The following is a 56,535-nucleotide window of genomic DNA, read 5'->3' as shown; positions in this document are numbered from 1 at the left end:
TCGCCGGTAAGGTCCGTGACAAGGTATGTGACGAACTGGAACTTCGCGAAGAAGGCATGTTCAAGTTCTGCTGGATCGTTGATTTCCCGATGTTCGAGGAAGACGACGACGGCAAGATCGAATTCAGCCACAACCCGTTCTCGATGCCGCAAGGTGGCCTTGATGCGCTGGAAAACATGGACCCGCTTGATATCAAGGCGTGGCAGTATGACATCGTTTGTAACGGTATCGAGCTGTCATCAGGTGCCATTCGTAACCACCGCCCGGACATCATGTATCGTGCGTTCGAAATTGCCGGTTATGGCAAGGAAGTTGTCGAAGAACAGTTTGGCGGCATGCTCAACGCGTTCAAATTCGGCGCGCCGCCGCACGGTGGTTCGGCCCCGGGTGTTGACCGTATCGTCATGCTTCTGGCCGATGAACCCAACATTCGCGAAGTCATTGCCTTCCCGCTGAACCAGCAGGCACAGGATTTGATGATGAATGCACCGTCGGACGTCGAAGACAAGCAGCTCAAGGAACTTCACCTGCGTGTCCAGATGCCGCCGAAAGCGAAAAAAGACTGATATGCTTGCGGTCTTCGGACCCAAACATTGACCGATACAAACGGCCCGGTTTTCCGGGCCGTTTTCTTTTGGCTCAGACGCTTACCTAATATTAACTGCCAGCAGGCCAAAATAAGGCAGACATAATAAATTTGATCCTTCGGGGGATGGCCTGTGAGAAAGATTTTAGTGGTAGCGGCACCTTTGGCGCTTGGTGCATGTGGTGGCCCGATTGAGCTTACCGTCGCCAAACTGGCCGGGGATTTGATCAGCTATGTTTCAACAGGCAAAAGCACCACCGATCACGCGGTGTCCTTCGTGGCGTCGCAGGATTGTGCGCTTCATCGCCCGTTAATGGATCAGGACATCTGCAAGGACGAAGAAGCCGTTCTGGCCGAAGAGGCCGCTGCCCTTGCTGTTTTGAACGAACCTGAAATCAAACAGGAAATCCGCACAGCAGCCCCGGAAATCTATGCCGTGAATGCGCCTGCGGAAGATTGGTCACAGCCCAGCAAGAGTGCCGCGAAATCCAATGTTGTTGTCACAACGGATTTGCCGCCACTGCCTGCAAAACAGGATGCCAAGACCAGGGTTTCAGAAGATGCAGTGCAATCTTCGCGCCCGACAGAGGTAGCCTCTGCGCGTGAACAGATTGCACCAGAAGACGTTTCCTTATCCTTGGGCGATTTGGGCCCGATTGATCCGCAGGTCGAAGCCGATGCCGCCGTTGCAGGCTATGTCAATGACGCGCCGCTTGCAGAAGTAAAAGCCCCCAAGGAAACCGTTACCGCCGCATTGGTCGACACGACAACGATGGGCGATGGTATCGAGCAGGCCACAGCCCCGGCTGAAGCAAAAGCCGATGGCAAAACACCAAGCGGTGATGACCTTGTCGTGCCGCTGCCCGGTGACTATGTGGTATTGGCAAGCTTTGCCGATGAAGCCCGTGCGCAAAAGGCGCTTGGGATTTATCAGGAATATCAGCCGCGTCTTTTAAGTGCCGAGGTCAAGGGCACGCCCTATCTTCGGGTTGCCGTCGGGCCGTTGACGCCAGAGCTTGCACATGATTTGCGCCTTCTTGCTGCCAAAAAGGGGGTAAAGAATCCCTGGATTGTTGGAGTTGGCCCCACCGGAGAGTGACATTGTCTGGATTTGTCTCGGAGATAAAAAATCAACATCAGCGTTCCTTTAAGGGAGCGCTGATCTTTTGTTTGGGGCTTGGCGGTTGTGCTGCGCAGGCGGGCAATGTTGCAAATGTTGAAGATGCAATTGTGCCGCATATGGCCGAGTATCATTTCAAACTCACCCACGCAGAGCAGGGCAGCTCGGTTGTTGATGCGTCCGGTGTGCTTGGTTATCGCTTTGAGAAAATGTGCGATGGCTGGGTAACTGAAATGCAGCAGGTCATGATCTTGCAGGGATCGGAAGGCACGCCTATCAATTCGGCCTATTCCATAACCCAATGGGAAGATTTCGCAGGCGATGAATATCGTTTCCGCATGCGTGATTACCTGGATGGTACCAAGGTCGATGAAGTTGCGGGCAAGGCGGTGCGTGGCAGTGATGCGGTCAAGGTCACCTACGAAATTCCGGTTGAGGTCGAAGAAGAATTGCCGGTTGATGCGATGTTTCCGACCCAGCATTCGCTTGTTTTGCTCAGGCGGGCTCAGGCGGGAGAGAAATTTGGCAATGATCTTGTCTTTGATGGCAGCGGAGATGACCCAACCAACCGGGTCGCGGTTGTGATTTCGGGGCGCAAGGATGCCGACAACACCGCTGATGATCCTGACATGATTGCACAAAGCACCTTCCACCGCATGAATTTGGCGTTCTATCCGATTGGGGCTGCGGAAAACGGCCCGTCAACCGAGATGGCGGTTGATTTCGGCGAGAACGGTGTCGCGCAGGGGATGCGGTTTGATTATGGCGGGTTTGAAGTGCTTGGAACGCTTGATAAAGTGACTAGGTTGCCCATGCCCGAGTGCGGTTAAGGTACAAAAAAAGCCCGCCACGAATGGCGGGCTTTTTTTATGGGGCATGCCCTGATCTTGGCTACGCAGCTGCAGCCTTGTTTGTGGCGTCACAGTAAAGCCCATACAGCGTTTCAATAACACGCAGGGCGTCATCACCATTCAAGGAATAGTAGATGGTCTGTGCTTCACGACGCGTCTGAACGAGTTTGTCACGACGCAGACGTGCAAGATGCTGCGACAGGGCGGACTGGCTTAGTCCCACGATACGTTCGAGTTCACCAACCGACTTTTCGCCTTCATTCAGTTGGCAAAGGATAAGCAGTCTGCTCTGATTGCTCATGGCCTTTAACAGGGTGCTCGCCTGTTCGGCCTTTTGTTCTAAATGGTTAAGTTCCATTTGGCTTCCTTATAAGCCTGACCGCAAGCGGTCATTGTCCCAACGAAAATTCGACAATCAGTCAACCGATATCATCTGACGATGACGTCTGACCAACCGAAAACTGCATCCATGTTGTTTCCCATGTGATTGCAGCCATTGCCAGAGCCAAATATTAGAAGACTGGCTCTAACCTTATTCTCAAGTATATCACTATTCTGTCAAGAGAGTGTTTAATATCTTAAAACCTCATTCTTGGCGTGGATTTACCTGAGGATCAGGTTTCCTGTCGAATCATTTTCCAAATATCAGAACGGTTTCTGATGGTGCTTATGGTTGCCCGCGTTACCTGTTGCGGCCTTGTCAAGAAAGGCCGCGCCTGATGCGAGCCATCTTTCACAGACGCACGCCAGCTTGGTTGTGCGAATGAGTATCCCCTATAGAACACTCTGAAAACGGCAAAACTGTGAAAGCAATCCGGATTGCCTGCCAAGTTTGGTTCAGATGTTTTATCCGTCCCAAAGAACTTGCAACCAACATGCCCGATGTGCTGATTTAGAACAAAGAACGGCACAGTGGATTGCTGTAAAAACAAGCCAACGATGTGAAACAAGCGGGAAACGCCAAGCGTAATCTCGCGATCAGAACCATTGCATGTTGGTACTTCAGGAAGGCGACCCAGAAAAATGGCGACTTTGTTCGTGACCCATCACGACTGCATCGATCATGATACCGGCCCCGGTCATCCGGAATGCCCGGACCGCCTGCGCGTCATTCAGCGCGTTTTCGAGGCCGAGGAATTCATGTTCCTGCATCGCGAAGAAGCACCACTTGCCGATCTCGATTTGATCAAGGCGGTGCATGACCCGGCCTATGTTGACAAGGTGATGGCAAGTATTCCCGATCACGGGATTGAGGCGCTTGACGGTGACACTTATGTCTCGTCCGGGTCGGGCAAGGCTGCCCTGCGGTCTGCGGGCGGGGCGTGTGTTGCCGTTGATGCGGTAATGGACGGGCATGAACGTAATGCCTTTGTCGCGACCAGACCACCGGGCCATCATGCCGAATATGATCGTGCAATGGGATTTTGCCTGTTTAACAACGCAGCGATTGCCGCCCACCATGCGCGCCGGAAATACGGGATCAAGCGCGTCGCGGTGATGGATTTCGATGTCCATCACGGCAATGGGACGCAGGATCTGTTTTATAATGAACCGGATCTTTTTTATTGTTCGACCCACCAATGGCCACTTTATCCGGGCACAGGGGCGGAGACGGAGCGCGGGTGCGCGAACAATATCCTTAATGTCGGTCTTGCCGCGGGCTCCGGGACGGTGGCGTTGCGCGAAGCGTTCAATTCAACGGTTCTGCCGGGAATCGCGGCTTTTGAGCCAGAACTTCTCATTATTTCGGCCGGATTTGATGCCCATAAAAACGACCCCCTGGCGGGCTTGTGCTTTGAAACGGATGATTATGTCTGGATGACGCAGCAATTGATGGCACTTGCCGATCAGCACTGTGGGGGGCGTGTGGTGTCTTTGCTTGAGGGGGGATATGATCTGCCATCCCTTGCCAGCAGTGCCGTGCAGCATGTTCGTGCCCTGATGGGGGATATTGCCCCCTGATGGCGACAGACAAAAACAGGCTCTGAGGCAGGCGAAATTGCATTCTGTCCGGTTGCCCTGATCAGAACTTGGGCGTAAACTCCGCGCCGATCAACGAAATGGAGCTTACATGTCCGAGGCTAGTGCATCTCCCGCCATTCCCGAAGATATCGCGAAACTGAGTTTTGAAGAGGCGCTTGGGCAGCTTGAAACCCTTGTGCGCCAACTCGAACAGGGGCAGGTTGGACTTGATGATGCCATTGCGTCATACGAACGCGGTGCGGCATTGAAACGCCATTGTGCGGACAAGCTGCGCACTGCCGAAGAGCGCATCGAGAAAATCACCCTGAATGCGGATGGCCGCCCGTCGGCAACCCCTACCGACATCGAATAACCAGATATTGAATAATCGGAGACCGTCGTGAGTTACGACTTGCTTGCCGGACTAAGTGCGGCGTCTGCTGATCTGGGCGAGACGCTTGACGGGATTTTGCCCCGTGCCAATGGCCAGATTGAACAACGCCTGTATCAGGCGATGCGCTATTCGACGCTGGGCGATGGCAAACGCCTGCGCCCGTTTCTGGTGATAAGTTCTGCCGGGTTGTTCAAGGTATCACGCCGGTCTGCCCTGCGCGTGGCAGCGGCGGTCGAAATGGTCCACAGTTATTCGCTGATCCATGATGACTTGCCTGCGATGGATGATGATGATCTTAGGCGTGGCAAGCCAAGCTGCCACAAGCAGTTTGACGAGGCGACAGCAATTCTGGCCGGGGACGCGTTGCTGACCCAGGCGTTTGAAGTGCTGGCCGATGAGGATACCCATCCCGATCCGCGTGTCTGCACCGATCTTGTGCGTGCCCTTGCGCGTGCGGCAGGACCACATGGCATGGTAGGTGGTCAGATGATCGATCTGGCCGGGGAAGGGCAATCCTTTGATCAGGCGCAAGTCACTCACCTGCACTTGCTTAAAACCGGGCGGATGTTTGCCTTTGCCTGTGAAGCCGGGGCCATTCTTGGCAAGGCACCAAAAAGTATTCGGATGGCATTGCGTTCATACGCCCATGACATGGGGTTGGCGTTCCAGATCAAGGATGACCTTCTGGATGTCGAGGCAAGTTCGGAAGAACTGGGCAAGACGGCTGGCAAGGATGTTGATCAGGAAAAATCCACCTTTGTGAAGTTGCTCGGCCTTGATCAGGCCCGCGATCAGGCCAGCATGCTGTGCGATCAGGCGATCAATCACCTGAATTGCTTTGACGATGAAGCCGAACCACTTCGTGCGGTGGCGCGTTTTGTGGTTGAGCGTGGCCGTTAAATCGGTCTGTACAGTGATGAAGGCAAGTTTGCCAAGTGATGTCGCAGGGAAAGGACACTTCTATTTCAGGCCCTTTATATATTTGGGTGCTCGTGAATATTAGGGGTAAACAATGTTGCTCACCTTAAAATAACTTAATACTCTGTGTTTTGTTATTTTGAGTAGTATGAGGGTGACATGAGTTGGGAAGAGCGTTTTCAAGCTTGGTCGAGAGGCCCTAGTCAGTCAGAAACAGAGCGTTGTGAAAACGCCATTAGAGCGATCAAGGATGCAATTAATGCCAGTGATGCTCTGCGACAACGTAATGTCACCGTGTTTCTGCAAGGATCATATAGGAACCGCGTTAATGTGCGGCAGGATAGTGACGTCGATATCGGTGTTTTGTGTAACTCCGTACACTTTGCAAACTATCCAGACGGAATGTCTGGGAAAGATTTTGGCGTAGTTGATAGCGATTACACTTACGCGACCTTCAAAAGGGATGTCGGTGAGGCTTTGCTAAATCGCTTTGGACCAGAGCATGTTACTTTGGGAAGTAAAGCTTTCGACATAAAATCAAATACTTATCGCGTCGAAGCAGACGTTGCAGCTTTTTTTGAGCACCGCAGATACTACCCCAACAGCAATTACACTTCTGGCGTTGAACTGAGGTCAAGTCACGGTGGGCGGGTTATCAATTGGCCAGAACAGCATTACACCAATAGCACAAATAAGAATGCTAGAAATGCGCGGCGTTACAAAAGAATAGTTAGAATTCTCAAGAAAATTAACTATGAAATGCAAACGAATAACGTTCCATCTTCACAAAATATTCCAGGTTTTCTCTGCGAGTGCCTAGTATGGAATGTGCCAGACAAAATTTTTGATGAGCGTCAGTTTTCCAATATTTTGAGAGACTGTTTAGCTTATTTGTATGAGCAACTTAATATAGAGTCATCCAACGAATGGGGAGAGGTTAGCGAGCTGAAGTATCTCTTCAGTGCAAACCAAAAGTGGACAAAGCAACAGGCAATAAATTTTGTTGTTGGTGCCTACAATTATGTCGGGTTCGGTCAATGAACATGACTATTGTCAAGTCACTGATCTATCTTATCGTTGGAACCTCCGTTTGGGCGTGGATAGGATTGGCGGTTGTCTCCGGTAGCAATTTCAATGGGGTTTGGGAGTTTGTAAAGCTTACTCCCAAAGTTCTAACCATTGATGGCATTGTTGCTTTTGTGATTATCAAATGGGGGTGGAGATATAGGATTTTCAGGCCGTGGCTGTTTCAATTCCCTGATTTAAATGGCTCGTATACCGGTTTTATCTACTCAGATTGGGTCGATCCCCAAACCGGCCGCAAACCAAGTCCAATTCCAGTGCTCCTTACTATCCGTCAGACTTGTTTTTCCATTCATTGCTTGATGCGTACTTCTGAGATGGAAAGTCGTTCTTACTGCGAGGGATTCGATATTGACCCAGATAGGCAGATGAAGAGATTAACCTATACTTACACCAGTAATCCCAAGTTGAGGTTGCGCGAGCGCAGCAAGGTGCATGATGGTACTATGCTGTTCGATATCGTTGAGGGTGAGAAAAACGCCCTCAATGGGCGATATTGGACAGATAGAAAAAGTACGGGAGAAATAGAATTGGAGTTCTATTCTTCTGAATTGCTATCGGATTTCCCAGAAGGCTTTGGTGAACATCCTGTGACCGAGCCACATAATCGAAGATGAGAACAATTGTCGATGTTTTGGGGCTGTCTGTAGCCTGCGCAGTATGATTAAGTTCTGTTAAAAAATTTACATACCGTGGTTTTTAGGAATGTTTTTTGAGTGAGAAGTACACAGCCGGTTTTCGCGACCGGCTGTTTGACAAGGATCCGTTTCCGCTTGCCATCTGGTATCCGGCAATGGAACCGGAAAGTTCGGTGCGCCATATGGGCGTGGCATCCGGCGCGGCGCGCGGGGCGGATTTTGCTGGTGATGGCCCGTTTCCGATGGTTTTGTTCTCGCATGGCTCGGAAGGACATCGGTTCAATCAGTTCTGGTTGGCGGAATATTTGGCACGGCGGGGCTATATCGTCGCGGCCCCGCAGCATCATGGCGATAACTACTTGGATGCGTCCGAAGCGCGGCAATTGGCAATTATCGAGCGCCGACCGCGTGAAATGCGTCTGGCGCTTGATTTGCTGCTGGATCACGCCGACATCAGTGATCATATCGATCGTGACAAAATCTATGCGCTTGGTCATTCGGCAGGCGGGGCGACTGTCCTGAAACTGGCGGGATGGGATTTTGATGCGCAGGCCTGGCAAAATTATTGCAATGTAAATGCAGAAGCCGACAAGGTGATTTGTCAATTCGCGCCATCAGATGATCACATTGATCAGTTACATCAAGCCAATGGCGGGCCGGTAATTTCCGAACGCGATGATCGCATCGCCGCCATCATCGCCATAACCCCGGCCTTTGGGGTTGCTGCCACCGATGAAGGCCTAAATGATGTCAATGTACCGATGCTGTTTATCGAGGCCGATACAGACGAAATCCTGCATGATCATGTCAATGCGGCGCATTTCCGCAAGCTGTTGCGCGGGCGGGCAAAATTCGTAAAGGTCAAGGGGGCAGGGCACTATTCATTCCTGCCGAAATGCACCCCATATATTGCTGAGAATTTCAGCTATTTATGCCGTGATTTCGGGCAGGATCGTGACACCATTCACCGAACGGTCGAGCAAGTCATCCATCGGTTCCTCGATCGCGTAAAAACAGGTGAAATTCAGGGTCGCTAATTCGGTCGAACCCCGCTATTTTACGCAGCTTGCAACATGGGGCCATTCACGTCACCTTGTTGTTGGGGCCCGACCCTAACCAACGTCCTATAAAAACTGAAAATAGAGATCGGAATGAGCACGACCTCCAAGACCCCGCTGCTGGACACCATCAACACCCCTGATGAACTGCGCCAGTTGCAACCTGCCCAGATGAAGCAGGTCGCAGACGAGTTGCGCGCTGAGGTGATTGATGCGGTTTCTGTCACCGGCGGCCATTTGGGGGCCGGTCTTGGCGTGGTCGAATTGACCGTTGCGATCCATTACCTGTTTGATACGCCATCTGATCGGTTGATCTGGGATGTCGGGCATCAGTGCTATCCCCATAAAATCCTGACCGGGCGGCGTGACCGCATTCGCACGATCCGTCAGGGTGGGGGATTGTCCGGTTTTACTAAACGATCCGAATCCGAATATGATCCGTTTGGCGCTGGGCATAGCTCGACCTCGATCTCGGCCGGGCTTGGGATGGCGGTTGCCAACCAGCTTTCGGATGACAAACGCAAAAACGTCATTGCCGTGATCGGCGATGGTTCGATGAGTGCAGGCATGGCCTATGAGGCGATGAACAATGCCGCTGCCACCGACCAGCGTTTGATCGTAATCCTGAACGACAATGACATGTCGATTGCCCCGCCCGTGGGCTCCATGTCGGGGTATTTGTCGCGCCTGATTTCCGGCAAGGGGTATCAGGGCTTTCGCAATGCGGCCAAGGGCCTGACCAAACATCTGCCGCGCCAGATCGAAGAAGCTGCGCGCAAGCTTGAAGAATATACCCGTGGCATGGTCACGGGCGGCACCCTGTTTGAAGAAATGGGTTTCTTCTATGTCGGGCCGATTGATGGTCACAACATGGATCATCTGTTGCCGGTACTTAAGAATGTGCGCGATGCGGATGTTGATGGCCCGATCCTGATCCATGCGGTCACGCAAAAGGGCAAGGGATATGGCCCGGCGGAAAATGCCGCCGACAAATATCACGGTGTTGCCAAGTTTGATGTCGTGACCGGCAAGCAGGCCAAGCCGACACCGAATGCACCAAGCTACACCAAGGTGTATGGCGAAACGCTGGTGAAACTGGCCGAGAAAGACGACAAGATTACCGCCATCACGGGCGCGATGCCGTCCGGCACGGGTGTGAATATCTTTGCCGATCGTTTCCCCGACCGTGCCTTTGACGTCGGGATTGCCGAACAGCATGCGGTGACCTTTGCCGCCGGGATGGCATGCGAAGGATATAAACCGTTCTGCACGCTGTATTCGACCTTCCTGCAGCGCGGCTATGATCAGGTTGTGCATGACGTCGCCATTCAAAACCTGCCGGTGCGTTTTGCCATGGACCGTGCTGGGCTGGTTGGTGCGGACGGGGCGACCCATGCCGGGGCCTATGACATTGCCTATCTGGGTTGCCTGCCGAACTTCGTTCTTATGGCCGCCGCAGATGAGGCGGAACTTGTGCATATGACCACGACCGCCTGGGCGATTGATGATCGCCCATCTGCGTTCCGCTATCCGCGTGGTGAGGGCGTTGGCGTTGAAATGCCGACTGAGGGCAAGGTCCTTGAAATCGGTAAGGGCCGTATCCTGCGCGAAGGTGGCAAGATCGCGATTCTGTCCTATGGCACGCGACTGGCCGAGGCCCTTGTTGCTGCCGAGGATTTGGCTGCACGTGGGCTTCCGGCGACGGTGGCCGATGCGCGCTTTGCCAAGCCACTTGATCATGAATTGATTGCCGATCTTGCGCGCAATCACGAAGTGCTGATCACGATCGAGGAAGGCTCGATTAACGGCTTTGGCGCGATGGTCCTGCAGCACATGGCAGGCCAGGGCTTACTTGATCACGGGCTTAAGGTCCGCACCATGGCATTGCCCGATGCGTTGATTGATCATGACAAGCCGGAAATCCAGTATCAGAAAGCCGGACTTGATGCCCAAAGCATCGTCAAGACAGCACTTGGTGCCCTTGGCATGAGCGAGAACAAGGCACGCGCCTGATCCGGAAGACTGGTCAAAGATTTTGATGAAATGACGAACGCCGCCCTGTTTTGGGGCGGCGTTTTATCTTGTCAGTCGGCATAGATCATCTTGTATGTCATGCCACCATCTATGCGCATGGTTTCACCGGTCATGAACCCGGATTTATCTGCATCAAGCAGGAAGCTTACGGCTTGTGCGATATCTTTTGGTGTGCCGACACCTCCGACCGGATGTTGGGATTTATCGATGTCGCTGTGATCTGGCGTGGTGTGGTCTGCCGATTTCTGCCAGTCGCTTACCTCAATCCAGCCCGGTGCGATGGCATTCACCCGGATGTCGTGTGCAAGGCTGACCGCCAGCGCATGGGTCAGGGCAACGATCCCGCCCTTGGATGCGGCATAGGCTTCGCTATTGGCTTCTGACTGAAAGGCACGGGTTGACGCGATATTGACAATCGCACCCTTGGTTTGGCGCAGGTGCTGTGTGGCGTGTTTGGTCGCAAGAAACACCCCGCCCAGATTGACGTTGATCACGCGCTGCCATTGATCCCATTCAAGATCTTCGATGTTGGGCGCGTGCGGGTCGGCGATTGCAGCATTGTTGATCAGCCCATCTATCCGACCGAAACGATCAAAACATTGCTGAATGGCAAGTTTGATGTCGGCCTCTTTGGAAACATCACCATGGAAGAAAAGGGTTCTGTCCCGTTTGGCTTCGTCAAGCGCGCTTAGCGCCTCCTGACCTGCTTCTGCATCAATGTCAAACATTGCGACCTTCCAGCCATGATCAAGAAGATGGCGTGAAATGCCAAGGCCAAGTCCCTGGGCACCACCGGTTACAAAGACCACACGTGGTGAGGGCACAGACGAATTTTGCATGGATTCCCCTAAGGTCAGGAGCTGTTGATTTGGTGCGAATGATCCGTCAGATTTTATATTTGCGAGATCTGACGTCAAACTCCTTGTGCGTGATAGGTGCGACTTGTTCTGCTTCGTTCCCAAAAAAAATCCGGTCAGAAGCGTTCTGACCGGAAGGTTGGGTCGATGACCCGTGGGTGCTGCGGATTAGGCAGCGGGAGTATGAGAAGGTCTTGACCCTAAGTCGCGGAGGTAAAAGTATCTTCGTATTCTTTGCGCAACTGGGCCTTTTGGATTTTGCCCATGGTGTTACGCGGCAGTTCCTTGATCACCCAGATGCGTTTGGGGACCTTGAATTTTGCAAGCTTGTCCTGGGTGCGCTTGATCAGTGCATCGGTGTCAGGCTGATCACCGTTGGCGGCAACAATCACGCCCGCGACCGCTTCGCCAAAGTCGGGGTGGGGCAGGCCAAAGATCGCGACTTCTTCGACTTCGTCATAATCGGCGATGATTTCTTCGACTTCCTTGGGATAAACGTTAAAGCCACCGGAAATGATCAGGTCCTTGTCACGTCCGACAATGGTGACATAGCCATCTTCGCCAATGGTGGCGAGGTCGCCGGTGATAAAGAACCCGTCATCGCGGAACTCGGATGCGGTTTTTTCCGGCATCTGCCAGTACCCTTTGAACACATTCGGGCCACGCACCTCAAGCACGCCGATCTCACCTGCGCCAAGGGTTTTGCCATCCTTGTCACACACACGCGCCTCGATCCCCGGCAGGGTCGGGCCAACTGCCCCCGGACGGCGTTCGCCATCAAGCGGGTTGGATGTGTTCATGCAGGTTTCTGTCATGCCATAGCGTTCAAGGATTTTATGCCCGGTGCGTTCAAAGAATGCATCATGCGTTTCGGCCAGAAGCGGGGCCGAGCCCGAGACAAACAACCGCATGTTAGCGGTAACATCCTTGTTAAACTGAGGATGGGACAGCAGTCGGGTATAGAAGGTCGGAACCCCCATCAGGACGGTGGATTGCGGCAGGCGTTCGATCACGTCATCAGCATCGAACTTTTGCAGCAAAATCACCTTGCCGCCATTCATCAGCATGATGTTGATGGCAACAAACAGGCCGTGCGTATGGAACAGCGGCAGGGCGTGCAGCAACGTATCGCCGGGTTGGAAGCCCCATGCCTCATGCAGGGTTTTGGCGTTTGACGCCAGATTGTTGTGGGTCAGCATCGCACCCTTGGACCGTCCGGTTGTGCCCGACGTATAAAGGATTGCGGCAACATCGTCCTTGTCGGCATCAACAACGTCGGTCATTGCGGTGGCGGTGGCTGCTTCGTCATTGAGGCTGCCATCCCCGTTCGCACCAAGCGACAGAACGGCTGCAACATTGTTTTCAGTGCCAAGCCGTGCGGCAGCACCGATATGATCCGGGCGGCAGACAAACACACGTGGTGCGGCGTCCCCCAGGAAATAGGCGATTTCATCGCCGGTATAGGCTGTATTCAGCGGCAGGTGAATGGCACCAAGTTGCAGGCAAGCCAGATACAGGGCAATCACATCTGATGATTTGTCGACCTGTGCGGCAACACGGTCACCCTTGACCACACCGTGGGCAGCAAGGACAGTGGCATAACGCCCCGTGCGGTCAAGCAGCCATGCAAAACTGCGTTCGGTTCCGTCACGTTCGATCAGAAACGTGCGGGATTTATCTGCCGGAAAACGGTCCAGAAAGGTTTGAAAAAGATTATCTGACATGGTCATACCTGTTTAAATTCCGGCAAGCTGTGCGACGGATTTCGATGTGGCGATCTTTCCGTCATTCATCAGTGCTTCGTGGTTTTTTTCTATATCATCAAGGTGATAGGCATAATTCACCATCATGCCACCCGCCTGACGCAGGCCCTTTTCGGATGTGTCCCCCAACCAGTTCAGCCGTTCAAGCTGTGCACCATTGCCAAGATGGAAACGTGCGGTGGGATCAAGCGGGGATTTGCCGCGTTTGCAGGTGGCAAGATAGGTCGCACAGAGCGCCAAAGTCGGCTTTTGCAGCTTGGCGACTTTCACCGGATCATTGATCCAGCCCTCTTCGCTTAAGCCGTCAAGCACCTGACCGGCAAGCTGGGCGTCGTTGGCCTTGCTTTTCTGACGGGTGCGCAACCAGCCCATGAAGCCCGGAATGGGCGACAGGGTGGCGAACTGTTTAAGCTGCGGGAATTCACGTTTGAGTTCATCGACAACCTGCTTGATCAGGAAGTTGCCAAACGAAATGCCCTTGAGCCCGGCCTGACAGTTGCTGATCGAATAGAAAATCGCGGTCTTGGCTGTTTGCGGGGCCTTTTCATCAATTTCCGGGGCCAAAAGTGCCTGAACGCTATCGGCCAGACCGTGCACCAGTGCGACTTCAACAAAAATCAGCGGATCGTCAGGGATCGCCGGGTGGAAGAAGGCAAAGCATTTCCGATCGGTTGCCAGACGACGGCGCAGATCTTCCCAGCCCTGAATTTCATGGACCGCTTCGTAACGGATCAGTTTTTCAAGGATGGCGGCTGAGGTATCCCAGTCGATATGGCGCAGTTCAAGGAAACCACGGTTGAACCAGCTGGTCAGCAGGTGCTGCATATCGGCATTCAGCGGTTCAAGATCGCGGTTGTTTTTCAAAAGCCCGATCAGGGTTTCGCGCATATCGACAATCGCGCGCGTTCCGCCCGGGGCCATGTTGATCTTGCGCAAAAGTTCCTGACGCACCGGCTCGGATGCCTGGGTCAGGACCGCCAGATTGGCTTCTGACGGGTCCTTGGCAAAGGCATCGGCGGCTTTGGTGACTTTGGTGCGATCCGCACTAAAGTCATTTTGCATCATCTGAAAGAAGGGAAGGTAATCTTCCTTGCTCAGATTTTCCCAAAGCCGCACCACTTCACGGGCGGCTGCCGTACCACGTGCCTCGCCCTTTTGGGATACAAGGTCCTTGCACATGGCACGGAGCTGCGTGAGCGGTTCCTGCGGGGTGGAAACCGGCAGATCAAGCAATTCCCTTCCGCGATCAGCAATGCTTGAAAGCCAGCTTTTGACAGACATGCCTGACATTAGCGTCCTCCAATAACCGTTTCCGGAAGCCAGGTGGCGATTTCAGGGAAGAAGCACAGAATGACAATCGCCAGGATCATGCACAGAACATAGGGGAACGCGCCCTTGAGGATGCTCTGCAAACGAATGTCAGGCGCGATGCCATTGATCACATAAAGGTTCAAGCCAACTGGCGGCGTAATCAGGCCGATTTCCATGTTGATGGTCAGGATCACGGCAAACCAGTAGGGATCGAAACCGGCATTGATGATCACGGGCAACAAGATCGGCGCGCTCATCAGGATCACGGCAACCGGCGGCAGGAAGAAGCCGCTGATCAGCAGGAACACATTGATGAAGCCCATCAGGACCCAACGGTTGACCTCAAGTGCTGAAATCCACTGTGCAATCGACTGGGTGATGAACAGCGAGGACAGCATGTAGCTAAACAGGCCGGCAGCGCCGATGATCAAAAGGATCATCACCGACTCTTTGGTCGTGTCACGCATCACGTTCCAAAGCTGGCCCGGCTTCCACATGCGATAGACAATCATCGCCGTGATCAGGCAGAACAGCGCCCCGACACCAGCCGTTTCCGAAGGCGTGGCAACGCCACCATACAGGGCAAACAGAACCGCACCGATGATGACAAGGAAGGGCAGAACACGCGGAAGGATTTCAAATTTTTCCTTCCAGCTATATTTGACGACACCAAGGGCGGCCTGGGCATTGCCCTGGCGCCAGGTCGAATACAGCGACCATGCCATGAACAGCGCCGTCACCAGCAGACCGGGCAGAAGACCGGCAAGGAACAGCCGCCCGATGGAAGTTTCGGTCGAGATGCCATAAACAATCATGGTCACACTTGGCGGGATCAGGATGCCAAGTGTCCCGCCTGCGGCAATCGAGCCAGCCGCAACGGTGTCAGGAAAGCCCCGTTCGCGCATCGCCGGGATGCCCATCTTGCCGATCGCGGCACAAGTAGCAGGCGAGGAACCGGACAAGGCCGAAAAGATCGCGCAGGCGCCAAGGTTTGAAATCACAAGCCCGCCCGGAACACGGGTCAGCCAGCGATCCAGAACCGAATACAGGTCCCCACCGGCCCGCGAAGATGCGACAACAGCCCCCATCAGGATAAACATCGGGATGGCAAGAACTTCAAAACTTTCGAGTTTGCCAAACAGGATTTCTGGCAAAAGCGGCAAAGACCCTGTGCCATCAAAGATGACGATAAAGCCGATGCTGACCAATAAAAGGCCAATACCCACCGGAATGCCGGAGAAAAGAACAAGGGTGGTCGCGATGCCAACGATGGCCGCAAGAAGCAAGGGATCCATGGTGCGGCCTCCTTTAAGATGCGTCTTTGTGCAGATCGAACGGGGTCGACCGGCGGGTGATCAGGGACAGGAAATCGGCAAGGAACTGCAGGAACAACAGGCCAAACCCAATCGGCAGGGCCGAGAAGGGTTTCCACAGCGGAACCGCCCAAATGGTTTCAGATAGCCAACCGCCTTCGTAGGCTTCGATAACAAGTTCAAGACCGTAAAAAGCAAACATCGCAGCGATTGCCATGCCCAAAGTCAGGGTGACAATCGCAAGCGTCATGCGTGCGCCGCGTTTGAGATAAAGCGGCAGTAGATCAACATTCACATGACCGCGCAGCAACTGCACATAAGGCAGGCCAACAAGTGTTGCGCCAATCATCAGGAAAATCACAGCTTCTGTCTGCCAGACGGTCGAGTCATTAAGGACATAGCGCATGAAGACCAATTGACAGATGATCAGCATGGCAATGGCAAACATCGATGCCGCAGCCACACCACAGACGCGCGATGCGAAATGAATGGTGTCGATCACAGGGTCAAGCGGGCCTTTGGGCCGATGAGACGTGTGACGGGAATCTGAATTAGGATCGTCGATCGGTTCGACATCGGGCGGGGGCGGCATATCTGATTTAACGGAATGCGACGCACGTGGCCCGCTTAAGAAATCATCGGGCAGATCAATTGGAAGTGGGTGCGGGGACATGGCGTTCGACACGCGCTTACTCCTCTGACGGAACCGTAGTTTAGTCGTGTTCGGGAAATGGGTGGTGCCGGATTGCCCGGCACCACCATCACATCAGGGATGGATCACTTAACAGAAAGCGCCAGATCCAGAAGTTCCTGACCGTTCGGGGTTTCTTCCACGAACTTGGCATAGGACGTTTTCATGGCAATTGCCTGCCATGCTGCAAAGTCCTCGTCAGAAAGATCGGCAATTTCAACACCGGCTTCCTTGAATACTTCAACGCTGTCAGAGTCCTGTTTGCGGCCTTCGGCGGTGTAATAGGCTTCCGCCACCTTGGCTGCTGCGGCCAGTGCTTCTTTCTGTGCGTCGTTCAGTCCGTCATAGCTTTTCTTTGACATCAGGACCGGCTGATACATGAACCACAATGCATTGCCTGCAGCCGGGGTGTAGCATTTAACCTGCTCATAGATACGATAGGACACAAAGCTTGAAGAGCTGGTGTTTGCCGCATCAAGGACGCCGGTCTGCATGGCCGGATAGATTTCCGAGCTTGGCATTGCGGCGATCGAACCGCCGGCACCCTGAAGCATCTGCTCAAAGGATTTACCTGCGGCACGGATCTGCATGCCTTTCACATCGTCAGGCTGCTTGATGCAGCCCTGGGTCGAGGCAAAACCACCAGCAAGCCAACCCTTGGCGACGGTGACAACACCGTCTTCATTGAGCAGCTCTTCGATTTTATCCATGAACGGGGATTCGTTGATGCGGTTGGCATGGTCGTGGTTTTTAACCAGTGCCGGCATCAGGGTCAGGTTAGTTGCAGGAATACGACCACCGGCATAGGCCAGCGGATAGACAATCATATCAAGCTGCCCGCGCGTCATCGGGGTCCACTGTTCCTTCGCCTTGAACAGGGAGCCGGATGGGAAAATCTGGATTTCCAGATCAACATCAGCCGCTTTGACTTCGTCGGCAACAATCTGTGCGACCTTGTGACGGATATCGCTGGTCGACCACTGGTGTGACAGCTTGAGCGTTTCGGCCCCGGCTGAGGTGGACATGCCAAAGGCGGCAACAGACATGGTAATGGCGGCGACGGACGCCGTAAGAGTCGTTTTAAAAGTCTTCATCTTTTCCTCCCGGATGAAGCATGCGTTTTGAATGCATTGCGACGGCTTTTGCGCGTCTTTTTATTGATGCGGTTTTCGCATTGGTTAAAAGCGTTACAGATTTCTGGCATTCTGTCCATGCAATTTTGTATACCAGAAATACATTTTGCAGTGCCACAAGTCCGCGTGGCAGTATTGGCCTGGAAATCGCAGAAAACGGCGGGTGAATTTTTGCATCGCAGCACGAAAACCTTGCGAAGCAGCATCGAAAAGGCTTTGATTGGTACCAGATTATATGTTCTGGTATACCAGTAAGTGTTGATCAATGAGGGCGCAAATGTCGCAAAACGGAAAGCTTGCCACCGATCTGGTACAGAAACTTGAACGCGATATTGTGACCGGCGTGCTTAAGCCCGGCGATAAACTTGATGAACGTTCGCTGAGTGAACGATTCGGTGTGTCGCGGACTCCGGTGCGCGAAGCATTGCAAACGCTTGCCGGGTCCGGCCTTGTGGCGACCATGCCGCGACGCGGGACCATTGTCGCGTCGATCACTGTTGCCGAACTGATCGAAATGTTCGAAGTCATGGCGGAGCTTGAGGCCATGTGTGCCCGTTTGGCCGCACGTCGTATGCCGCGCGCTGATATTGAAAATCTGATTGCGTTGTCTGAAGACTGTAGCGCGCTTAAGGATCACGCGGATGCCGATGCCTATTACGAGGCTAATGTCTGCTTCCATGAAGCGATCTATGCCGGGTGCCGAAACAGTTTCCTTGAGCGCCAGACAAAAAATGTGCGCAACCGTTTGGCGCCATATCGCCGGTTGCAGTTGCACCGTCCGGGCCGTGTAAAAACATCAAACAATGAGCACGCAGATATCCTCAGCGCAATTTCCAATGGCGAGGCCGAGGCGGCAGGAAAACTGATGCATCAGCATGTCGCGGTTCAGGGCGAATCGCTTAATGATCTTCTGGCGATTGTACCGCGCGGATATCTGGAGCCGCTGGCAAGCTAGGCTCAGGACCTATTCCACACAATTTCCGTGACCAAACGCGTGACCTTTTGAGTTTGGTGCGCTAGAACGCTTTCATGGCAAAGAAACGTTTGGATCAGTTGCTTGTGGAACGCGGATTGGTGGAAAGCCGGTCCAAGGCACAGGCTTTTATCATGGCAGGCAATGTTTTTAGCGGTGAGCAACGGCTTGATAAATCGGGCATGCAGTGCAAGGAAGACATTTCGATCACGCTGCGCGGGCAGCCCCATCCGTGGGTGTCGCGTGGTGGACTTAAGCTTGAAAAAGGCTTGGCCGAGTTCGAGATTGATGTCACCGGGTTTATCGCCGTTGATGTCGGGGCGTCGACGGGCGGCTTTACCGATGTGTTGCTTCAGAACGGGGCGGGCAAGGTTTATGCCGTGGATGTCGGGCAGGGGCAGCTTGATTGGAAGCTGCGCAATGATGATCGTGTTGTCGTCATGGAAAAAACCAATGCGCGCCATCTGACCGAAGAAGATATCCCTGATCCGATTGATATGGTTGTTTGCGATGCCAGCTTTATTGGTCTGCGCACCGTTCTGCCCGCCAGCATGGAACGGGTCAAGAATGGGGGGTATCTGATCGCACTGATCAAGCCGCAGTTCGAAGTCGGCAAGGAACGTGTTGGTAAAAAGGGCGTTGTGCGCGAACCCGAATTGCATCAGGAAGTCTGCGACACGATTTCAGACTGGCTTTCAAACCTGCCGGGGTGGGAAGTGCTTGGCCTCACCAAAAGCCCGATCACCGGGCCCGAAGGCAATGTCGAATTTCTGATTTGCGGGCGGAAAGCTGTTTAGGATTCAGGGAAGCCGCATCCATGGTTTTTCCCAACGTTTCGCAATTTTTTCAAGAGCCATATAAATCTGACTTCGGTCGCTTGATTTATCGCCTTGTGGTCGTAATTCACGCAAATGCGTGATGTAGTTTGACGCATATTGATGCAGCGTCACAAGCGTGTAGCGTTCTGTCATTCGGATCAGTTTTTCATCAAAATCCTTGCGCAGAATGCCAACACATAGAAACTCATAATAGTTCAGGCACGCTCTAAGACCAGTTTGCCAGCAATCGTGTTCCTTTGTGCCGGGAAGCGGGTACCTGCCTTCTTTGACATACGGGCGCACGATTGTAAGGCCTTTCTGAAGGTTTTCGTCCTTCAGCATGACCGACATGGTATGTTGTTTTCGGTTCAGTTTTCGTGTTAGGCGGTTTGATTGAGTCCAGCCTAAAGTCGCAAGAATAGCGGAAACCAGAATTGCTTCTTGGGAAGAAAGGCTGTCAGCATAGCTTTTTATGGTCGCAACGCCGGGCAGGATCAGGTCATAAAGAATGTCCATGAGTCTGGATCAACTTGCTTGAGAAGCTTTAGTTTTGTATTATCGGCTTCAGGAGTTGAATGTCCACTGCTCGAAAGGATGGGTTTATGATGCGCGAAACAGAACGCGGCCTCTAAGAACTTTAAATTCCGCAAAATTTCGAAGGCGCTTGTGGTTGCACAAGCGCCTTTCTGATTATTTGCCGATTTTCTTCATGAAGAAATCAATGCCCGCCTGGGCGCAATCCTGGTCCTGCGGCGGTGTGCCGGAACTGACCCCTATGCCGCCGACGCATTCACCGTCCACCATAACCGGAAGACCACCGGCAACAATCGACAGGCGGCCACCAATCTCGGAATCAATGCCATAGGCCGGTTTGCCAGGCTGTGCTGCGGCGGCATATTCATGGGTGCCTTTGCGTGCGCCCGATGCGGTAAAGGATTTGTCCTGGGCGATGGTCGCGCTGGTGACCTTGCCACCATCCATGCGTTCAAATGCAATCAGAACACCGGATTCATCGGTAATTGCGATGCACATCGGAACCCCGATTTCAGTTGCACGGTTGCGCGCACCTTCGATCAGAATATAGGCGTCATCTATGGACAGGCGTTTGATGGTCAGCATCGGACTTCTCCCGGATATTCATTTAACTGGCGGCATCTTACGGGCAGCCCCAAAAGTCGATCAATCAGATAAAACGGCTTTCCGTATGGTGGAATGTGCTGTGCGTTTGGATCCTAGAAGTCCGGACGCATGATCATGAGATAAAGGGCACCCAAAGGGAACAGAATCGCGATCCGGCCCACCATGTTCCATAACCTGCGGCACTTCTCGTAGCTTGACGGCATTTCGGTTTCGCCGTTTGCGACGGTTTGTGCCGCGATTTTCGACATATATATTTGAAGTGGCAGCAGGCCTGCCAGCCACAGCATCGCCGCCATGCCATACAGGCTGATGCCGTAAATCAGATATGGGGCTTCTGAAAGCGATATGCCCGTCGCGTAGAAAAGTCCGATACCGCCAATCACGATCAGCGCAGAGCCCAGCGTGGTGAAGGCCAGATCGGTAATATTGATCAACCGGCAGGCAAAGGCGATCACGACCGGATCATTGGTGCGGTCGGCCTGTATTTTCCAGACGGCTGAGACAATGATGTTGCCCAAAAACAGGATAGCACCAAGAACGTGAATGAGTTTGACGGTTGAATATTCCATCGTGAGTTCCGGTTGGTTAAGGCAAATGCCAAGAATGCCAAGAAGGAGGCATGGTACGTTTGTGTTTTACGTGCTTTCGGGGATGGTCAGATCTTCGGCCAAAAGGCCCAGGACGAAGTCTGAAAGATCCTGATCGACAGGCGGAACGATCATGCGGTCAATCACCAGCATGGCAATGCCGTGCGCACGGCTCCATGCGGCAAGTGCACGGTTATAGGCACTGGCGGCCTCCGCCAAGGTCATTTCCGCCTTGCGATCAACCGAGGTCACGGCACGTTGCAAGACATCAAACGCATTGTCTGCGGCGTCGCGCAATTCGGGATATTGATCAAGCGGCGGGCGTTCCCGGCCAAAAATCAGTCGGAAATGCTGCGGGTTTTCAACTGCAAATCGAACGTACGCGGCGCCCAGCGCCATGATGCGTTCTTCGTGCTGTTCAGTGGTGTCGGCAACGGCTTCAAGTTGTGCGGCAAAGCGTTCCAGGGCGGCAATCGCCACTGCCGCCAAAATGCCATCCTTCCCGTCAAAATGACGATAGGGTGCGGCTTCGGACACACCGGTCAGGCGCGCAAGGCGTCGCAGTGACAGGCCACTTGGGCCTTCGTCTGTCAGGATGGTTTCGGCTTGTTGCAAAAGGACATTTCGGACATCACCGTGGTGATATTTTCCCATAGGCTCGTATCTCGATTTTCTTATGTTAACTTTGTTAACATTAAAGTCAGACGTAACCAGACGCAAGAGCAAAAATCACATTTCTACGTGTTACGTGGTTTATGGAGATGTCGCGAAACAAGTGTGTTTGGTGATCATCAACAGGCCCTAGCCCAGAACAAAATCAAACCGGCCGATTTCGCCGTCGCTGACAGTTTTCACGTTCATCAGAAGCGCACTGTCATAAAGGTGATCAAGTTCGTTACGCGGTTCATCAGGGAAATAAAGCTGCGTGGTCAGGGTTCGACCCGCCGGCAGGGTTATTTTGACATGATAATGCGGGGTGCGTCCGGCATATTCAGCCGGGCGGATGGTTTCAAAGTAATAGCGGCCCTGCGCATCTGTTTTCTGATAACCGCGTAACTTAAAGCCCTGATTGTCGTATTGGCCTTTGTGATTGGCATGCCAGAGGTCCACAATCGCACCGGGAACAGGTTGGCAATCGGCGCTAAGTACATACCCGATCAACGTCACGGGAGGGCCGTCTACATCGGATCGGAAGTCGCGTTTTTCAGGTGGGTTTTCGGAATAGAACGGGCCTTCGGTCGCACTCCGTGTCGGGCCGGTATCTTCGCCACAGGCCGGGGTGATTGACAGGTCCAGGCGATCAGCATGCGACTTGGGCGCAAGGATGGTATTTGCCAAAAGGACCGATCCGGTTGCAAGCCAGCCTTTCAAAACCGATCTGCGCGACAGTCGGGATAAATCCATTGTAACGTTCATGCGCGTCATGCCTTTCCCGGCCATTGGTGACCGATGATTATTATGATGTATGAAACATATGGTGCATATGGCGCACTACAAGATCACGACGCAAGAAAAACGGGTCGTTCCGATAAACAAAGGCACCGCCCGTTCAGGGGCGGTGCAGTTGGTTCAGGAGGTCATTAGGTCTTCAAGTCACCGGCGCGGGCGGGCAGTCTATCCGGCAGGAGTGGTCTCGCTGGATGTGGCCGGTTTTGGTTCTGCCGGTTTTTGATCTTCGTCTGCGGTGCTGTGTGCTGTGTTGGGCTGGGAGGTGCTGTTGCCTTCGCCTTCGGCGTCCTTGGGCGGTGGTGTTGTATCGTCGGTTGGTGTCTCTGCTGTCGATGTTGATGTCGTGCTGCTGGTGTCAGAAGGGGCTGTAGTATCAGTTGTGCCTGTCGGGTCAGTGGCGGCGGCGTTTGCTGTTGCCGGGGCAGGCGGTTCAGCCTGCGTCGTATCTGCGGAATTGGGGGCCCCGGATGTGGACGTTGGATCCGTTGCATTCGTTGCATTCGTTGCATCCGTTGCGATTGTATCATCGCTGCTTGAAGCTGCTGGCGGATTGGTGCTGGAATTGGTGTCGGGGGAGGCCGTGTCGTCCGATTGCGGTGCGTCCGCCGTCTTTCCCGTTTCATTGCTGTTTGGGGCGGTTGGCGTGTCAGTCTGTGCCGCAGACGCATCTTGATCCGTTGCATCTGTGTCGGGCGGTTGGGGTGTTGCGGGCTGGGCGTTGCTTTCGTCCGTTTTGGCCGCTTTGGACGGATCGGTTTGGGCCGTGTCGTTGCTATGGTCGCTGTCGCCTTGTGGTTTGGGCGTTAAATCGACCGAGGGGGCTTTGGGCGATTTGGCATCTTCTGGTCGATCTGGGCGGATAAGGAATTTGTCCCCAAGCGTATCCTTGCCAATAAGAAGAGGCTGTTCAAGGCCGCCCATTTCCAGCAGGCCAATTTCAACATCGCGTTTGATCCCGCCCAGTTTGATTTGGGTTTTTATCACGGGTGCGCGCACGCTTGGGCTGTTGGCGGTGGTTTGCACATCGCGATAGCCCGAGACGGGCACTGTCAGTTTCCAGACGATGGTGCGTGCTGAAAGGCGGCTGCCTTCTTCGGGTGGGGATTTGATGGTTAGTGAAAAGGATACTGTGTCGGCGGATGGAGTATCGTCGGGGGCCTCATCGTCGGACGCCTCTGAGGTGGGGCTGTCCGCGTCAGGCGTATTGGCCGTAAGGTCGCCGACAAACAGGCAGGTTTGCGGTGCCGCGCCAAGGATCATTGCCGGAAGGCCTGAAATGCCCCATTCGGGAATGTCCGTTGCCTCGTCCGAGAACAGGACGGTACGGTTTTTCAGGTGCGTATCACTGCCAACAGTCCCACTGGCGGCGGGCTTGTTATTGGATGCTGCGAGCGAGATCAGGGTTTTGAGCAATATCGGGTTCATGCCACATAGACGCGGCATTTCCCGGTTTGTGATGCAAAAACCAGAGTGGGGAGGGGAGATCAGCTTGGGAAATGCTTGTCCGTGTTCCAGCCGTCGCATTGCCCGCGATGGCGCAGCAGGTGGTCTGCCAGAACGATGGCGGCCATGGCTTCGCCAACCGGAACGCCGCGAATGCCAACGCAAGGGTCATGACGGCCCTTGGTCACGACATCGACTTCCTTGCCATAGATATCGATGCTTTTACGCGGGGTGAGGATCGAGCTGGTCGGTTTGACGGCAAAGCGAATGACAATATCCTGACCCGATGAAATGCCGCCCAGAATGCCGCCCGCATGATTGGAACCAAAGACAGGTCTGCCATCATTGCCAAGGCGCATTTCATCGGCGTTTTCAATGCCAGTCAGCTCGGCGGCTTCAAAACCATTGCCGATTTCAACGCCCTTGACGGCATTGATCGTCATCATGGCCTTGGCCAGATCGGCATCAAGCTTATCATAAACCGGATCACCCAGGCCAACCGGAACGCCTGAACAGACAACTTCGATCACGGCACCCACCGATGAGCCATCCTTGCGCAGCCCATCAAGATATTCTTCAAACATCGGAACGGCTTGCGCATCCGGGCAGAAGAACGGGTTGTTATCAACTTCGTTCCAGTCCCAGTTGTCGCGGTTGATTTCCTTGGTGCCCATTTTGACAAGGGCCGCGCGGATTGTAATCCCGTCGCCCAGAACTTTGCGGGCAATCGCGCCGGCGGCAACGCGCATCGCGGTTTCACGGGCCGAAGAACGCCCGCCGCCGCGATAATCACGTGTGCCGTATTTTTCCCAATAGGTGTAATCAGCATGGCCCGGGCGGAACTGGTTTTTGATCTCGCCGTAATCCTTGGAGCGCTGATCAACGTTTTCGATCAGAAGCCCGATGGGGGTGCCGGTGGTTTTGCCTTCGAACACGCCTGAAAGAATTTTGACCTGATCAGGTTCACGGCGCTGGGTGGTAAAGCGCGACTGACCGGGTTTGCGTTTTTCAAGATAATCCTGAATATCAGACTCGGACAGTTCCAGAAGCGGTGGCACACCGTCAACGACACAGCCAATAGCAGGGCCATGGCTTTCGCCGAATGTGGTGAAGCGAAAGAGCGTTCCAAAACTGTTGCCAGCCATACCGAAAATCCAGAATTAAATTTTTTAAGAGACAAAACGGGCCGCCCGGAAAGGCAGCCCGCAAAATCATATCATGTTCAGATCAGGATTTCTGAACATTGATGTCAGGTGCGTCCGCCTGTTTCATGCCGACCGTGTGATAGCCGCAATCGACATGATGGGTTTCACCCGTAACGCCGGTTGAAAGGTCTGAGAGGAAATACAGACCCGAACCACCAACATCATCAAGGGTGACGTTGCGGCGCATCGGTGAATTGAATTCGTTCCATTTCAGGATATAGCGGAAATCGCCAATGCCCGAAGCCGCAAGGGTCTTCATCGGGCCTGCGGAAATTGCATTGACGCGAATGCCATCCGGGCCAAGGTCATTGGCCAGATATTTTACACTGGCTTCAAGGGCTGCTTTGGCAACACCCATGACGTTGTAATGCGGCATGACTTTTTCCGCCCCGTAATAGGACAGGGTCAAAAGCGAACCACCCGCAGACATCATCTTTTCCGCGCGCTGTGCGATGGCGGTAAAGGAATACACCGAGATGTTCATCGACATCGCGAAGTTTTCCGGCGAGGTGTCAACGTAACGGCCACGCAGTTCGTTCTTGTCAGAGAAACCGATCGCATGCACGACAAAGTCGAGCTTGCCCCATTTTTCCTTGAGCGTGTCAAAAACCGCATCCATGCTGGCGGCATCGGTCACGTCGCAGGGTAGAACGATATTACTGCCGACAGACTCGGCAAGCGGGCGCACGCGTTTTTGAAGCGCTTCGCCCTGATAGGTAAAGGCCAGTTCAGCACCGGCAGCAGCCGCGGCACGGGCGATACCCCAAGCAATCGATTTATCGTTGGCGACCCCCATGATCAGGCCGCGTTTACCGGCCATCAGGCCCGAAATGTTTTCGGTGGACAGGCTCATAATTCCTCTCGTTCCCACGATCTCTCTCTGGCAGGTGGAGGCATTCAAAAAAGGCCGCGACCAGCGCAGAAATCATTAGACATTCGGCGCATCCTACACAAAGCGCGGGCAAGGTCAATCTGACCTGTCATAACATGTGCAGGCACGCTATCCTGTTGATCACATGCAGTATAACCGGAAAATGCGTGGGGATAAGTGTTTATATGGTCGAAATTCATAAATTGATCCGTGATCGGACCGCATTCTGGCGCTATGCCATCATGCGATTTGTCCATGACAAATCCATTCAGCGGGCCGCTGGGCTGTCTTACACGACGCTTTTGGCCATGGTGCCGTTTCTGGCCATTGCGCTTACCGTGTTGTCGGCATTTCCGGTGTTTGATCAGTTCAAGGATCAGATCATGGATGTGGTCCTGAACAACTTCCTGCCCGAAACCGGCAGTCAGGTGACAGGTTATCTGGGCGATTTCCTGCAAAACACCGGACAGATGACCGCGATTGGCACAATCGTTCTCGGCCTGACGGCAGTGATGCTGCTGAGCGCGATTGAAGGGGCGATGAATGACGTCTTTCGCGTCACCAGCCCGCGCAAGTTGCTTGCCCGCCTTGTCGTGTTCTGGACGCTTCTGACAGTCGGGCCAATGTTATTGGGTCTTAGTCTTTCACTGGCATCGTATTTCTTTGCCATGCGTCATCTTGTTGGTGGCGATGCGCTGGGTGAGCAGATCGGACAACTGGCCTTCCTTGCGCCATTTCTGTTATCGGCAGCCGCCTTTTCATTGCTGTTTATCGGGATGCCGAACCGGTCGGTTGAAATCATCGACGGGGTGGTCGGTGGCCTTGTTGCTGCGGTGTTGTTTGAATCGCTTAAAAAGGCGTTCGGGTTTTACGTCACCACTTTCCCGACCTATCAGACCATCTATGGCGCGGTTGCGATCGTGCCGATCTTTCTGCTGTGGATGTATCTGACCTGGATTGTTGTTTTGCTGGGCGCACAGGTGGCCGCGGCCCGATCGGAATGGCGTGCGGCACGGGCCGCCGGTTTGATACCCGATCCGCGCGGGGCAGTACCCGGGCATATGGAACGGATCATTGCGGTTTTGCGGGTTCTTGAATATTTGCAGAACCGGTTTCATGACGGGATCAAACCACCAACCTATCGCCGCATGATGCGCGAATTGAAATTGGGCGGGCGTGATTTGAACTGGGCGCTTGCTGCCCTGCGTCGTGAAAAACTGATTGAACGGTCCGAAAGTCATCGCTGGCTGCTTTCAAGCAATCTGCAACGGTTGCGCCTGATTGATTTGATGACCCGTTTGGGGCTGTTCCTGGATTATGACCGCTTGCTCGTGGTACAGGCCGATGGCGGTTGGCCGTCCATGATGCGTGAAAGGCTGATCGCGCTTGAAGAAACCCGTGGCAAGGTCCTTGATATCATGGTGGGGGAATTGCTTGATACGCCCAAACCCGACGATCAGGTACCCGAACCGGTCAAACCAAGGGACGATGTGCCCAAAGAAACCGAAATTGATCAGAACGATATGGTTCAGACTGTGGAATAGGCGGTTTCGACCCGAAAGGATTGTCAGCGCTTAATCGTTCTGTCTTCCGATGGTATCGCCATTTGCCGATTGTGTGGATGGTGTTTCCATCTGAACGCGCAGGGTGGCATCGCCGCTGCGCAGATGCAGATCGCGTTGCGGGAACGGGATTTCGATATTGTGCTCCTTGAAGGCGTCCCAGACGTTGAGCAAAATCTCGCTGATGATGTTGCCGCGGCCGTTTTGCGGATCATTGATCCAGAAACGGATTTCCAGATCGACCGAATTATCGCCAAAGCCACGCAAAAGTGTGTTCGGGCCGGGATTTTCAAGAACGCGCGCACATTTCGCCGCAGCGTCGTTACATAGTTTGATCGCGAAATGCGGATCGCAGCTATAGGCAATGCCGACTGGAATTTTAAGACGCAGTTTGACGTCCGAATGGCTCCAGTTTTCGACCTGGGTTGTGATCAGGTCTTCGTTCGGGATCAGAAATTCCGTCCCGTCACGGGTGCGAACAGCGGTGTAGCGCGCGCCCAGCGACTGGATCCAGCCAAATGTTTCGCCAATCGCAATTACATCACCGGGCTTGATCGAACGATCCAGAAGCAGGATCACGCCGCTGATCAGGTTGGCAACAATGCGTTGCAGGCCAAGACCGATACCAACACCAACCGCCCCACCAAATACAGCAAGGGCGGTAAGGTCAACACCGATGGTCGAAAGCGCAAACAGAACCGCGACCGACAGCAAAACAAGCTTTAGCAGCTTGGACATCAGGACCTGAACCGATGGGGTCAGGCGTTGTACCTTGCGGATGCGTTGTTCAAACAGGCGCGAGGCAAAGGACGCTACCCACAGCAATACGGCAAGCGACAGGACAGCCTTGATAATCCCGTAAACGGAAACACGAAATTCACCGACCTGCAGCGCGATACCGTCAAGGATTTCAATGCCCGGGTCGAGCCATCCGACGATGTTAAGTGCTGCCAGCGTCCAGGCAATGGTGGCAATGGTACGTGACCAGATCGGGTCGTTGACAATCGCCGCTGCCAGCCGGATCACGATCCACGCATTCAGAAGACTTGCCACCAGCCGGATAACGTTGTGGCGATAACCTGCCTGAAGGGCGATGGCATCAATCAGCCAGACCGTGACCATCAGTAAAAGCGGAAAGGCCAGATCAGGCAAAACCTGTGCAAAGCGGCGAAACCCGGCATAGGGCAACAAAGGTTTCCAGTCTTGCAGCCGTGAGAGCAAGGATGCCAGTCGACCACGCAACAACAGGGCTGGAATGACGGCAAGGATACAGGCGGCAATCTGGATCAGAATGGGGACCAGCAGAACGTTTGCAGAAAGCCAGGCGATTGCCTGTTCAATCCATTGCAGATAGATATCCGGATCGGTCAGATGTTCCATTTTGTCCCTGATGTTCGTTCTGCTCTTTGCGACAAAGCCCTTTAAAACAATATGGTAACACGAAATCAAATTAACAGGCAGAACACAAGCAGCGCCAAGGCCGATGATTGCCAAAAGTCATTTGGTGGGGAATTACAGACAAGAAAAAAGCCGGTTGTTACCGGCTTTGATCGTTGGGCCTAACGCGCCTGATAGGGATGTTTTTCCGTCCATTCCTTGATGAACTCGATCAGGTCATCATCGCGTTCTTCGGGCAGCTTGACCGTCAGATGGACATATTGATCACCGCGTTTGTTGCCCCGGTCATAGGGGGCACCTTTGCCGCGCAGGCGCAATTTGGTGCCGCTATTGGCGTTGGCAGGCAGCTTCATATTGACCTTGCCATCGACAATGGGCACTTCGATGGAACCGCCCAGAACCGCTTCTGAGAGGCTGATGGCAAGATCGCAATGAATGTCATTGCCTTCACGGCGAAAGGTCTTATCGGGATGAACATGCAGCTTGATCAGGGCATCGCCCGCTTCACCACCATTCATGCCCGCCATGCCCTGACCTTTCAGGCGAAGGGTCTGTTCATCTTCGCTGCCCGGCGGAATGCGGACTTCAAGGCTTTTGCCACTGGCAAGGTTGATGCGTTTGGTGGTGCCAAGGATTGCTTCGGCAAAATCAAGGCTCAGCTCATAGGAGATATTGGGGCCTTTGACCTTTTTGGGTTTGCGTTCCCCGCCAAAGCCACCAAAGCCGCCTCCGCCACCACGACTGCGTCCCTTGCCGAAAATCTCGTCAAAAATGTCTTCGGCATTTGCCCCTGAAAAGCCGAACGGATCACCGCCGCCGCCACGCGCACTGCCCCCGCGGGCGAACGGGCTGGTTTCGCGGCCGTCGGCATCAATTTCGCCATTATCGAATTTCTTGCGACGGTCTGCATCGCCCAACAAATGATAGGCGCTTGAAACCTTTTTGAAGCGTTCTTCGATTTTGGCATCGCCGGGGTTGACGTCGGGGTGGAGTTCACGCGCCAGCTTGCGATAGGCTTTTTTGATTTCGTCCTGACTGGCAGATTTGGAAACGCCAAGAGTCTGATAGGGATCCTGCATTTACTGACCGGTTCTAAAAACTAAAAAGCACGTTGATGCGTCATTATTAGATCATGCAGGGCAAAAGATGAACCGTTTTGCCGCAGATGATCCGAAACTATGGAAACGGCCGGGGAACAGCAGCCCGAACCGATCCTCAAATATGAAAAGGCGGCGCAGATCGCAAGGATCGCACCGCCCTAAATTTCAGGTGTTTTTCGAAGATCAGTTCACGACCTGCCAACTGCCGTCCGGTTTGCGGCATGCGGTGCCATAGGCGGTTTCTTCCTGACCGCCGATCATGACCGTTTGCTGGTATTCACGGCAGTATTCCTGCGTTTTGGGCGCCTGATAGGTGCGGGTCGGGGTGACCGTGCCCTGAACACCAGTATCGGGGTTTTGCCAGGTTGTGGTTTCACCCGTAGGCGTAGCTTCAAGGGTGCGTTGCGTGTTTTTCGCCATGATGGCACGGTCTGCGTTATCAAGTGACCGGCCCACTTCGCTGCCGATGAAGGCACCGGCAAGCGTACCAAGCGCTACACCAACAAGCTGTCCGCTGCCTTTGCCAAACTGCGAACCTGCGACAGCACCGCCCACAGCGCCCAGAAGCGTGCCGGCGGTTTGCTTTTGACCTTGATCCTGGGCGCAACCCGCGATGAAGGCGGTCATGACGACCGGAATAACGATGTGACGGAATTTCATGTTTCTTTTGCCCATCTTGTCTTTACAGTCCCAACCGATATGCTTTGGGTTTATATGTTGATCCAACGTCATTGCTGCCACCGTAGTTCCCAAATTAATGGCCTGCCGGGCAACAAAACCAATCAGCTAAAGGAATTATTTTCCTAATGAACGAAAAAAATACGCCAAAAATTGGGCACGAACCCCACGACGCCCCGTTTGAGATGTTCGACACATGGTTTAACGAGGCGAAATCAAGCGAAGTCGCCTATCCGGATGCCATGACGCTGGCGACGGCCGACGCGCAAGGTCGCCCGTCAGCGCGTATCGTTCTGCTTAAGGACTTTGATACACGCGGCTTTGTTTTCTATACCAATTATGAAAGCCGCAAGGGTGATCAACTTGCCGAAAACGGTTTTGCGGCATTGTGCTTTCACTGGAAGTCGCTTGAAAAATGCGTGCGCATCGAAGGCCGCGTCGCAAAGGTTGATGGCGCTGAATCGGATGAATATTTCGCATCCCGTCCACGCGGTAGCCAATTGGGGGCTTGGGCATCGGTTCAATCCCGCCCGATGAGCGGCCGGTTTGATCTTGAAAAACGCGTGGCGGAATTTACGGCCAAATTTGGCCTTGGCAAGGTTCCGCGCCCGGATCATTGGGGCGGCTTCCGACTTGTGCCTGGCCGGATCGAATTCTGGTCTGAAGGGAAATTCCGCCTGCATGACCGCAAGCTGTTTACCCGCGATGATCAGGATGCGGGCTGGAACATCGAAAAACTGTTTCCGTAATTGCCCAAATAAAAAACGCACAGGAGATTCTGCCTTGTGCGTTTTTTTGTGATTCGGTCAGTCTGTAATTATGCCCGTTTGGCAGCGGTTTCTGGCGGGCAGAACGTATCTTGCAAGACAGCAATGATTTTCATGATGTCGGGATTGGCAAGTGAATAATAGATGGTTTGGGCATCGCGGCGGGTTTTGACCAGGCCTTCGCGGCGCAGACGCGCAAGGTGCTGTGACAGCGCGGATTGTTTTATGCCCAATTCGTTCTCAAGCGTCCCGACCGATTTTTCGGCGTCGCCTAACGAGCACAAAATCATCAAACGCCATTCATTGCCGAGCGTTTTCAGAAATTCTGCGGCTTCACGTGCATTTTCATGCAGTGCTTCGTAATCCATTCGTGCGTCACCCCGTTCCTGTCGCTGTGCGCCACACCGTTTTGGGGGTGCGCCCATTATCATGCTCTAAAGGATAATATCTTGACGTTCAAAGCGCCATCGTAATCACAACCATTCATGTTACAATCATTTTATGCACGGTCTGGTTGGTAAAAGCGGCATCAGCGGCGCAGCATGAAACAACAACAAGAACTTTCGCAATATTTTGATCTTGAACAAAGAAATCAGGCGGAAAGAAACGCATACTGCTTTCGATAGGGGCATATACAGACCATATTAAAAGCAGGTTCAGTTACCTGATGGACAGGCGGGAGAAACCAAAATGGCAATTCGCACAATTCTGGCACCAGTGGCAGGCACGGCGATTGATGAACGCGTCATGACAACGGCGTTTAACATCGCCAAATCGTTTGATGCGCATCTCGAAGCACTGTTTGTTGCCGCCGAACCCCAAGACGCCATTCCGATTGTTGGTGAAGGCATGTCCGGACTGATCATCGAAGAAATGATTCAGGCCGCATCACAGGAAACCGAAAAGCGTGAAATAGCAGGCAAGGCTTCCTACAAGGCCGCTGTAAGTGCATCGGGGCTTGAGGAAACCAACACGCCATCAACAACCGCCAAGCCAACCTGCACCTGGCGTAAGGACAGCGGGCGCGAAGATGAAACGGTCGCGCGGCGTGGGCGGCTTTTTGATCTGGTTGTGATTGGGCGCGATCCCAAAGAAGCATCCGCGTCGCTGACGTTTGATGCTGCCCTGATGGAAACCGGTCGTCCGATCCTTGTGGCTCCGGCGAAGGCCCCGGCAACCTTGGGTGAAAAGGTCATGATTGCGTGGAATGGCGGGATAGAAGCGGCGCGTGCGGTGACCTCGGCCATGCCACTTTTACGCAATGCTAAGGAAGTCACAATCGTCAGTGTTGGCGATGTTCCATATGGCCGCGCCAGTGCCAAGGCCCTGGCAGAACAATTTACCTGGCATGGAGTCGAAGCAAACGTCGTTGAAAGCACCGAGACCGGACAGGTTGCTAATACCTTGATTTTCGAGGCAGAAAAATGCGGTGCCGATACGATCGTTTTGGGGGCTTACAGCCATTCACGGTTCAAGGAAATGATCCTTGGCGGGGTGACGCAGGATATGCTTGCAAAATGTGCTTTGCCGCTTTGGATAATGCATTGACCTAAAGGTAAGGGTAAGCGCCTGATATTGCGTCATATAATCGCCTGTCCAATTATACGTTTCTGAAAAGGCGCATTCTTTTGCGCCTTTTTTGTTGCATCCGCGAACAATCCGCGACAGGGTTACTGTTAAATGACATAGACGAAACCCCGAAAAACGAGGTGTTTCGCATTGAGGAAAAGAAACGTCTGACAGGGGAACACCCATGTTGTCTTTGCGCGATATCATTGATTTTGCATCGATGTCCGAAGACCTGGCACAGGAACTTAACAATCCGCGGGTTGGCGTGCCTGATCTTGGCGCGGTGGTTGCCGGGCAATCCGGTCTTGGTGCGGCTCTGCCGGGATGCAGTGCAACACCCTGCGCTGCGAACGACATCGAAACCGAATAACACCCGACAGACGCACATCGGCTTTGCCGGCCTGCGTGGCACATTCCTATTTTGAGAACAGATTAATCTGGTTGGCATCCTGATCGGCGTTGTCCGGATCAGGTGTTTCCTCATGCCAGGATAAAACATGATCTGGCAGCGGGCCGAGCATCGGGCGAAGGTCATTGAAGTCATTGGCGGGATCAAGCCACTGCAAGATATGGTTTGGGCCAATCACAGCGGGCATTCTGTTATGAATATGGGCGATTGATCCCGATGGTGCGCAGGTGATGATGGTGGCTTCACGCCCATTTTCCAGACCGGCAAACATAAACGGTTGGTGATCGGGCAGGGTGATACGGTTTTTATGTTTGGCCGTACCATCCTTGCGCCATTCATACCACCCATTGGCCGGGATCAGGCAGCGGCAGTTCAAAAGGGGCCGGAATGTCGGCTTTTCAGTAAGTGTTTCGGCACGTGCATTGATCATCGGGTTGTTCAGCCCCGAAACACTTAACCCCCAAAACCGAATGCCCGCCTTGCGATGGGGCAGAATCGCGGCGATGGGGTCTGTCGGTCGGCGTGTGCCGGTCAGGCTTTCAAACGCGGCCTCTTCATCGTCATTGGTCGGGTCTGGATTGCTGGTAAAGTCATTGGTAATATCACTGGGGCCGCCTGGCTTGACCATACGGCGGATGTCTTCCATTTCCAGGCCAAGCTGTACCTGAAAGGCACGGATATCATCGTTCAGATCAAAGCGGCTGCACATGGTTCTGCCCGTTGTGAGAAGGGGAAACATAACGTGTTTGCACGGGCTTGCCAATTATCTGCACTGTGCCATATCCCTAGAGTCTGGTCCGACTAGGTTGCACCGTTTTGCCGATGGTTTGCAGCGTTACACCGCTTGAACGATGCCCCGCATCGCTCTTGCGTGCTGTGCCTTGCCAAACAATTCGCCAAACACAAAAAAAAGCGCTGCAACCTAATCGGAGCAGACTCTAGGCAGAGCAAGGGGCAAAGCGGGATAAAAATCACCGACGTTTGGGCTTTTCCTTAGATGGCGTTTGTTTGCAATGCTATAACGTGGCGATGAGAATACTGACCCTAATCCCCTGATTGCGCTCAGAACGCGTGAAGTGAGTATATTCGATGACCAGCAATGCCCCGAAAACAATCGTCCTGACAGGTGCCAGTCGTGGCATCGGCCATGTCACGGTTGGTTATTTTGCCAAACGGGGCTGGCGGGTGATTTGCTGTTCGCGCGAAGCACCGCCGCCAAGCTGCCCGCGTGACCCGGCGCAGGGCATTCATATCCGTGCTGACCTTTCCAAACCTGAAGAGGTCGAAACCTTCATCCATGAAACCAATGAAATTCTTGGCGATGATCCGCTGCATGCGCTGGTTAATAATGCCGGTGTGTCGCCCAAGACGCCCTACAAAGAACGACTTGGTTGCTTGAATGGGGATATTTCGGCATGGCGTGATGTGTTTGAACTGAATTTCTTCACTCCGCTTACGCTTGCGCGTGGGTTTGCATCCGCCCTTCATCGTGGCAAGGGGGCCGTTTGCAATATCACATCAATCGCCGGGCATTATGTTCATCCGTTTGCCGGATCGGCCTATTCGACCTCAAAGGCGGCCCTGTCCGGGCTGACACGTGAAATGGCCGTGGAGTTCGCCGAGCTTGGTGTACGGGTCAATGCCGTTGCCCCGGGCGAGATCAAAACCGATATGATTTCCCCGGAATATGAGGCACTGGTGCCGCGCATCCCGATGAACCGCATGGGCACGCCCGAAGATGTGGCCGCCGCCGTTCACTATCTTGTCGGCGAAGACAGCAGCTATGTTACGGGCACGGAGATATTCGTTACCGGCGGGCAGCATCTTTATTGATGTTTGCCTCAAGCAACGGGCAGTAAGTGCCGCGCGCTGTATCAGTTTGCAGCGGTGATATAAAAGGCAGGATTGTAATCAACTTTGCCTTGTGGGACTTCATCGACCAGCGGACGGGCCATGAAATAGGCATCGGGCACGCCGTCAAGTTTCAGGTCGGGCAGGGGGGCAAAGCCAAACCGGCTGTAATATTCCGGCTCGCCCAGAACAACGCAGCCACGCGCATCATCAGCGCGCAAGTGCCTCAGGCCGTATTGGATAAGTTCGGAGCCAATCCCCATGCCCTGACGGTCCGGGGTCACTGCAACCGGGCCCAGCCCGTACCAGTCACAAGATTTTCCATTGATTTTAATCGGTGAAAACGCAATGCAGCCAACCAGTTCACTGTCCTGCTCTGCGATCAGGGAAAGCGTCAGGTTCCCCGTTTTTCTGAGCGCCTCAACGATCAGATGTTCGGTCTGCTGGCTGTGGGGTGCTGTTTCAAAAGCACTGGCCAGTAACGCGTGAATCGCCGCGATATCCCGTTCGGTTTCTTCACGTATTAACATTTCCCGTCCCTGCCTGTGACGTTGGACCTGCTTCCTGCTGGTCATGTGTCACCACTATAGCGGGAAAATGCCCTAGGTAGAAAGGCTTTTAAGCCAGTCACGCTTTTGTTCAAGGCGCCGGACTTCCATTTCAAGCCAGCCCGTGAAATTTTCAGCCTCATTGGCATGTTCGTCACGCAGCGCAAGTACCCGTTCCAGATCAAGCTCGCAGACATCAAGCAGAATTTCGAGCTGTTCTGTGCGAATGTCCTCATCAAGCAAATGCAGGTAACGCATTTTAAGCGCCATGATCAGACGCGAAAGTTCGCCCGATGTATCGCGCAGATTGCCCTGCATCAGTTCGACAAACTTGGCATGCCCGGCATCGGTCAGGCACAGTTGAGCATCGGAAAACGTGCCATTTGCGGTGTCTTCCTTGACCAGGCCTTCAAGTTTAAGGAGTTGAAGCGAACTTCCCATCATATCAAGCGATGGCCCCATGATATGGGACATGAAATGGCGCACCGAATTGGCCAGATCAGGATAGCTGATCGGTTTGTCGGAAAGGGCCAGCGTGCCAAGAGCGCAAAGGCGGAGACATTCTTTGGGAAGCAAGGTTCTATCCGAATACATAAAGCGGTCCCTGTTTGATGACAGGTCCGACGTTAACGCGAACGGTTCTTAATTGCAAGAATGAGTTAAGGTGATGTCACACTTAGTTATAGGCAAGTCCCATTATATAGGATTCGACTTTGCACATGCAAACAACGAACGATGCTCTTTTGTTACGCGGAATGCTTTACAGCATGGAATATTTGCATTGATCTGCAATCTGAGGTTTAATTAAATATCATTAATTAAGAGTTTGTGCAGAAAGTGATAGGCAATGGATATCTGGGACATAGACAAAATTGTGCTGTTCCTGACTTTTGTGATCCCAGGTTTTGTGAGCATAAAAGTATATCAAATAATTTTTCCTGGAACGGAAAGATCTTCGTCAGACCTTCTAATAGACGCAATATCATATAGCTGCATTACGTATGCTATTTTGGGTGTTCCTATATATTTGGTCGAGAGTGGGAAGTTACGGGAGCAAAGTGGGTTTCTATATTTTCTTTTCTATGTATTTGTTTTCTTTGTTTTTCCAATAATACTCGTCAGCCTGTGGAAGGCTATTCGCACCTCAGATTTTATGCAAAGGCGTGCTCCACATCCCACAGCCCTCCCTTGGGATTATGTGTTTTCGCAGGGACAACACTATTGGGTCAAAGTAACGCTGAATGACGGTAAAGCCATATATGGCAAGTATTCAGAGAGGTCTTTTTCTTCTAGTGCTCCAGCCAAAGAGCAAATTTATCTGGAAGAAGCGTGGTTCGCAGATAAGCGTGGTGGGTTCAAAAAACCTAAAAAAAATTCCGCTGGAGTCATAATCGTGTCCAGCGAAATATCGACGGTCGAATTTTGGCATCTAAATTGAGAGGGACTGCAAATGTCGAATCAACACAAACCGTTTAAGGATGGCTATAAGCCTGCAAACGAAGGGTACAGCCCAAGTCAACGAGGTTACAAACCCAAAGACAATGTCGAAGGCGGACATAAACCAGAGAAACAGGAGAGTAAACCTCAAAAAAGTCCTCCAAAGAAGACCTAAGATCGCGAATTTTAAAAAGAGACGTGAAGTATTTTACTTTCTTGCTGTTTTAGTTCTCGTCTCTTTAATTCCTCAGGTTGTATTTCAGGCCACCTTGGAAATGCCGAGCTTGCTCCAGACCGTGAGAAGCGAGTCGATCAGATGATCAATCAGTTCGTCATTATGGAGCGGCCCCGGTGTAAAGCGCAGGCGTTCGGTACCGCGTGGTACGGTCGGGTAGTTGATCGGCTGAACATAGATGTCATGTTCAAATAGCAACCGGTCGCTTGCTTCCTTGCACATCGCCGGGTCACCAACCATCAGCGGGACGATGTGGCTTGGCGCATCCATCACCGGAAGGTCGGCCTCGCGCATGCGCGCGCGAAGGGTATCGGCGCGCTCTTTCTGGGCTGCGCGTTCGACATCGCTTTCTTTCAGATGGCGGACGGATGCCAGCGCACCGGCGGCAATGCTTGGCGGTTGGGAGCTGGTAAAGATGAAACCATTGCCAAAGCTGCGTACGAAATCGACGATTTCGGGTTTGGCCGCGATATAGCCGCCAATCACGCCAAAGGCCTTGGCAAGCGTGCCCTGAATGATATCGACCCGGTCCATTACGCCATCGCGTTCGGCAACACCGCCGCCGCGGGGGCCATACATGCCAACCGCGTGGACTTCATCGAGATAGGAGAACGCATTGTATTTTTCGCACAGATCAAGGATCTGACCGATTGGTGCAATGTCCCCGTCCATGGAATAAACGGACTCAAAGGCAACAATCTTGGCGCGCTGCGGGCCAAGATCCTTGAGGATTGCCTCAAGATGATCGACATCGTTGTGATTCCAGATGCGGCGTTCCGCCTTGGAATGGCGCATGCCTTCGATCATGGAATTGTGGTTTTGCGAGTCCGAAATGATTACGCAATCAGGCAATTTAGAGCCCAGCGTCGACAGCGTCGTCCAGTTCGCAACATAGCCTGACGTCATCAAAAGGGCGGCTTCCTTGCCATGCAGGTCGGCGAGTTCATGCTCAAGCGCGACATGCAAATGGTTGGAGCCGGAAATATTACGCGTGCCACCCGCACCGCCACCCTGGCCGGTGATGGCACTTTGCATGGCATCAAGAACTTTGGGGTGCTGGCCCATACCCAGATAATCGTTGGAACACCACACTGTGATTTCACGGGGTGCTTCGCCATTATCCGGGTGATAAAGGGCCTTGGGGAATTTTCCGACAATACGTTCGAGATTGGCGAATACACGATACCGGCCTTCCGCTTTGAGGCCAGCCAACGCATCTTTGAAGAAAGTGTTGTAATTCATACTTGTTTCTTTCGCCTGTCTCTTTGCAATGTCACGCACATGATCATTCGTCGTGGCATCACAAAGCTCTGGTCTCGTCCAGATCAGCGTACCGATTCTGGACATATCCTCCGGCTTGACCGGGTCGTTATATTTTCCTTATCGGTCATGACAACCGACAGGGCATTGACCCTTGTCAAAAATTAAAGCGATTCCAGATTTCTTTGGAACCATCAGATCAGAGAAGGCGATCCATCTCTCTTTTGTCGATCTCGGGTCGGAGCATGCTCCGTTTGACGTTATTCCCCAATTTGGCCCTATTGGCTTCATTTGGCAAGGATGCGAAGGGCTTTTGCGCCGCAATTAATTCAATTTTTTACATCGAAAAAATCTATCAACTATTGGGTTTGGTCTGGCTATGGCTATTTCTGGGGCCATTTTTCCAAAATCACCCCATCAATGCGCCGCTGATTTTTGGATGTGCAAGGGCCAAGAAGCGCATCATAACGCCGCAATTTAACAACGCCCCGAAGCGATCAAATACCGCGCGGGGCGTTGTTGCCAGGCGTTTGTGTTCCATGCAAAGTTGGGGCAGCGTTAAAGGGTTGCTTCCCATTTTGTCAGGGCGGCTTCAACCCCGTCAAACATGTCGTTGATCTGGGTTTCCGTAATGATCAGCGGCGGGCAGAAGGCAACCGTGTCACCCAGTGCGCGCAGGATCACGCCTTCTTTCAGGCAGGCTTCCGACACAGCCTTGCCTGCCGCGCCGTAGGGTTCGAACGGGGTTTTGGCACATTTATCGGCCACCAGTTCAAACGCCCCAATCAGGCCCCGACCACGTGTTTCGCCAACGTGGGTGAATTTGTTCAATGCCTTAAGCCGTTTCTGGAATGGCGACATGACGTTACGTACGTGATCAATGATCCCGTCATCCTCATAGATTTTTAGCGTCTCAAGCGCGACGGCGGCTGCAACCGGATGACCGGAATAGGTAAAGCCGTGACCAAAGGTACCAACCTCGTTCGATCCTTTTTTCACACCCTGATAAATCTTGTCGTTGATAAACAGGGCCGAGATCGGCTGATAGGCCGAGGAAAGCTGTTTGGCGACCGTGATCATGTCGGGTTTAAGCCGGAAGGTTTCGGTTGCAAACATCCGTCCGGTTCGGCCAAAGCCGCAAATCACCTCATCGGCGATAAACAGGATGTCGTATTTTTTCAGGACGTCCTGAATTTTTTCGAAATAGGTGCGCGGCGGTACAATCACGCCACCGGCCCCCATGATCGGTTCGGCGATAAAGGCACCAATGGTTTCCGGACCTTCGGCGTTGATCAGGTCTTCAAGCTGTTCGGCCAGACGGGTGGCGAAATCTTCTTCTTCCTCGCCCGGCTGTGCTTCGCGCCAGTAATGCGGTGTTTCGGTATGAAGAATACGATCAATTGGCAAATCAAAAAGCTTGTGATTGCCCGGAAGGCCGGTCATGGAGGCTGATGCAACCGTCACCCCGTGATAGCCCTTCTTGCGTGAAATGATCTTCTTCTTTTCGGGCTGGCCAATGGCATTATGATAATACCAAACCATTTTCACAGCAGAATCAGTCGCTTCGGAGCCGCTATTGGCAAAGAAGACCTTTGACATCGGCGCCGGCACGATTTCCAGAAGCTTTTCGGCCAGATCAATCGCCGGGTTGGTGCTGCGCGAGGCAAAGGTATGATAATAGGGCAGGGTGTTGAGCTGTTTGGTGGCGGCATCGACCAGACGCTTTTCACTAAAACCCAGTGATGCGCACCAAAGCCCGGCCATGCCTTCGATCAGTTTGTGACCCTGATCATCTGTGACATAGATGCCATCCCCGCCGGTAATGATGTGCGGCCCGGTTTTTTCATGGGCAGCATGATTGGTATAGGGATGCAGATAGCTTGCAACATCGCGGCTGGCGTCGGAGTTGCCCGGAACGGTCGGGGCAATATCGGGGCTGACGTTGGTGGCGTCGATCGTCATTTCAAACCTCTGAATTTCGGGGTGGGCGCTTTGCTCGCCAATACATAGATCGCACTTTAAGGCAGAGAAGATGTGGCGCAATGTTTTCCTGCAGAGGAGGGCAAGCTTTATGGAAAACAACCGCTTGCAAACGAAAAACCGGCCAGAAATTCCGACCGGTTTTTAAGCGTGGCAGACTCGGGTCTGGGGTCTGGGGGCAGGGGCCAAGCCTCAGGTCTAGTGTGACATCAGAACCGGGACCGTCATGTGACGCAAAAGATGCTGTGTCACACCGCCCATCATCAGTTCGCGCAGGCGCGGACGGCCATAGGCACCACAGACAATCATATCAATGCTTTCATCGGCCGCACGTGACAGCAACAGATCACCAACCCCGATGCCCGATGCATTCATGGTTTCCTTGCGCGCATTGATGCCATGGCGTTTCAGGCGTTCGCCGATATCGACACCGGGAACCGGCAGGGTATCGCGCGCGCCCTTGTTCGGATCGGCACAGAGAACCAAGGCGCTTTTGGCTGTTTCAAGGAACGGCATGCTGTCGTTCATGGCGCGTACCGCTTCGCGATAAGGTTTCCAGGCGACCATGACACGTTCGCCGATGGTGGAAAATTTACCGACATAGGGCACAATCAAAACCGGCGCGCCAGAGGTCAGAATGGCCTTGTCGGGCATTTCCGAAACAGAACACGGGTCCGAACTTTCGGGATCATGTTGCCCCAGAACTGTCAGGTCATGGTGACGGGCATACATTGCCGCGGTGTCGGCAATTTCCGATGCCGGGCAAGAGGTTTCCTGCCAGCTGAAGGCAATGCCTGCAGCGGTGCAGGCAGCCTCAAATTCCACGCGGGCGGCTTTGGCGGTTTCGGCCATTGCTTCGCGTTGCTGGGTGATGATTTCTTCGGTGATCTGGACTTCCATGAAACGCGGAATTTCAGGATAGGGCAGCAGGAAAAGACCGGTAAGGTGGGCGTCCTGTGCCTTGGCAACTTTCAGTGCCACGGAAAGACGTTCCTTGCAGGCGGCTGACGTGTCGATGTGAACAAGAATATCGCGATACATGATCCGATCTCCATTTGGTTGGCGCGCTGTGCGGTGTGAAATGCATCAATCCGCGTCAGGGCTTTACGGTATGGAGAAATCTTATCGGTGTTGTCGGGTGGATTCTTTGTTCTATCTCAAAGAGCGCGCTACAGCGCGGAATTTTCAAGATATTGCCGTGAGGTTTTGGTGTTAACCGTCTGCGCCCGGTTCTGTCATCGGGATTGTTTTTCACGTCCATCTGATTCTTACGTCATATGAATGCAATTGAAATCTAATGGAGGGCCAAATGGCACAACCACTGCAAATTATTACAGATACCTGGGGGCGCTGGAAGGCAGAGCAGCTAAATACCAGTTTGTTCTTTACAGCAAGCACAAATTACGGTCCGCACGGTCAACTCGATAATTATCACCAGTATCAAGTTCAAGTTGCGAATAGCACGATTGAATACTTAGATGGACAGAGGTCGGTGTTGCCTGGAAACTCCTACTATACTTATGGAAAATACATTAACGATACAGGTGTTGAGCAGACCACAGAGTTCAGTAGAACTGAATCATCTGAAACTAAAATGCTTTGGTCTGTTACTGAAGCTGAGAACCTTGGAGTGAGTGTAACCGTAAAGGTAGGCAAACCGGGCTTTGTTGAAGGAAGCGCAACTGTTGAGAGAAATATTTCCTTATCGGAAACTAGAGAAGAGAGTGCTTCGATTGTTCAACAGTTTTCAGTACATCAACAAGCGAAATGTGAGCCGTATACAATGCTAGAGGCGACGTATGTATTGAAAACAGATAAGTACAAGACACCATTTGTTGCTTCCACGCCCCTTACTGGTTGGGTGGCTGTTTGGTTCAATGATCGTGTGAAAATTAGTTCTGGGTCAGGGGACCATCACCTTTACTTTGTTCCAATCCAGAACGTATTCGATGAATGCTATAAGCATGGTATTATAAATACCGACGGCTATACCAAAAGGTCTTCTAGCGTCGTGGCGCACGCCCAAGGTGAGTTCTCAGGAGGGCAGGGTATAGACTACTTCTTGAAAATGAAGTCCATCCCACTTTCTGGTCGTGAAGAACCTCGAGAGTATGTTTTGGATAACGTGAGTGTAGGTATTGCAGAATTGGATCATGGGCGTATGCCGCCGTCCTGATACATTGATATAGGCGGACATTTTGTCCGCCTATAGCTGCTTGCGGTTGCTTGAAGCAAAGCGGGGCATGGTCGTTTATAAAAAAGACTTTGTTAACCGTCTGCGCCCGGTTCTGTCATCGGGATGGTTTTTTCCATGGTGGGCGCATTGCTGTTTGCCGGGGCGTCCATCGCAGGCGCGGCGGCAGGCGCCATTGGTGCTGCGGGGGCGCTTTCATCCATGGCAGGCATTGCTGGATCGTCTGCCGGGATGCTGTTTTGCATTTGCATGGTATCCCCTGCCATCATTGACAGGGTTTTGTGCAATTGTTGCGACAGGCTGTTCCAGTTGCTTTGCAGGGTGGCACAGGCCGCTGCGTCACCGGCCTGAACGCAGCGTTGCGCCATGCGATCAAGAATGCCCAGTGCAATGCGGGCTTCGTCGATTTGTTTTTGCTGAATCTGGTCAAGGGCCTTGCGGTTGGCGTCTTCCATCATGATCAGATTGTCATTTTTTACCGCTGTTGCTGCCATTGTTCCTGTGGCGGAGGGATCGGTCGTCCCCGTTTGCGGGCGCGATGCACCTGACGGAGCCCCCCACGGGGTGACAATGGTATCGGAACTGTTGGAGACGGTGACTGGTTCTTCGACCGGCGCCATGCAGCCAGACAGGGCCAGGCTCATTCCCATTCCCAGTGCAATGGCAGGCAGGCATTTGGCAATCTTGCGCATCGACATGCATTGCTCCTTGGACCGGTGGCGGCACGCCGTGGTCACGTCATTTAGTTATCCCGAAACCTGTCATAGTTTCTGCTATGACTTTGCTTTTGCTTGGCAACATATTGAACCCCCTTGCTGAATGTGTCCAGTCCGGGCAGGTTGCGATCTGATGACATGGCGAAACCCGATTTGCGTTTCAGGCGGAGTTGTTCGGGATTTCGGTGGGCACCGTAAGCCGAGGTTCGTTTCGCAGTGATCTGGTGATCCAGCGCATGGTTTCGCGGATACGCGAGATGTTTCTAAGATCAGGATGGGTTAGCACCCAAAGTTTGTTGGCGGTGATTTCCGGTAAAGTGCGGAGCAACCGCAACCCCGGAATTGCAAGGTCAGATGGCAGGCAGGCCAGCCCGACATCAGCCCGTGCCAATTGTGCCATCGCGACCAGATCGTCTGTATGATGGACAGGGTGTGTGCGTAACTGCCGTTCAAGCCACTTATAGGGGGCATAACTGGCCAAGGTGCCTGACGCGCCAATAAATGCTTCACTCAGCAAGCTATCCGGATTTTCCGGGAACGACTTGTTTTGTGCGCCATAGATCCCCCATTGCAGTTCGCGTACTTCCGTTCCAACAAGGTGTTCTGGCGGGTGCAATGATACCCGAACAGCAATATCGGCATACCGTTGGGTCATGTTGAATTCCTGATTGCTCGACAAAAGGTCGATCTGGATATCAGGAAAATGTTTGTGAAAGTCGCTGAGATATTCGGGCAGCAGAAAATACGAAAAGCTTGTCGGCGCGGTAATGCGAACCAAGCCCGATGGCGATGTGTCGCGTCCCGATACATCAGTGCCGATTGTTTCAAAACAGTTCATGATCTGGCGGGCAGGTGCAAGCATGTCATTGCCGGCCTCCGTCAGATGATAGTGCCCCCGTATGCGGTCAAACAATCTGGCTCCGGTATGATCTTCGAGCGCATGGATGTGGCGAAATACGGTTGTCGTGCTGACCCGCAATTTTCGGGCTGCCAGTTCGAGGGAGCCTGTCTCGACAATGGCAAGAAACGACTTGATGTGATTCCAGTCCATTCAATCTTCCCGATTACAAATTTGCAAAGTTACAGTTCAAAAGTGCCTATTCATTACAAAAATGCAAGTCAGTAGGTTGAGTGACGTAACGCCACGCGCGGTCACAACTTAGGAAGAAATGATGATTGGTTATACATCGGTCGGGACGAATGACTTGTCTCGTGCGGCAGGCTTTTATGACGAACTGCTGGGGGCTTTTGGCGCGCAGCGTGTGTTTGAGATGCCCGACTTCATTGTTTGGGCGGTGTCTGAGAATACACCTGCGTTCTCGGTTCACATTCCAATTGATGGCAAAGCGGCAAGCGTTGGTAACGGCACGATGATCGCATTGTCGGGGAGTTCCCGTGCACAAGTAGATGAGGTCTACAAAAAAGCAATCGATCTGGGAGCAGTATCAGAAGGTGCACCGGGGCAGCGCCATGAAAACGGGTTCTATGCGGCCTATTTCCGGGACCCGGATGGAAACAAACTCAATGTCCATTTCATGGGATAGGGGGCTGTGATGTATCGGGCATTTCATTTGGTTGGACATCGGCTATGCCCTTATGTGCAGCGCGTTGCGATGATGATGGCCAAAAACAATATTCCCCATCGCAGAACGGATATATTGCTTGATGATAAACCTGACTGGTTTCTAAAACTTAGTCCAACCGGCAATGTGCCGATCCTGATCATTGACGATCACAAGGTCCTGTTTGAGGCAGATGCGATTTGCACCTATCTTGATGATCTTAGCTGGAAACACATGTTGCCGGGTGATGCCTATGAGAAAGCCCTGCATCAAGGGTTAATTGCAATCGGCGGGCAAATTCTGTCACGGACAGCAGACCTGATCTATCGTGACCTGTCTGAAGACATGGTCGATGTCACGCTGCATCAAATCCACGCGCAACTGGAAATTGTTGCATCACTACATAAGCCCAAACCCATTGCCGAGCGCGACGAACTGGGCCTTCTTGATATGGTTTTTGCAACGGTTTTCAGACCCTTTCCGCTTATTTCACTTGCACTGAACAGGGATATTTATGCCGGTTTCAAATATCTGAAGGCCTGGTCGCAGGATTTGGCGGCACATCAACACGTAAAACAGGCAGTACCCGCAAGCTATTTGACGGAAATGCACAGTTTCGTTTTGCAAAAAAGCGGATATCTGGCCGGGCGTTTGCAGATGATCCCGCCGGAAACCACGATGCTGGCGAAAGAGGACACAAGCAACGTCATATCAATCTGAAAACTGGCCTGAACTGGTTTAATGTAAAAAAAACGCCCGCCGGATTGACCGCGCGGGCGTTTTGTTTTCGTGCGCGATGCAAGCTTAGTCGTGCTTGCCGCCATTGGCCTTGGACCATGCAATCGGGTCGTTCAGGAAGGAACGCACACCTTCGATGGCATCCTTGCTGAAATATTCGCCTTCTTCGGCAACGGCCAAAACATCAGCCCAGGTTGCCAGATAATGCATTTCGATGTCGTCCTTGCGCAGTTCATCAAGCGCGCCTTCGAAAATGTCATAGAAGAAAACAACAAAGGCGTGTTTGCATTCAGCACCGGCTTCGCGGATGGCATTGACGAAATTGACTTTCGATGCGCCGTCGGTTGCAAGGTCTTCGACCAGAAGAACGCGCTGACCTTCGTGAATGTCACCTTCGATGCGGGCCTTTCGGCCAAAGCCTTTTGGCTTTTTGCGGACATACTGCATCGGCAGGTCAAGTTCATCAGCAAGCCACGCGGAATAGGGGATACCGGCTGTTTCACCACCGGCAACCGCGTCAAAGGCCTCGTAGCCGGCCGCATCGGAAACCTGACGGGCAGCAAGTTCAATGACCTTGCGACGTGCACGCGGGAATGAGATCAATTTGCGGCAGTCGATATAAACCGGGCTGGCCCAGCCGGAGGTCAGAATATAGGCTTCTTCCGGGCGGAAATTCACAGCCCCGATATCAAGCAAAATCTTGGCGACGGTTTTGGCAGCATAGGTGCAATGGGCGGTCGGTTTTTCATTGGTCATGGCAACTTTACCCCAGTGGTACGAATATTTGCGCACCTCTTAGCGCTTTTGGCCCCAAAGCGCAAAGAAAAGCCGCTGACCATTTGGTCAGGATGGTGCAAAAGTACCACCGCTGCGAACAGCTATGGAAATCAGAGCTGGAAATGCGGTTTAATTGCCAAAGCTTTTAATCAGGATACAGCGAAATGAGCCAACAAAGACGCCGCCGTTTGATCGTGGTTCGCCGCAAGGGGATCGGGCTTGTGCTGGTGATGGCGATTTCCATGATCGCGGGCATGACAGATGCCATCGGGCTTCTGATGGCAGGTGACTTTGTTTCTTTCATGTCGGGTAATACCACGCGCGCTGCCCTTGCCCTCGGGGAGGGGGACTGGTCAACTTTTGGCATTCTGATCGGGGCAGTGGGATGCTTTATCCTTGGGAATGCCTTTGGCGTGGTGGTTGCCAGCCGGTTTCGCAAACGTCTGGCGGGGTTGCTCATTGTGGTCGCAGCCTTGCTGTGTGTGGCGGCTGTTTTACCGATGGGAATGCGCGGGTCATCGGCGTTCTTTGTTGTGGTTTTGGCCATGGGCATGATCAACGCTACGGTCGAACATATCGAAGGGCTGCCCATCGGGCTAACCTATGTCACCGGGGCGCTGTCACGGTTTGGCCGTGGGATCGGGCGTTGGATGACGGGGGATCGCCGTCGTGACTGGATCATCCAGATCGTCCCATGGGTCGGTATGGTCGCGGGGGCTGTGATCGGAGGTCTTCTGACCTTTGAAATTGGTCAGCAAGCATTGTGGTTTGTCGCTGGATCCACCGCCATCATTGCCGCATTTGCCCTTTGGGTGCCAAGCCGTTTGCAGACCCGTTTCCTGTCCCCGTCGGGCAGTCCTGTGCCAAAACGTAAATAACAGACACCATTGGCAAAAATCTCATTTGGGTTTATTCGGTACAGGTCTACCGAATTAAATTACGCCCAAACAGCAGCCCCACAAGCCCAAAGGAAATGTCATGTCTGAGCTGACCGGATTGAATGTCACCATCAATGATCGTGTTGCCACGATCTCCATCTGTCAGCCAGAGCGTAAAAATGCCCTGACCAAACCGATGTGGGGGGAACTGGCGCGGATTGCTCAGGAACTGTCAGATGATCTTGAACTGCGCTGTGTGATCATTCGCGGTGGCGAAGGGGCCGGTTTTGGCGCGGGGGCGGACATTCATGAATTTGTGCGCGAACGGGCCGGGTTCGAAAAGGCACGTGATTACGGCATGCTTCATGCCGAAGCCATTCAGACCATTCAAAATTGCACCCATCCGGTGATTGCGGCGATTGATGGTCCGTGCATGGGGGCATCGTTTGTTTTGGCGGCATCGTGTGACCTGCGAATTGCCGCCGATAATGCCAGGTTTGCCGTGCCACCGATGAAGCTTGGCGCGACGCTGGGCTATCCGGAACTTGAAATCATGCTTGATCTTCTTGGCGAGGCCGCCCTGTTTGAAATCTTGCTGGAAGGGCAGGTTTTTGACGCAATGCGAGCGCGTGAAATCGGCTTTATTGCGCGTCATGTGCCGCTTGAGGATTTTGAGGCCGAGGTCACAAAAACTGGTGCGCGGATTGCCGGGGGCGCACCGATTACCCAGCGCCTGCACAAGAAAATGATCAATCGTCTGCGTCAGGGTGGTGCAATTGATGCACGTGAATTTGATGAAGGCTATCGCGCCTTTGATAGTGACGATTTCAAGGAAGGCTACACGGCATTTCTTGAAAAGCGCAAAGCGGTCTTTAGCGGCAAATAACCCGCACGCTCATAGCGGCAGATCAGGCGTGAAGGGCAGGTCGGTATTGCCGTAATCAATGCCCATTTTGTGTAGTTCTGCTGTGATTTGGGATCGGTGATGGGTTTGGTGGTTAAACATCTGAATCAGGAAAAGCTGGCGGGGCAGTTTGCGCTTTACCCGGTCAAGTCCCTGCATCTCGATCGTTTCGTCCTGCCAGCTATGATCGCTTTTATCAACAAATTCACTGATTTTGGCATCGACGTCGCGGCGCATGGACGTAAGCGTCGAAAAGTCGTCGGCAACAATGGTTGTGGCGTTAAATGCCCCGACCTCGCCGGTTTCAAGAAAATCGAGAATACGCTGATCAAGATAAATGATGTGATTGAGGGTGTTGTGGATTGACCCGAAAAACATCCCCAGATCACGGCGACGTTCCGCGTCGCCAATTTGATCACAGAGTTCAAACAGGACGCCATTTTGCCAACTGTTATATTTGGCCATGCAGCGTCCATAGTCATTGAAATTCATTTTCGACATCTCAGCAGCACTCCGTCATGCCAATAAGGCTTCAAGCTTTGCGTTGTCTGCGAAATTCTGCGGGTATGATGCCGTATTTGGTCAATTTGTCATAGAATGTTTTACGCGGTACCCCAAGTGCAGTGACCGTGGCAGTAACATTTCCACCGTGTTTGCCAAGAGCTTCGATGATCAGTTTTTTTTCAAAGCCTTCCACCTGTTGGGGCAGGGAAAGGCTGCTTGGTTCGCCCTGATCCGTGGCTGCCATCATCGGCGCAATTAGACGATCTTCCCCCAAAACACGACGTTCGGCGGCATTGCGCAACGCGCGAATGTTGCCCGGCCAGTCATGGGCTTTGATTTGTGTGATCTCAGCCAAGCTTAATGCATCAACCGTGCGGCCCAGTCGTTTGGCAGCATCACGGGTGAAGTGATCAAATAGCAAGGGAATATCGTCTGGACGTTCGCGCAAAGGGGGGATGGAAAGCTCGATAACATTTAACCGGTAATACAGATCCTCGCGAAATGCCCCTTGGGTTGCGGCTTTGCGCAAATCGATCTTTGTTGCTGCAATGATGCGCAAATCAGCTTGGTGTGGTTGCCCGGGATCGGGGCGGGCACGGCCGCGACTGCGTTCTTGCAAAACACGTAACAGTTTGACCTGCAGGGCAAGCGGCAGGCTTTCTATTTCATCAAGGAAAAGCGTCCCTGTATCGACCAGATCAAGCTTGCCGATCGGGTGGGGATTGGTCCCGGCTGTTTCAAAAGGCCTATCGCCAAACAGTTCTGCGTCGATCAGGTGTTCGGGCATGCCACCACAATCCACCACAACAAATGGTCCGGGGCGTCGCGACATGACGTGCAGGTTCCGGGCGATGACTTCCTTGCCCGACCCGCTTTCCCCATGGATCAGGACATGGGCATGGCTGGCGGCAGCCTTGGTCAGGGATGCGCGAAGTTTTTCCATGGCCGGGCTGGTGCCGATGATTGCAGGGGCTGTGTTGGTATAGTGGGCCAACGCCCCGCGCAGCATCCGGTTTTCAAGCACAAGTCTCCGATGGCGCAGCGCACGTTGGGTGATCTTGTTGAATTGGGTGGGGGCGCAAATTGGCCCAATGACATCAAACGCCGCGTCATGTTGGGTCGGGTCTGGTCGGGTGGTTTCGCCAAGGTCAGACTTACCATCCACCAAAATAACCGGCAGTTCCGGATCAATTTTTTCAATCGCAGTCAGAAAATCGGAGATGTTGAAATCCGCAATACCATGGTCAGCAATGATGACCCCCGTCCAACCGCTGTGAAGTTGGTCAAGTGCCGATGTCATGTCTGAAAGGACCTGAAGATCAAGATTGGCGTGCGCAAGGCTTTGTTGCGCGGCGTTGCGCACATCCGTGTCATCGGTAAGAAGCAAAACGCATTGGCTGACTATTGACACACATTTATCCTCTGACCCTGATCAAGATCAGGGGACAACGCATCGTCTCCTGTCCATGATCTTGAGTGCCTTCACGGGACACGCTGATTTCTGAAGGTGTTGTAGCAGGCGCGTCCGCAACCGTCGAGATGCGGTTATTGTTCGTATTTTGCACACGCATGATTGCGGGTGAAATTCGGATCGTGCCCGAACAGACCAACGGTCGATGGTAATCCGGCTGGTGATAAATGCCTGTGTTAAAGCATTTTCCGTGGCTGGCGCTTGATAATAAGCGGATCAGGCTGTACCTATCAGAAAGGCGTCCGCACTTCCTCAGAACGGCCAAGCCGATGCGCGGATTGAAGATGCGTCCATAAGCAATAAACCTGTCAGGAAAGTTCCCTGCATGAGCGATCAAGACACACACCTGATTTGGGTTTTGGCCGATGATCGTGCCGGGAATGTCAGTCAGGCCGTCGGTGTCGCCGAAGCTTTGGCGCAGCCCTTCAAGCGGGTTGATATCGGCTATACAAAATTGGCCCGCCTGCCAAACATCATTCGCGGCGCCAGCCTGATTGGAATTGATGAAGTTTCCAAAAACCGTTTGGTGGCCCCGTGGCCGGATCTTGTGATTTCTGCCGGGCGACGCACGGCCCCTGTGGCGCGATGGATCAAAAAACAAAGTCGTGGCCATACCCGCATTTGCCAGATCATGCGTCCGGATGGTGGCGAGAATGCGTTTGATCTTATTGCTGTCCCCGCCCATGATCGCATGACGGTTCGTGAAAATATTGTCGAACTGCCTGGTGCGCCGCATCGTGTGACCGAAACCAGATTGCTGGTCGAGGCTGACAAATGGCGCGCGCATTTCAAAGGGCTTCCGGGGCCGCGCTTTGCCGTGATCATTGGCGGAAGCACCAAAAAAACCACCTTTACCCGCGCCATGGCCGAAGAGGTTATCTCGCGGGCGATTGAAGCCGCCAGCGCGGTAGATGGAAGTTTGCTGGTGACCACCAGCCGCCGCACAGGGCGCGATTGCGAAGAACTGATTGCAGATCGTCTGGCGGCGTCTGGTGTTGCCTATCATCTGCATGACTGGACGTCGCAGGACGAAAATCCGTATTTTGGCTATCTGGCACTTGCCGACGTTCTGATCGTGACCAGTGATTCCGTCTCGATGTGCTGCGAGGCCGCCGCTGCGTCGGGCGGTGTTTACATCTATGCTCCGACAGGCTTGGCCAGCGAGCGTCACCAACGTTTGCACCAGACCCTGTTTGAAGGGGGCTTTGCGCGCCCGTTATTGCCGGAAACGGAATTGGTACCGTTTTCGCATCCCTCTTTGCAACCGGCCCGGCTTGTCGCACAGCGCTGCATGGAATTTTTAGGCTCGTGACCTATTAATTTAGTTTGAATGGCAGACGGTATATTTGTGAAGTCCAAGGGGTTTGAGGCAGGAGTTTGTAAATATAACGTCTGTCCTTCGTATTCACCGGATTAATTGGTCCTGAGCCTGGCGCGCCTGCCCATCAGGACAGTGGATAACATCTTGTTTTATAATGGTGCATAAGGTCTATTCGTGGAGCCACCCCATTTTGGAAATGCCCCACGATGCCCTCGACCAGCCCAGGCCAAGCCCCTTTGCGTCCACATAATGCGCCACAGCTTTTCCCGCGCCAGATTGCGGTGATGATTTTGGCGGCGGTTGCCTGTTTTTTTGCCGGCAATCACGTTGCGGCGCGATTGGCTTTTGAAAACGGGACCGGATTGTTGCTGGCGGTGTTGTGTCGCTCGGCGGTGGCCTTATCCATACTTGCCGCCCTTGTCTTTTTCCAGCGCCATTCGATCCGTTTGCCACGTGGTTTGGGGTGGTGGCAATTGGTGCTGGGCCTGATGATCACGATTCAAAGTCTGTGTTTGTATTCTGCCGTTGCAAGGGTGCCGGTTGCGCTGGCCCTGCTAACGGCCAATACCTTTCCGATCATTCTGGCTCTTTTGACCTGGGGATTGGGTGGGGCGCGCCCGAGCCTGCGCGCAGCCGCCTTGATGCTGTTTATTCTATCAGGGCTTGTTCTTGCCCTTGATCTGCCAACCATTTTGGGGGGCGGGGCGGATGTGCCATCAGACTGGTGGCTTGGTATCGGTTTTGCCTTGATGGCGGCGAGTGCACTTTCAGTCGCCTTTTGGGTCACCGATCATAAACTGGCGGGGATCAACGGGCAGGTGCGGTCCATGTTTACCATGGTGGTGGTTTTCATTGCCATGATCATTGCCGGGATTGGCGATGTTCTGCCCGGTGGCATGGGCCTGCCGGATGCGACAGTAGGCTGGATCGGCCTTGGAGCGTTGATGGTGCTTTATGGCAGTGCTTTTTCAGTATTGTTCATCACCGTGCCGCGTCTTGATATGGCACGCAATGCGCCGGTGATGAATGTTGAACCGGTGGCAACATTGCTTTTTGGATGGGTGGTGCTTGGTCAAATGATCAGCCCGATCCAGATGGTTGGCGGTTTGATCGTGGTCAGCGGTATTGTAATCCTGACGCTGCGTAAGGCTGAATAATTTCGGTTCACTCGGAACGATTGGCCGTTTTCATGTTTTCGGCAAGAAAGTCGATAAAAGCCCGGATGCGCGTTGCCAAATGTGCGTGCCCGGCCCAAACGGCATGTACCGTTTCGATATCGGTTCTGGTCCATTCGGGTAGAATTTCAACCAGCTCTCCGCGTTCGATAGCGTCGCGAACGTGAAAGGCACCAATACGTGCAATACCTATTCCCGAGATACACATTTCCTTGACCAGCGGGCCGCTATTTCCATGGAATTGGCCGTTGATGGTTTGGTCAAACTGGTGGCCGGTATCAGGGTCGGTAAAGGGCCAGAAATTCCGACCCTTGATAAAATTGAAGCGTAGGCAATTGTGATCCGGCAAATCCGTCGGTGTTTGCGGTGTCCCGTGTCTTGCCAGATAGGACGGTGCCGCAACAATCATGCGCCTGGTTTCAAGTAACTTGCGCGCCATCAGGTTTGAATCGGGTAACGCCCCGGATCTAATCGCAATATCTGCACGTTCTTCGAGTAAATCAACAATGCCATCGGTTTGGGTCAGGTCCAACTCGATGTCGGGGTATTGCTGCATGAATTTCGGCAGGACCGGAATAATGAAAACCTCGGAAAAGGCGATGGATGCATTGATGCTGAGTTTACCACGTGGGGTAATTTGTCCGCCGCCTGCAACCAGTCGATCCGTTTCATCGATTTGATCAAGAATTGTCCGCGCCCGGTGCAGGTATAGCTCGCCTTCGGGGGTGAGCTGCAGTTTGCGCGTGGAGCGCACAAGCAGGCGTGTTTCCAGGCGGTCTTCAATCCGGGTCACCAGTTTGCTGACGGCGGAGGGTGACATGTGCAAATCACGCCCGGCCATCGAAAAACTGCCATGCTCAACGACCTTGATGAAGGTTTCCATTTCGCCTGCACGATTGTCCAATACTTCCCATCCTTTGAATTGAATTCACATATGGTTGTCGCGCAATCCGGATTATCGCGCAAGGCCCAGTTTGGCATAGTCCCGTCAAATTTCGGGGGATGTCCCCGTTAGCAAACATGATCCGTGTCCGTCGCGGAAGGAGAATTCGAATGCCACTTGCTTTGTTTGCGTTGACGATTGCGGCCTATGCAATCGGTACAACGGAGTTTGTGATTGTCGGGCTTTTGCCGACGGTTGCAACCGATCTTGATATTACCCTGCCGTTGGCCGGGTTGATTGTCAGTGTTTATGCGCTTGGTGTGACCTTTGGGGCACCAATTCTGACGGCACTTACCGGCGGGATGAACCGCAAATCCCTGATGCTTGGTCTGATGGGGATTTTCCTCATTGGTAACGTTGTTGCCGCCATCAGCCCGACTTATGAAATGCTTTTGGTTGCGCGTGTGATTGCCGCCTTTGCCCATGGCGTATTCTTTTCGATCGGGGCAACGATTGCGGCGGATCTGGTGCCTGAAGACCGCCGGGCATCGGCCATTGCCATGATGTTTATGGGGCTGACGGTTGCAATCGTTACCGGTGTGCCGCTTGGTACCTTTATCGGTCAGATGTTTGGCTGGCGTGCGACCTTCTGGGGTGTTGCCCTTCTGGGGTTGATTTCCTTTGTCGGGATCGCGGCCCTGTTGCCATCGAACCTGAAACGCGGTGAAGCCACCAGCATCATGGAACAGCTCCGTGTTCTGGGCAGCTCGCGTTTGTTGATTGTCTATGGCATGACGGCCCTTGGATATGGTGGAACCTTCGTTGCGTTTACCTATCTCTCAGCGATCCTTCAGGAAATCACCGGTTTTGCAGAAACGTCGGTTAGCCTGATCCTGATCTTTTATGGTGTCGCAATTGCCATCGGTAATGTTGTCGGTGGCAAGGTCGCCAACAAGAACCCGGTAACTGCCCTGAGCATCCTGTTTATTCTGCAAGCCGCCGTGCTTGTCCTGTTTACCTTTACCGCGATTTCGCCAATCGCTGCTGTTGTCACACTGGGTGCACTTGGTTTCCTGCAATTTGCCAATGTACCGGGCTTGCAGCTTTATGTCGTGCAGCTTGCCAAACGGCACCGTCCGGGGGGCGTCGATGTTGCCTCGGCCCTTAATATCGCGGCCTTTAATCTTGGCATTGCCCTTGGTGCGTGGATTGGCGGCCAGGTGGTTTCTTCAAGCCTTGGTCTGGGGGCGACCCCGTGGATTGGTGCGGTGCTGGTGATTGGTGCACTGGGCCTGACACGACTGAGCGGCGCGCTTGAACGTCGTGATGTCACCGCATTGCAACCAGCAGAATAAGCAGAGTGATTTAAGCCAAAGAAATTCGTTCTTCTGTGGAACGAATTTCTTTTTGGCGTGTTTCGCAACTAAACCCTGTGATCAAAAGGTATGAAAATGTTTGATATCAAAACAAATGGTGCAACCATTCCGGCACTTGGCTTCGGTACATTTCGTATGGCCGAAGATGACGTGAAACGTATCGTGCCCAAAGCGCTTGAAACCGGTTTTCGCCATATCGATACGGCCCAGATATATGAAAACGAAGCAGCGGTCGGCGAAGCAATCGAAACGTCCGATGTCCCGCGTAAGGAAATCTTCCTGACGACCAAGGTATGGGTGAAAAACTATCGCCACGATGATTTCATCGCATCGGTCGATGAAAGCCTGAAAAAGCTGCGCACCGACTATGTTGATCTGCTTTTGTTGCATTGGCCGAATGACGAGGTGCCGCTGGCAGAACAGATTGGCGCGCTAAATGACGTTAAAACTGCCGGCAAGGTTCGCCATGTCGGTGTCAGCAACTTCACCACCGCCCTGATGAACGACGCCGTCGAACTTTCCGATGCCCCGATTGTTACCAATCAGATCGAATATCACCCGTTTCTTGATCAATCGGTTGTCATGGATGCTGCCAACAAGCTTGGCATGTCGCTAACCGGCTATTACGCAATGGCCGATGGCAAGGTGTTTGAAAATGAAACGCTCAAGGCAATTGCTTCTGATGAGGGTAAATCGATTGCCCAGATCGTCTTGCGTTGGGTCATTCAGCAGAACAATGTGATTGCCCTGTCCAAGACCGTAGGCGAAGCCCGCGTTGTTGAAAACTTCGATATCTTTGATTTCGAATTAACCGGCGAACAAATGCAGGCAATCCATGATCTTGCCAACGAAAACGGCCGTATCGTCAGCCCGGATGGACTTGCCCCCTACTGGGACTGATCACATCGCAATAACCAATGAAAAAGGGGCTGGTTGCAGCCCCTTTCAGATTGCTGACAAAGTTCTCGCCAATGGCGGGGACTTTTGATTCAATGGGGCATGCTTAAGAAGAAGACCTCCCACCAAGAAGAGCTTGAGATGGTC

Annotated in this window: 58 protein-coding genes (1 of these 58 only partly in view); 27 read left to right on the top strand and 31 right to left on the bottom strand. The window is 53.1% G+C overall.

Translation table 11 applies throughout. From position 1 onward, the window contains the following. The 3 genes from aspS to JF44_RS0101000 all read left to right on the top strand — a co-directional run. Positions 1 to 566, top strand: partial view of an aspartate--tRNA ligase gene (gene aspS / locus JF44_RS0101010; RefSeq protein WP_033067201.1) — the 3' portion only. 1,222 nt of this gene lie to the left of the window's left edge; 566 of the gene's 1,788 nt are visible here — the last part of the coding sequence; its start codon lies off the left edge, out of view; the stop codon is at positions 564 to 566. Positions 567 to 719: 153 nt separating this feature from the next. Next, on the top strand, positions 720 to 1,685 hold the full coding sequence (locus tag JF44_RS0101005) for an SPOR domain-containing protein (protein ID WP_238318343.1): 966 nt from the start codon (positions 720 to 722) through the stop codon (positions 1,683 to 1,685). Beyond that, entirely contained in the window at positions 1,682 to 2,536 is an 855-nt protein-coding gene (locus JF44_RS0101000) for an EipB family protein (RefSeq protein WP_238318342.1), read from the top strand. Before JF44_RS0101005 ends, JF44_RS0101000 begins: the two co-directional genes overlap by 4 nt. A 61-nt stretch (positions 2,537 to 2,597) precedes the next feature. Here JF44_RS0101000 and JF44_RS0100995 read toward each other — a convergent pair whose 3' ends face one another. Further along, positions 2,598 to 2,915, bottom strand: a complete 318-nt coding sequence (locus tag JF44_RS0100995; protein WP_033067097.1) for an ArsR/SmtB family transcription factor — start codon at positions 2,913 to 2,915, stop codon at positions 2,598 to 2,600. Positions 2,916 to 3,580: 665 nt separating this feature from the next. Here JF44_RS0100995 and JF44_RS0100990 point away from each other — a divergent pair. The 7 genes from JF44_RS0100990 (at position 3,581) to dxs (ending at position 10,623) form a co-directional block, all read left to right on the top strand. Beyond that, positions 3,581 to 4,519, top strand: a complete 939-nt coding sequence (locus tag JF44_RS0100990) for a histone deacetylase family protein (protein ID WP_033067096.1) — start codon at positions 3,581 to 3,583, stop codon at positions 4,517 to 4,519. A gap of 109 nt (positions 4,520 to 4,628) precedes the next feature. Then, the gene (locus tag JF44_RS0100985) at positions 4,629 to 4,892 is read left to right on the top strand and encodes an exodeoxyribonuclease VII small subunit (protein WP_033067095.1); all 264 of its coding nucleotides are present in this window, start codon (positions 4,629 to 4,631) and stop codon (positions 4,890 to 4,892) included. A gap of 27 nt (positions 4,893 to 4,919) precedes the next feature. Continuing rightward, complete coding sequence (locus JF44_RS0100980; protein WP_238318341.1) at positions 4,920 to 5,813, top strand: polyprenyl synthetase family protein; 894 nt, start codon at positions 4,920 to 4,922, stop codon at positions 5,811 to 5,813. A 177-nt stretch (positions 5,814 to 5,990) separates the two neighbouring features. Continuing rightward, positions 5,991 to 6,872, top strand: a complete 882-nt coding sequence (locus tag JF44_RS0100975) for a nucleotidyltransferase domain-containing protein (RefSeq protein WP_033067093.1) — start codon at positions 5,991 to 5,993, stop codon at positions 6,870 to 6,872. After that, a complete protein-coding gene (locus JF44_RS0100970; protein WP_033067092.1) occupies positions 6,869 to 7,531 on the top strand; it encodes a Cap15 family cyclic dinucleotide receptor domain-containing protein in 663 nt (220 codons plus the stop codon). The genes JF44_RS0100975 and JF44_RS0100970 overlap by 4 nt, the downstream gene beginning before the upstream one ends. 95 nt (positions 7,532 to 7,626) lie before the next feature. After that, complete coding sequence (locus JF44_RS0100965) at positions 7,627 to 8,589, top strand: alpha/beta hydrolase family protein (protein ID WP_033067091.1); 963 nt, start codon at positions 7,627 to 7,629, stop codon at positions 8,587 to 8,589. A gap of 114 nt (positions 8,590 to 8,703) precedes the next feature. Beyond that, on the top strand, positions 8,704 to 10,623 hold the full coding sequence (gene dxs, locus JF44_RS0100960) for a 1-deoxy-D-xylulose-5-phosphate synthase (RefSeq protein ID WP_033067090.1): 1,920 nt from the start codon (positions 8,704 to 8,706) through the stop codon (positions 10,621 to 10,623). 71 nt (positions 10,624 to 10,694) lie between these two features. On the opposite strand, the gene JF44_RS0100955 is transcribed toward dxs, so the two are convergent. The 6 genes from JF44_RS0100955 to dctP form a co-directional block, all read right to left on the bottom strand. Further along, positions 10,695 to 11,483: an SDR family oxidoreductase gene (locus JF44_RS0100955; protein WP_033067089.1), complete on the bottom strand. Its 789-nt coding sequence runs from the start codon at positions 11,481 to 11,483 to the stop codon at positions 10,695 to 10,697. A 218-nt stretch (positions 11,484 to 11,701) separates the two neighbouring features. Continuing rightward, positions 11,702 to 13,225 (bottom strand): AMP-binding protein, encoded by a 1,524-nt coding sequence (locus JF44_RS0100950; RefSeq protein WP_033067199.1) that lies wholly within the window; start codon positions 13,223 to 13,225, stop codon positions 11,702 to 11,704. Between the two features lie 12 nt (positions 13,226 to 13,237). Beyond that, positions 13,238 to 14,554 (bottom strand): malonyl-CoA decarboxylase, encoded by a 1,317-nt coding sequence (locus JF44_RS0100945; RefSeq protein ID WP_033067088.1) that lies wholly within the window; start codon positions 14,552 to 14,554, stop codon positions 13,238 to 13,240. Continuing rightward, positions 14,554 to 15,870, bottom strand: a complete 1,317-nt coding sequence (locus tag JF44_RS0100940) for a TRAP transporter large permease (RefSeq protein ID WP_033067087.1) — start codon at positions 15,868 to 15,870, stop codon at positions 14,554 to 14,556. Before JF44_RS0100940 ends, JF44_RS0100945 begins: the two co-directional genes overlap by 1 nt. A gap of 13 nt (positions 15,871 to 15,883) precedes the next feature. After that, on the bottom strand, positions 15,884 to 16,573 hold the full coding sequence (locus JF44_RS0100935; protein ID WP_033067086.1) for a TRAP transporter small permease: 690 nt from the start codon (positions 16,571 to 16,573) through the stop codon (positions 15,884 to 15,886). Positions 16,574 to 16,665: 92 nt separating this feature from the next. Beyond that, positions 16,666 to 17,673 (bottom strand): TRAP transporter substrate-binding protein DctP, encoded by a 1,008-nt coding sequence (gene dctP / locus JF44_RS0100930; RefSeq protein ID WP_033067085.1) that lies wholly within the window; start codon positions 17,671 to 17,673, stop codon positions 16,666 to 16,668. A gap of 316 nt (positions 17,674 to 17,989) precedes the next feature. Here dctP and JF44_RS0100920 point away from each other — a divergent pair, with 316 nt between their 5' ends. After that, positions 17,990 to 18,667, top strand: coding sequence for a GntR family transcriptional regulator (locus JF44_RS0100920; protein WP_033067083.1), 678 nt, complete (start codon positions 17,990 to 17,992; stop codon positions 18,665 to 18,667). A gap of 74 nt (positions 18,668 to 18,741) precedes the next feature. Next, positions 18,742 to 19,482 (top strand): TlyA family RNA methyltransferase, encoded by a 741-nt coding sequence (locus tag JF44_RS0100915; protein ID WP_033067082.1) that lies wholly within the window; start codon positions 18,742 to 18,744, stop codon positions 19,480 to 19,482. Positions 19,483 to 19,485: 3 nt separating this feature from the next. On the opposite strand, the gene JF44_RS0100910 is transcribed toward JF44_RS0100915, so the two are convergent. The 8 genes from JF44_RS0100910 to fabI form a co-directional block, all read right to left on the bottom strand. Beyond that, positions 19,486 to 20,019, bottom strand: a complete 534-nt coding sequence (locus JF44_RS0100910) for a DUF4760 domain-containing protein (RefSeq protein WP_033067081.1) — start codon at positions 20,017 to 20,019, stop codon at positions 19,486 to 19,488. Between the two features lie 174 nt (positions 20,020 to 20,193). Further along, the gene (locus JF44_RS0100905) at positions 20,194 to 20,622 is read right to left on the bottom strand and encodes a GlcG/HbpS family heme-binding protein (protein WP_033067080.1); all 429 of its coding nucleotides are present in this window, start codon (positions 20,620 to 20,622) and stop codon (positions 20,194 to 20,196) included. 113 nt (positions 20,623 to 20,735) lie between these two features. Then, positions 20,736 to 21,212, bottom strand: a complete 477-nt coding sequence (locus JF44_RS0100900) for a DUF2269 family protein (RefSeq protein WP_033067079.1) — start codon at positions 21,210 to 21,212, stop codon at positions 20,736 to 20,738. A gap of 66 nt (positions 21,213 to 21,278) precedes the next feature. Continuing rightward, positions 21,279 to 21,884, bottom strand: a complete 606-nt coding sequence (locus JF44_RS0100895; protein ID WP_033067078.1) for a TetR/AcrR family transcriptional regulator — start codon at positions 21,882 to 21,884, stop codon at positions 21,279 to 21,281. 147 nt (positions 21,885 to 22,031) lie between these two features. After that, positions 22,032 to 22,646 carry a dioxygenase family protein gene (locus JF44_RS0100890; protein ID WP_033067198.1) on the bottom strand — a complete coding sequence of 205 codons (615 nt, stop codon included), beginning with the start codon at positions 22,644 to 22,646 and terminating at the stop codon, positions 22,032 to 22,034. Positions 22,647 to 22,844: 198 nt separating this feature from the next. Then, positions 22,845 to 24,122 carry a hypothetical protein gene (locus tag JF44_RS0100885; protein WP_156111551.1) on the bottom strand — a complete coding sequence of 426 codons (1,278 nt, stop codon included), beginning with the start codon at positions 24,120 to 24,122 and terminating at the stop codon, positions 22,845 to 22,847. Positions 24,123 to 24,163: 41 nt separating this feature from the next. Then, positions 24,164 to 25,267: a chorismate synthase gene (aroC, locus tag JF44_RS0100880; RefSeq protein WP_033067076.1), complete on the bottom strand. Its 1,104-nt coding sequence runs from the start codon at positions 25,265 to 25,267 to the stop codon at positions 24,164 to 24,166. Between the two features lie 82 nt (positions 25,268 to 25,349). Next, the gene (gene fabI, locus JF44_RS0100875) at positions 25,350 to 26,180 is read right to left on the bottom strand and encodes an enoyl-ACP reductase FabI (RefSeq protein WP_033067075.1); all 831 of its coding nucleotides are present in this window, start codon (positions 26,178 to 26,180) and stop codon (positions 25,350 to 25,352) included. A 203-nt stretch (positions 26,181 to 26,383) separates the two neighbouring features. Between fabI and JF44_RS0100870 the strand changes: the two genes are divergently transcribed. Then, positions 26,384 to 27,742: a YihY family inner membrane protein gene (locus JF44_RS0100870; RefSeq protein WP_033067074.1), complete on the top strand. Its 1,359-nt coding sequence runs from the start codon at positions 26,384 to 26,386 to the stop codon at positions 27,740 to 27,742. Positions 27,743 to 27,772: 30 nt separating this feature from the next. Here the strand turns inward: JF44_RS0100870 and JF44_RS0100865 are convergent, their stop codons facing one another. From JF44_RS0100865 to JF44_RS0100855, 3 genes are all read right to left on the bottom strand, one after another. Continuing rightward, positions 27,773 to 29,140, bottom strand: a complete 1,368-nt coding sequence (locus JF44_RS0100865; RefSeq protein WP_033067073.1) for a mechanosensitive ion channel family protein — start codon at positions 29,138 to 29,140, stop codon at positions 27,773 to 27,775. Positions 29,141 to 29,319: 179 nt separating this feature from the next. Next, positions 29,320 to 30,237, bottom strand: coding sequence for a DnaJ C-terminal domain-containing protein (locus JF44_RS0100860; protein WP_033067072.1), 918 nt, complete (start codon positions 30,235 to 30,237; stop codon positions 29,320 to 29,322). Between the two features lie 204 nt (positions 30,238 to 30,441). Then, on the bottom strand, positions 30,442 to 30,933 hold the full coding sequence (locus tag JF44_RS0100855; protein WP_238318340.1) for an RT0821/Lpp0805 family surface protein: 492 nt from the start codon (positions 30,931 to 30,933) through the stop codon (positions 30,442 to 30,444). A gap of 131 nt (positions 30,934 to 31,064) precedes the next feature. On the opposite strand from JF44_RS0100855, the gene pdxH reads away from it, so the two are divergent. Then, complete coding sequence (gene pdxH, locus JF44_RS0100850; RefSeq protein WP_033067071.1) at positions 31,065 to 31,685, top strand: pyridoxamine 5'-phosphate oxidase; 621 nt, start codon at positions 31,065 to 31,067, stop codon at positions 31,683 to 31,685. 68 nt (positions 31,686 to 31,753) lie between these two features. On the opposite strand, the gene JF44_RS0100845 is transcribed toward pdxH, so the two are convergent. Next, positions 31,754 to 32,071 (bottom strand): ArsR/SmtB family transcription factor, encoded by a 318-nt coding sequence (locus tag JF44_RS0100845; protein WP_033067196.1) that lies wholly within the window; start codon positions 32,069 to 32,071, stop codon positions 31,754 to 31,756. 322 nt (positions 32,072 to 32,393) lie between these two features. Between JF44_RS0100845 and JF44_RS0100840 the strand changes: the two genes are divergently transcribed. Both JF44_RS0100840 and JF44_RS0100835 read left to right on the top strand, forming a co-directional pair. Then, positions 32,394 to 33,251: a universal stress protein gene (locus JF44_RS0100840; protein ID WP_033067070.1), complete on the top strand. Its 858-nt coding sequence runs from the start codon at positions 32,394 to 32,396 to the stop codon at positions 33,249 to 33,251. Between the two features lie 205 nt (positions 33,252 to 33,456). Then, positions 33,457 to 33,642 carry a hypothetical protein gene (locus JF44_RS0100835; RefSeq protein ID WP_033067069.1) on the top strand — a complete coding sequence of 62 codons (186 nt, stop codon included), beginning with the start codon at positions 33,457 to 33,459 and terminating at the stop codon, positions 33,640 to 33,642. A 46-nt stretch (positions 33,643 to 33,688) separates the two neighbouring features. Here the strand turns inward: JF44_RS0100835 and JF44_RS0100830 are convergent, their stop codons facing one another. Continuing rightward, on the bottom strand, positions 33,689 to 34,390 hold the full coding sequence (locus JF44_RS0100830; RefSeq protein ID WP_033067068.1) for an SOS response-associated peptidase: 702 nt from the start codon (positions 34,388 to 34,390) through the stop codon (positions 33,689 to 33,691). Positions 34,391 to 34,770: 380 nt separating this feature from the next. Here JF44_RS0100830 and JF44_RS0100825 point away from each other — a divergent pair, with 380 nt between their 5' ends. After that, positions 34,771 to 35,514, top strand: a complete 744-nt coding sequence (locus tag JF44_RS0100825; RefSeq protein WP_033067067.1) for an SDR family NAD(P)-dependent oxidoreductase — start codon at positions 34,771 to 34,773, stop codon at positions 35,512 to 35,514. 41 nt (positions 35,515 to 35,555) lie between these two features. On the opposite strand, the gene JF44_RS0100820 is transcribed toward JF44_RS0100825, so the two are convergent. Next, the gene (locus JF44_RS0100820) at positions 35,556 to 36,062 is read right to left on the bottom strand and encodes a GNAT family N-acetyltransferase (protein WP_033067195.1); all 507 of its coding nucleotides are present in this window, start codon (positions 36,060 to 36,062) and stop codon (positions 35,556 to 35,558) included. Positions 36,063 to 36,134: 72 nt separating this feature from the next. Beyond that, positions 36,135 to 36,674: a hypothetical protein gene (locus JF44_RS0100815; protein WP_033067066.1), complete on the bottom strand. Its 540-nt coding sequence runs from the start codon at positions 36,672 to 36,674 to the stop codon at positions 36,135 to 36,137. A gap of 253 nt (positions 36,675 to 36,927) precedes the next feature. Between JF44_RS0100815 and JF44_RS0100810 the strand changes: the two genes are divergently transcribed. Then, positions 36,928 to 37,518, top strand: a complete 591-nt coding sequence (locus tag JF44_RS0100810) for a DUF6338 family protein (protein ID WP_033067065.1) — start codon at positions 36,928 to 36,930, stop codon at positions 37,516 to 37,518. 258 nt (positions 37,519 to 37,776) lie between these two features. Here the strand turns inward: JF44_RS0100810 and hemA are convergent, their stop codons facing one another. From hemA to JF44_RS0100795, 3 genes are all read right to left on the bottom strand, one after another. Continuing rightward, positions 37,777 to 38,994 carry a 5-aminolevulinate synthase gene (gene hemA, locus JF44_RS0100805; RefSeq protein ID WP_033067064.1) on the bottom strand — a complete coding sequence of 406 codons (1,218 nt, stop codon included), beginning with the start codon at positions 38,992 to 38,994 and terminating at the stop codon, positions 37,777 to 37,779. Between the two features lie 576 nt (positions 38,995 to 39,570). Continuing rightward, positions 39,571 to 40,974, bottom strand: a complete 1,404-nt coding sequence (locus JF44_RS0100800; protein ID WP_052065322.1) for an aspartate aminotransferase family protein — start codon at positions 40,972 to 40,974, stop codon at positions 39,571 to 39,573. Positions 40,975 to 41,190: 216 nt separating this feature from the next. Beyond that, positions 41,191 to 42,033: a universal stress protein gene (locus JF44_RS0100795; protein WP_052065320.1), complete on the bottom strand. Its 843-nt coding sequence runs from the start codon at positions 42,031 to 42,033 to the stop codon at positions 41,191 to 41,193. 268 nt (positions 42,034 to 42,301) lie between these two features. Here JF44_RS0100795 and JF44_RS0100790 point away from each other — a divergent pair, with 268 nt between their 5' ends. Next, a complete protein-coding gene (locus JF44_RS0100790) occupies positions 42,302 to 43,168 on the top strand; it encodes a hypothetical protein (protein WP_156111550.1) in 867 nt (288 codons plus the stop codon). A gap of 92 nt (positions 43,169 to 43,260) precedes the next feature. Here JF44_RS0100790 and JF44_RS0100785 read toward each other — a convergent pair whose 3' ends face one another. Together JF44_RS0100785 and JF44_RS0100780 are read right to left on the bottom strand one after the other, a co-directional pair. Beyond that, complete coding sequence (locus JF44_RS0100785; RefSeq protein ID WP_156111549.1) at positions 43,261 to 43,884, bottom strand: hypothetical protein; 624 nt, start codon at positions 43,882 to 43,884, stop codon at positions 43,261 to 43,263. 178 nt (positions 43,885 to 44,062) lie between these two features. Next, complete coding sequence (locus tag JF44_RS0100780) at positions 44,063 to 44,953, bottom strand: LysR family transcriptional regulator (protein WP_033067060.1); 891 nt, start codon at positions 44,951 to 44,953, stop codon at positions 44,063 to 44,065. Between the two features lie 121 nt (positions 44,954 to 45,074). Here JF44_RS0100780 and JF44_RS0100775 point away from each other — a divergent pair, with 121 nt between their 5' ends. Both JF44_RS0100775 and JF44_RS0100770 read left to right on the top strand, forming a co-directional pair. Continuing rightward, positions 45,075 to 45,446, top strand: a complete 372-nt coding sequence (locus tag JF44_RS0100775; RefSeq protein ID WP_033067193.1) for a VOC family protein — start codon at positions 45,075 to 45,077, stop codon at positions 45,444 to 45,446. A gap of 9 nt (positions 45,447 to 45,455) precedes the next feature. Then, positions 45,456 to 46,184: a glutathione S-transferase family protein gene (locus JF44_RS0100770; protein WP_081944289.1), complete on the top strand. Its 729-nt coding sequence runs from the start codon at positions 45,456 to 45,458 to the stop codon at positions 46,182 to 46,184. Between the two features lie 84 nt (positions 46,185 to 46,268). On the opposite strand, the gene JF44_RS0100765 is transcribed toward JF44_RS0100770, so the two are convergent. After that, a complete protein-coding gene (locus JF44_RS0100765) occupies positions 46,269 to 46,958 on the bottom strand; it encodes an orotate phosphoribosyltransferase (protein ID WP_033067058.1) in 690 nt (229 codons plus the stop codon). 185 nt (positions 46,959 to 47,143) lie between these two features. On the opposite strand from JF44_RS0100765, the gene JF44_RS0100760 reads away from it, so the two are divergent. Continuing rightward, a complete protein-coding gene (locus JF44_RS0100760) occupies positions 47,144 to 47,857 on the top strand; it encodes a YoaK family protein (RefSeq protein ID WP_033067057.1) in 714 nt (237 codons plus the stop codon). A gap of 100 nt (positions 47,858 to 47,957) precedes the next feature. After that, positions 47,958 to 48,743 (top strand): enoyl-CoA hydratase/isomerase family protein, encoded by a 786-nt coding sequence (locus tag JF44_RS0100755; RefSeq protein ID WP_052065319.1) that lies wholly within the window; start codon positions 47,958 to 47,960, stop codon positions 48,741 to 48,743. 9 nt (positions 48,744 to 48,752) lie between these two features. Here JF44_RS0100755 and JF44_RS0100750 read toward each other — a convergent pair whose 3' ends face one another. Beyond that, positions 48,753 to 49,262, bottom strand: coding sequence for a DinB family protein (locus tag JF44_RS0100750; RefSeq protein ID WP_052065317.1), 510 nt, complete (start codon positions 49,260 to 49,262; stop codon positions 48,753 to 48,755). 31 nt (positions 49,263 to 49,293) lie between these two features. Next, a complete protein-coding gene (locus JF44_RS0100745; RefSeq protein WP_033067056.1) occupies positions 49,294 to 50,676 on the bottom strand; it encodes a sigma-54-dependent transcriptional regulator in 1,383 nt (460 codons plus the stop codon). A gap of 385 nt (positions 50,677 to 51,061) precedes the next feature. Here JF44_RS0100745 and JF44_RS0100740 point away from each other — a divergent pair, with 385 nt between their 5' ends. Continuing rightward, complete coding sequence (locus JF44_RS0100740; RefSeq protein ID WP_033067055.1) at positions 51,062 to 52,048, top strand: mitochondrial fission ELM1 family protein; 987 nt, start codon at positions 51,062 to 51,064, stop codon at positions 52,046 to 52,048. A gap of 215 nt (positions 52,049 to 52,263) precedes the next feature. After that, positions 52,264 to 53,214, top strand: a complete 951-nt coding sequence (locus JF44_RS0100735) for an EamA family transporter (protein WP_052065315.1) — start codon at positions 52,264 to 52,266, stop codon at positions 53,212 to 53,214. 7 nt (positions 53,215 to 53,221) lie between these two features. On the opposite strand, the gene JF44_RS0100730 is transcribed toward JF44_RS0100735, so the two are convergent. Then, the gene (locus JF44_RS0100730; RefSeq protein WP_081944288.1) at positions 53,222 to 54,136 is read right to left on the bottom strand and encodes a LysR family transcriptional regulator; all 915 of its coding nucleotides are present in this window, start codon (positions 54,134 to 54,136) and stop codon (positions 53,222 to 53,224) included. 149 nt (positions 54,137 to 54,285) lie between these two features. Between JF44_RS0100730 and JF44_RS0100725 the strand changes: the two genes are divergently transcribed. Together JF44_RS0100725 and JF44_RS0100720 are read left to right on the top strand one after the other, a co-directional pair. Next, a complete protein-coding gene (locus JF44_RS0100725; protein ID WP_033067053.1) occupies positions 54,286 to 55,470 on the top strand; it encodes an MFS transporter in 1,185 nt (394 codons plus the stop codon). A 96-nt stretch (positions 55,471 to 55,566) separates the two neighbouring features. Further along, positions 55,567 to 56,391 (top strand): aldo/keto reductase, encoded by an 825-nt coding sequence (locus JF44_RS0100720; protein ID WP_033067189.1) that lies wholly within the window; start codon positions 55,567 to 55,569, stop codon positions 56,389 to 56,391. The last annotated feature ends 144 nt before the right edge of the window (positions 56,392 to 56,535 follow it).

The organism is Thalassospira australica (genome assembly GCF_000763295.1).
GTDB lineage: Bacteria > Pseudomonadota > Alphaproteobacteria > Rhodospirillales > Thalassospiraceae > Thalassospira > Thalassospira australica.
This window is presented reverse-complemented; position numbering and strand designations above follow the sequence as displayed.

Bases quoted from the DNA above. Each gene is read 5' to 3' on its own strand.
- JF44_RS0100870 (WP_033067074.1), top strand. From the start codon at position 26,384: ATGGTCGAAATTCATAAATTGATCCGTGATCGGACCGCATTCTGGCGC.
- JF44_RS0100815 (WP_033067066.1), bottom strand. From the start codon at position 36,674: ATGTATTCGGATAGAACCTTGCTTCCCAAAGAATGTCTCCGCCTTTGC.
- aroC (WP_033067076.1), bottom strand. From the start codon at position 25,267: ATGGCTGGCAACAGTTTTGGAACGCTCTTTCGCTTCACCACATTCGGC.
- JF44_RS0100735 (WP_052065315.1), top strand. From the start codon at position 52,264: ATGCCCTCGACCAGCCCAGGCCAAGCCCCTTTGCGTCCACATAATGCG.
- JF44_RS0100765 (WP_033067058.1), bottom strand. From the start codon at position 46,958: ATGACCAATGAAAAACCGACCGCCCATTGCACCTATGCTGCCAAAACC.
- JF44_RS0100835 (WP_033067069.1), top strand. From the start codon at position 33,457: ATGTTGTCTTTGCGCGATATCATTGATTTTGCATCGATGTCCGAAGAC.
- JF44_RS0100775 (WP_033067193.1), top strand. From the start codon at position 45,075: ATGATTGGTTATACATCGGTCGGGACGAATGACTTGTCTCGTGCGGCA.
- JF44_RS0100890 (WP_033067198.1), bottom strand. From the start codon at position 22,646: ATGAACGTTACAATGGATTTATCCCGACTGTCGCGCAGATCGGTTTTG.
- JF44_RS0100720 (WP_033067189.1), top strand. From the start codon at position 55,567: ATGTTTGATATCAAAACAAATGGTGCAACCATTCCGGCACTTGGCTTC.
- JF44_RS0100990 (WP_033067096.1), top strand. From the start codon at position 3,581: ATGGCGACTTTGTTCGTGACCCATCACGACTGCATCGATCATGATACC.
- JF44_RS0100895 (WP_033067078.1), bottom strand. From the start codon at position 21,884: ATGGGAAAATATCACCACGGTGATGTCCGAAATGTCCTTTTGCAACAA.
- JF44_RS0100945 (WP_033067088.1), bottom strand. From the start codon at position 14,554: ATGTCAGGCATGTCTGTCAAAAGCTGGCTTTCAAGCATTGCTGATCGC.
- JF44_RS0100825 (WP_033067067.1), top strand. From the start codon at position 34,771: ATGACCAGCAATGCCCCGAAAACAATCGTCCTGACAGGTGCCAGTCGT.
- fabI (WP_033067075.1), bottom strand. From the start codon at position 26,180: ATGAGCCTGTCCACCGAAAACATTTCGGGCCTGATGGCCGGTAAACGC.
- JF44_RS0100820 (WP_033067195.1), bottom strand. From the start codon at position 36,062: ATGTTAATACGTGAAGAAACCGAACGGGATATCGCGGCGATTCACGCG.
- JF44_RS0100905 (WP_033067080.1), bottom strand. From the start codon at position 20,622: ATGCTGACCATCAAACGCCTGTCCATAGATGACGCCTATATTCTGATC.
- JF44_RS0100830 (WP_033067068.1), bottom strand. From the start codon at position 34,390: ATGTGCAGCCGCTTTGATCTGAACGATGATATCCGTGCCTTTCAGGTA.
- JF44_RS0100900 (WP_033067079.1), bottom strand. From the start codon at position 21,212: ATGGAATATTCAACCGTCAAACTCATTCACGTTCTTGGTGCTATCCTG.
- JF44_RS0100975 (WP_033067093.1), top strand. From the start codon at position 5,991: ATGAGTTGGGAAGAGCGTTTTCAAGCTTGGTCGAGAGGCCCTAGTCAG.
- JF44_RS0100970 (WP_033067092.1), top strand. From the start codon at position 6,869: ATGAACATGACTATTGTCAAGTCACTGATCTATCTTATCGTTGGAACC.
- JF44_RS0100780 (WP_033067060.1), bottom strand. From the start codon at position 44,953: ATGGACTGGAATCACATCAAGTCGTTTCTTGCCATTGTCGAGACAGGC.
- JF44_RS0100795 (WP_052065320.1), bottom strand. From the start codon at position 42,033: ATGTATCGCGATATTCTTGTTCACATCGACACGTCAGCCGCCTGCAAG.
- dctP (WP_033067085.1), bottom strand. From the start codon at position 17,673: ATGAAGACTTTTAAAACGACTCTTACGGCGTCCGTCGCCGCCATTACC.
- JF44_RS0100725 (WP_033067053.1), top strand. From the start codon at position 54,286: ATGCCACTTGCTTTGTTTGCGTTGACGATTGCGGCCTATGCAATCGGT.
- JF44_RS0100785 (WP_156111549.1), bottom strand. From the start codon at position 43,884: ATGTCGATGCGCAAGATTGCCAAATGCCTGCCTGCCATTGCACTGGGA.
- JF44_RS0100810 (WP_033067065.1), top strand. From the start codon at position 36,928: ATGGATATCTGGGACATAGACAAAATTGTGCTGTTCCTGACTTTTGTG.
- JF44_RS0100985 (WP_033067095.1), top strand. From the start codon at position 4,629: ATGTCCGAGGCTAGTGCATCTCCCGCCATTCCCGAAGATATCGCGAAA.
- JF44_RS0100995 (WP_033067097.1), bottom strand. From the start codon at position 2,915: ATGGAACTTAACCATTTAGAACAAAAGGCCGAACAGGCGAGCACCCTG.
- JF44_RS0100750 (WP_052065317.1), bottom strand. From the start codon at position 49,262: ATGTCGAAAATGAATTTCAATGACTATGGACGCTGCATGGCCAAATAT.
- JF44_RS0100790 (WP_156111550.1), top strand. From the start codon at position 42,302: ATGGCACAACCACTGCAAATTATTACAGATACCTGGGGGCGCTGGAAG.
- JF44_RS0100920 (WP_033067083.1), top strand. From the start codon at position 17,990: ATGTCGCAAAACGGAAAGCTTGCCACCGATCTGGTACAGAAACTTGAA.
- JF44_RS0100865 (WP_033067073.1), bottom strand. From the start codon at position 29,140: ATGGAACATCTGACCGATCCGGATATCTATCTGCAATGGATTGAACAG.
- dxs (WP_033067090.1), top strand. From the start codon at position 8,704: ATGAGCACGACCTCCAAGACCCCGCTGCTGGACACCATCAACACCCCT.
- pdxH (WP_033067071.1), top strand. From the start codon at position 31,065: ATGAACGAAAAAAATACGCCAAAAATTGGGCACGAACCCCACGACGCC.
- JF44_RS0100755 (WP_052065319.1), top strand. From the start codon at position 47,958: ATGTCTGAGCTGACCGGATTGAATGTCACCATCAATGATCGTGTTGCC.
- JF44_RS0100950 (WP_033067199.1), bottom strand. From the start codon at position 13,225: ATGTCAGATAATCTTTTTCAAACCTTTCTGGACCGTTTTCCGGCAGAT.
- JF44_RS0100760 (WP_033067057.1), top strand. From the start codon at position 47,144: ATGAGCCAACAAAGACGCCGCCGTTTGATCGTGGTTCGCCGCAAGGGG.
- JF44_RS0100940 (WP_033067087.1), bottom strand. From the start codon at position 15,870: ATGGATCCCTTGCTTCTTGCGGCCATCGTTGGCATCGCGACCACCCTT.
- JF44_RS0100910 (WP_033067081.1), bottom strand. From the start codon at position 20,019: ATGGACATTCTTTATGACCTGATCCTGCCCGGCGTTGCGACCATAAAA.
- JF44_RS0100955 (WP_033067089.1), bottom strand. From the start codon at position 11,483: ATGCAAAATTCGTCTGTGCCCTCACCACGTGTGGTCTTTGTAACCGGT.
- JF44_RS0100845 (WP_033067196.1), bottom strand. From the start codon at position 32,071: ATGGATTACGAAGCACTGCATGAAAATGCACGTGAAGCCGCAGAATTT.
- JF44_RS0100840 (WP_033067070.1), top strand. From the start codon at position 32,394: ATGGCAATTCGCACAATTCTGGCACCAGTGGCAGGCACGGCGATTGAT.
- hemA (WP_033067064.1), bottom strand. From the start codon at position 38,994: ATGAATTACAACACTTTCTTCAAAGATGCGTTGGCTGGCCTCAAAGCG.
- JF44_RS0100885 (WP_156111551.1), bottom strand. From the start codon at position 24,122: ATGCCGCGTCTATGTGGCATGAACCCGATATTGCTCAAAACCCTGATC.
- JF44_RS0100800 (WP_052065322.1), bottom strand. From the start codon at position 40,974: ATGACGATCGACGCCACCAACGTCAGCCCCGATATTGCCCCGACCGTT.
- JF44_RS0100770 (WP_081944289.1), top strand. From the start codon at position 45,456: ATGTATCGGGCATTTCATTTGGTTGGACATCGGCTATGCCCTTATGTG.
- JF44_RS0100855 (WP_238318340.1), bottom strand. From the start codon at position 30,933: ATGGGCAAAAGAAACATGAAATTCCGTCACATCGTTATTCCGGTCGTC.
- JF44_RS0100915 (WP_033067082.1), top strand. From the start codon at position 18,742: ATGGCAAAGAAACGTTTGGATCAGTTGCTTGTGGAACGCGGATTGGTG.
- JF44_RS0100860 (WP_033067072.1), bottom strand. From the start codon at position 30,237: ATGCAGGATCCCTATCAGACTCTTGGCGTTTCCAAATCTGCCAGTCAG.
- JF44_RS0100740 (WP_033067055.1), top strand. From the start codon at position 51,062: ATGAGCGATCAAGACACACACCTGATTTGGGTTTTGGCCGATGATCGT.